The 57,671-nt window shown below is 61.9% G+C and carries 41 protein-coding genes and 2 tRNA genes (2 of these 43 running past the window's edge); 34 read left to right on the forward strand and 9 right to left on the reverse strand.

Translation table 11 applies throughout. From position 1 onward, the window contains the following. The 6 genes from ACYQ2I_RS00640 to rfbB form a co-directional block, all read left to right on the forward strand. Window positions 1–192: the 3' portion of a UbiA prenyltransferase family protein gene (locus ACYQ2I_RS00640; protein WP_460165049.1), read on the forward strand. It extends 783 nt beyond the left edge of the window; 192 of the gene's 975 nt are visible here — the last part of the coding sequence; its start codon lies off the left edge, out of view; its stop codon occupies window positions 190–192. An 82-nt stretch (window positions 193–274) separates the two neighbouring features. Further along, window positions 275–1,417, forward strand: coding sequence for a glycosyltransferase (locus tag ACYQ2I_RS00645; protein ID WP_460165050.1), 1,143 nt, complete (start codon window positions 275–277; stop codon window positions 1,415–1,417). After that, window positions 1,410–2,645, forward strand: a complete 1,236-nt coding sequence (locus ACYQ2I_RS00650) for a glycosyltransferase (RefSeq protein WP_460165051.1) — start codon at window positions 1,410–1,412, stop codon at window positions 2,643–2,645. Before ACYQ2I_RS00645 ends, ACYQ2I_RS00650 begins: the two co-directional genes overlap by 8 nt. After that, window positions 2,642–3,820 carry a glycosyltransferase family 4 protein gene (locus ACYQ2I_RS00655; protein WP_460165052.1) on the forward strand — a complete coding sequence of 393 codons (1,179 nt, stop codon included), beginning with the start codon at window positions 2,642–2,644 and terminating at the stop codon, window positions 3,818–3,820. The genes ACYQ2I_RS00650 and ACYQ2I_RS00655 overlap by 4 nt, the downstream gene beginning before the upstream one ends. Window positions 3,821–3,836: 16 nt before the next feature. Continuing rightward, window positions 3,837–4,892 carry a FemAB family XrtA/PEP-CTERM system-associated protein gene (locus tag ACYQ2I_RS00660; protein ID WP_460165053.1) on the forward strand — a complete coding sequence of 352 codons (1,056 nt, stop codon included), beginning with the start codon at window positions 3,837–3,839 and terminating at the stop codon, window positions 4,890–4,892. A gap of 125 nt (window positions 4,893–5,017) precedes the next feature. Next, window positions 5,018–6,076 carry a dTDP-glucose 4,6-dehydratase gene (rfbB, locus tag ACYQ2I_RS00665; RefSeq protein ID WP_460165054.1) on the forward strand — a complete coding sequence of 353 codons (1,059 nt, stop codon included), beginning with the start codon at window positions 5,018–5,020 and terminating at the stop codon, window positions 6,074–6,076. 102 nt (window positions 6,077–6,178) lie between these two features. Here the strand turns inward: rfbB and ACYQ2I_RS00670 are convergent, their stop codons facing one another. The 4 genes from ACYQ2I_RS00670 to ACYQ2I_RS00685 form a co-directional block, all read right to left on the reverse strand. After that, complete coding sequence (locus ACYQ2I_RS00670) at window positions 6,179–7,813, reverse strand: putative Ig domain-containing protein (RefSeq protein WP_460165055.1); 1,635 nt, start codon at window positions 7,811–7,813, stop codon at window positions 6,179–6,181. A gap of 159 nt (window positions 7,814–7,972) precedes the next feature. Further along, window positions 7,973–11,113, reverse strand: a complete 3,141-nt coding sequence (locus ACYQ2I_RS00675; protein WP_460165056.1) for an outer membrane protein assembly factor BamB family protein — start codon at window positions 11,111–11,113, stop codon at window positions 7,973–7,975. A 222-nt stretch (window positions 11,114–11,335) separates the two neighbouring features. After that, entirely contained in the window at window positions 11,336–12,820 is a 1,485-nt protein-coding gene (locus tag ACYQ2I_RS00680; RefSeq protein WP_460165057.1) for a sulfatase, read from the reverse strand. A 221-nt stretch (window positions 12,821–13,041) separates the two neighbouring features. Beyond that, window positions 13,042–14,526, reverse strand: coding sequence for a glycoside hydrolase (locus ACYQ2I_RS00685; protein WP_460165058.1), 1,485 nt, complete (start codon window positions 14,524–14,526; stop codon window positions 13,042–13,044). Window positions 14,527–14,735: 209 nt separating this feature from the next. Between ACYQ2I_RS00685 and ACYQ2I_RS00690 the strand changes: the two genes are divergently transcribed. Both ACYQ2I_RS00690 and ACYQ2I_RS00695 read left to right on the forward strand, forming a co-directional pair. Next, the gene (locus ACYQ2I_RS00690; RefSeq protein WP_460165059.1) at window positions 14,736–16,190 is read left to right on the forward strand and encodes a DUF6298 domain-containing protein; all 1,455 of its coding nucleotides are present in this window, start codon (window positions 14,736–14,738) and stop codon (window positions 16,188–16,190) included. Between the two features lie 287 nt (window positions 16,191–16,477). Beyond that, window positions 16,478–17,305, forward strand: coding sequence for a hypothetical protein (locus ACYQ2I_RS00695; protein ID WP_460165060.1), 828 nt, complete (start codon window positions 16,478–16,480; stop codon window positions 17,303–17,305). Window positions 17,306–17,498: 193 nt separating this feature from the next. Here ACYQ2I_RS00695 and ACYQ2I_RS00700 read toward each other — a convergent pair. Beyond that, window positions 17,499–17,571: transfer RNA gene (locus ACYQ2I_RS00700), tRNA-Ala, on the reverse strand. A 736-nt stretch (window positions 17,572–18,307) separates the two neighbouring features. Here ACYQ2I_RS00700 and ACYQ2I_RS00705 point away from each other — a divergent pair. The 11 genes from ACYQ2I_RS00705 to ACYQ2I_RS00755 all read left to right on the forward strand — a co-directional run bounded on the left by ACYQ2I_RS00705 (window position 18,308) and on the right by ACYQ2I_RS00755 (window position 36,582). Further along, the gene (locus tag ACYQ2I_RS00705) at window positions 18,308–20,470 is read left to right on the forward strand and encodes a terpene cyclase/mutase family protein (RefSeq protein ID WP_460165061.1); all 2,163 of its coding nucleotides are present in this window, start codon (window positions 18,308–18,310) and stop codon (window positions 20,468–20,470) included. An 80-nt stretch (window positions 20,471–20,550) separates the two neighbouring features. Beyond that, window positions 20,551–21,567, forward strand: coding sequence for an adenosyl-hopene transferase HpnH (gene hpnH / locus ACYQ2I_RS00710; RefSeq protein ID WP_460165062.1), 1,017 nt, complete (start codon window positions 20,551–20,553; stop codon window positions 21,565–21,567). Between the two features lie 514 nt (window positions 21,568–22,081). Then, window positions 22,082–23,584, forward strand: a complete 1,503-nt coding sequence (locus ACYQ2I_RS00715; RefSeq protein ID WP_460165063.1) for an alpha-L-fucosidase — start codon at window positions 22,082–22,084, stop codon at window positions 23,582–23,584. Window positions 23,585–23,615: 31 nt separating this feature from the next. Next, window positions 23,616–24,830: an alpha/beta hydrolase family protein gene (locus ACYQ2I_RS00720; protein WP_460165064.1), complete on the forward strand. Its 1,215-nt coding sequence runs from the start codon at window positions 23,616–23,618 to the stop codon at window positions 24,828–24,830. Then, window positions 24,827–25,975 carry a putative glycoside hydrolase gene (locus ACYQ2I_RS00725; RefSeq protein ID WP_460165065.1) on the forward strand — a complete coding sequence of 383 codons (1,149 nt, stop codon included), beginning with the start codon at window positions 24,827–24,829 and terminating at the stop codon, window positions 25,973–25,975. Before ACYQ2I_RS00720 ends, ACYQ2I_RS00725 begins: the two co-directional genes overlap by 4 nt. 4 nt (window positions 25,976–25,979) lie before the next feature. Then, on the forward strand, window positions 25,980–27,401 hold the full coding sequence (locus tag ACYQ2I_RS00730; RefSeq protein ID WP_460165066.1) for a sulfatase family protein: 1,422 nt from the start codon (window positions 25,980–25,982) through the stop codon (window positions 27,399–27,401). Window positions 27,402–27,483: 82 nt separating this feature from the next. After that, a complete protein-coding gene (locus ACYQ2I_RS00735) occupies window positions 27,484–29,235 on the forward strand; it encodes an alpha-L-fucosidase (RefSeq protein WP_460165067.1) in 1,752 nt (583 codons plus the stop codon). Window positions 29,236–29,273: 38 nt separating this feature from the next. After that, the gene (locus ACYQ2I_RS00740; protein WP_460165068.1) at window positions 29,274–30,893 is read left to right on the forward strand and encodes a sulfatase-like hydrolase/transferase; all 1,620 of its coding nucleotides are present in this window, start codon (window positions 29,274–29,276) and stop codon (window positions 30,891–30,893) included. 97 nt (window positions 30,894–30,990) lie between these two features. After that, window positions 30,991–32,334, forward strand: a complete 1,344-nt coding sequence (locus ACYQ2I_RS00745) for an alpha-L-fucosidase (protein ID WP_460165069.1) — start codon at window positions 30,991–30,993, stop codon at window positions 32,332–32,334. 41 nt (window positions 32,335–32,375) lie between these two features. Beyond that, window positions 32,376–34,136, forward strand: a complete 1,761-nt coding sequence (locus ACYQ2I_RS00750; protein WP_460165070.1) for an alpha-L-fucosidase — start codon at window positions 32,376–32,378, stop codon at window positions 34,134–34,136. Window positions 34,137–34,197: 61 nt separating this feature from the next. Further along, window positions 34,198–36,582, forward strand: a complete 2,385-nt coding sequence (locus tag ACYQ2I_RS00755) for a glycosyl hydrolase family 95 catalytic domain-containing protein (protein WP_460165071.1) — start codon at window positions 34,198–34,200, stop codon at window positions 36,580–36,582. A gap of 65 nt (window positions 36,583–36,647) precedes the next feature. Here ACYQ2I_RS00755 and ACYQ2I_RS00760 read toward each other — a convergent pair whose 3' ends face one another. Beyond that, the gene (locus ACYQ2I_RS00760; RefSeq protein WP_460165072.1) at window positions 36,648–39,443 is read right to left on the reverse strand and encodes a polysaccharide biosynthesis/export family protein; all 2,796 of its coding nucleotides are present in this window, start codon (window positions 39,441–39,443) and stop codon (window positions 36,648–36,650) included. 375 nt (window positions 39,444–39,818) lie between these two features. On the opposite strand from ACYQ2I_RS00760, the gene ACYQ2I_RS00765 reads away from it, so the two are divergent. After that, window positions 39,819–40,175 (forward strand): ASCH domain-containing protein, encoded by a 357-nt coding sequence (locus ACYQ2I_RS00765; protein ID WP_460165073.1) that lies wholly within the window; start codon window positions 39,819–39,821, stop codon window positions 40,173–40,175. A gap of 374 nt (window positions 40,176–40,549) precedes the next feature. Next, window positions 40,550–41,878, forward strand: a complete 1,329-nt coding sequence (locus ACYQ2I_RS00770; protein ID WP_460165074.1) for an amylo-alpha-1,6-glucosidase — start codon at window positions 40,550–40,552, stop codon at window positions 41,876–41,878. Window positions 41,879–41,986: 108 nt separating this feature from the next. On the opposite strand, the gene ACYQ2I_RS00775 is transcribed toward ACYQ2I_RS00770, so the two are convergent. After that, window positions 41,987–42,069, reverse strand: a tRNA-Ser gene (locus tag ACYQ2I_RS00775). Window positions 42,070–42,879: 810 nt separating this feature from the next. Between ACYQ2I_RS00775 and ACYQ2I_RS00780 the strand changes: the two genes are divergently transcribed. Beyond that, window positions 42,880–43,188, forward strand: a complete 309-nt coding sequence (locus ACYQ2I_RS00780; protein WP_460165075.1) for a hypothetical protein — start codon at window positions 42,880–42,882, stop codon at window positions 43,186–43,188. Between the two features lie 97 nt (window positions 43,189–43,285). Here the strand turns inward: ACYQ2I_RS00780 and ACYQ2I_RS00785 are convergent, their stop codons facing one another. Next, window positions 43,286–43,456 (reverse strand): hypothetical protein, encoded by a 171-nt coding sequence (locus ACYQ2I_RS00785; RefSeq protein WP_460165076.1) that lies wholly within the window; start codon window positions 43,454–43,456, stop codon window positions 43,286–43,288. Then, window positions 43,440–44,759 carry a CCA tRNA nucleotidyltransferase gene (locus ACYQ2I_RS00790; RefSeq protein WP_460165077.1) on the reverse strand — a complete coding sequence of 440 codons (1,320 nt, stop codon included), beginning with the start codon at window positions 44,757–44,759 and terminating at the stop codon, window positions 43,440–43,442. Before ACYQ2I_RS00790 ends, ACYQ2I_RS00785 begins: the two co-directional genes overlap by 17 nt. A 361-nt stretch (window positions 44,760–45,120) precedes the next feature. Between ACYQ2I_RS00790 and ACYQ2I_RS00795 the strand changes: the two genes are divergently transcribed. From ACYQ2I_RS00795 to ACYQ2I_RS00850, 12 genes are all read left to right on the forward strand, one after another. Next, the gene (locus ACYQ2I_RS00795; RefSeq protein ID WP_460168389.1) at window positions 45,121–46,068 is read left to right on the forward strand and encodes a family 43 glycosylhydrolase; all 948 of its coding nucleotides are present in this window, start codon (window positions 45,121–45,123) and stop codon (window positions 46,066–46,068) included. An 8-nt stretch (window positions 46,069–46,076) separates the two neighbouring features. Further along, window positions 46,077–47,120, forward strand: coding sequence for a glycoside hydrolase family 62 protein (locus ACYQ2I_RS00800; protein ID WP_460165078.1), 1,044 nt, complete (start codon window positions 46,077–46,079; stop codon window positions 47,118–47,120). Between the two features lie 94 nt (window positions 47,121–47,214). Next, on the forward strand, window positions 47,215–47,505 hold the full coding sequence (locus tag ACYQ2I_RS00805) for a hypothetical protein (RefSeq protein WP_460165079.1): 291 nt from the start codon (window positions 47,215–47,217) through the stop codon (window positions 47,503–47,505). Between the two features lie 68 nt (window positions 47,506–47,573). Then, window positions 47,574–48,242 (forward strand): YbhB/YbcL family Raf kinase inhibitor-like protein, encoded by a 669-nt coding sequence (locus ACYQ2I_RS00810; RefSeq protein WP_460165080.1) that lies wholly within the window; start codon window positions 47,574–47,576, stop codon window positions 48,240–48,242. A gap of 67 nt (window positions 48,243–48,309) precedes the next feature. Next, window positions 48,310–49,104 carry a hypothetical protein gene (locus ACYQ2I_RS00815; RefSeq protein ID WP_460165081.1) on the forward strand — a complete coding sequence of 265 codons (795 nt, stop codon included), beginning with the start codon at window positions 48,310–48,312 and terminating at the stop codon, window positions 49,102–49,104. Window positions 49,105–49,147: 43 nt separating this feature from the next. Next, window positions 49,148–49,882: a DUF434 domain-containing protein gene (locus ACYQ2I_RS00820; RefSeq protein ID WP_460165082.1), complete on the forward strand. Its 735-nt coding sequence runs from the start codon at window positions 49,148–49,150 to the stop codon at window positions 49,880–49,882. 170 nt (window positions 49,883–50,052) lie between these two features. Continuing rightward, on the forward strand, window positions 50,053–51,096 hold the full coding sequence (locus ACYQ2I_RS00825) for an aldo/keto reductase (protein WP_460165083.1): 1,044 nt from the start codon (window positions 50,053–50,055) through the stop codon (window positions 51,094–51,096). Between the two features lie 10 nt (window positions 51,097–51,106). Next, complete coding sequence (locus ACYQ2I_RS00830) at window positions 51,107–52,546, forward strand: ankyrin repeat domain-containing protein (protein WP_460165084.1); 1,440 nt, start codon at window positions 51,107–51,109, stop codon at window positions 52,544–52,546. A gap of 177 nt (window positions 52,547–52,723) precedes the next feature. Continuing rightward, window positions 52,724–53,158 (forward strand): hypothetical protein, encoded by a 435-nt coding sequence (locus tag ACYQ2I_RS00835; RefSeq protein WP_460165085.1) that lies wholly within the window; start codon window positions 52,724–52,726, stop codon window positions 53,156–53,158. 196 nt (window positions 53,159–53,354) lie between these two features. After that, window positions 53,355–56,495 (forward strand): tetratricopeptide repeat protein, encoded by a 3,141-nt coding sequence (locus tag ACYQ2I_RS00840; protein WP_460165086.1) that lies wholly within the window; start codon window positions 53,355–53,357, stop codon window positions 56,493–56,495. 50 nt (window positions 56,496–56,545) lie between these two features. After that, on the forward strand, window positions 56,546–57,556 hold the full coding sequence (locus ACYQ2I_RS00845; RefSeq protein WP_460165087.1) for a MotA/TolQ/ExbB proton channel family protein: 1,011 nt from the start codon (window positions 56,546–56,548) through the stop codon (window positions 57,554–57,556). After that, on the forward strand, window positions 57,547–57,671 hold the start of the coding sequence (locus ACYQ2I_RS00850; protein WP_460165088.1) for an ExbD/TolR family protein. 310 nt of this gene lie beyond the right edge of the window; only the first 125 of its 435 coding nucleotides appear in the window; it begins with the start codon at window positions 57,547–57,549; its stop codon lies off the right edge, out of view. Before ACYQ2I_RS00845 ends, ACYQ2I_RS00850 begins: the two co-directional genes overlap by 10 nt.

A 57,671-nucleotide genomic window follows, 5' to 3' on the forward strand; every position in this document is an offset into this window, starting at 1 on the left:
TATTTGTCGATCACGCTCAAACCGCACAGTGCGGCGGGCAGCCCGGAACGCCTGTACCGCGAGCGCCGTTTGATGGCGTACCTGATGGTTTGCCTCGTGGTGTTCGTGTTGTTGATGTTCGTCGAACTGGACGCCCTGCGTCGCTTGCTGAACGTGCCCGAGGCGACCGTTCCCCCGCTGTGGCGGTTGTGACCGCCGCGACCGGGCTTAGGTATCGCGTGCTTCGTCTACACAGGGCGTCGAACATTTGCGATTCGTGTCGGAAAGACCGCCGTTGAACACTCCCGCGACCGACAAACCGCACGTGTGCCAGGTGTTGCACAGCCTTTCGATCGGCGGTGCCGAAGTGCTTGCGCAACGGCTGGCGGAACGGTCGGCCGGCCGCTTTCGGATCTCGTTCGTGTGTCTCGACGAGGCCGGCGAGTCGGCTGAAACCGTGCGTGCCCAAGGCTTCGCCGTACACGTGCTCGGCCGGAAGCCGGGGTTCGATCGTCGATGCGCGACCGCACTGCGGCGGTACGCCCGCGAGAACAACGTCGATGTCTACCTGGCCCATCAATACACACCGTTCTTTTACGCGCTTCTTTCCCGGCGAGGCGGTTCCCGGCCGCCGATCGTCTTCGTCGAGCACGGCCGCTTCCATCCCGACCGGCGGTCGTGGAAACACGTGCTCGTCAATCGCCTGTTGCTGCGAAAGAACGATCGCGTGCTGGCAGTGGGAAATCAGGTTGCCGAAGCGTTGGTGAAGAACGAAGGGATCCCCGCTCGTCGGATCGAGGTCGTGTACAACGGCGTCGATACGGCGGCGATCGCAACTGCGGCCGAGTCGCGGAATCTCGTCCGTCGCCGGCTCGGAATCGACGGCGACGCCCCTGTTGCCGTGCAAGTTGCCAGGTTGGACCCGATCAAGGACCACCTAACGGCACTCGAAGCGTTTCGACACGTGCGATCGCGATTTCCCCAAGCGCGGCTGATGATCGTAGGCGACGGCCCGCAGCGGAATACGATCGAGCGATTCATCGTCGAACATACCCTGGACCAAGCCGTGATGCTGTTGGGGATGCGGCGCGACGTTCCCCAATTGTTGGCTGCCGCCGATGTGTTCGTGCTCAGCAGTCTCAGCGAGGGCATTCCCGTTACGGTGATCGAGGCGATGGCTGCCGGCTTGCCGACGGTGGTCACGAACGTGGGGGGATTGCCGGAAGTCGTCACACGCGAGACGGGCATTCTGGTGCCCGCGCGTGACCCGCGGGCGATGGGTGAAGCCGTCGCAGCGCTGTTCGCCGATCCCGATCGTCGCGCGACCTTGGGAGCCGCCGGACGAGAACGGGCACGCACGTTGTTCGACGAGCGCGCAATGCACGCGCGCTATGCCGCCGTGCTGAAAGAAGCCGTTTACGGAAAGCCGCATGTCTGAACGAGACGCGTCGAATTCCCGGTTTTCGCTGGTGGTCTTCTCGGACGACTGGGGACGCCATCCTTCGAGTTGCCAGCACTTGATTCGGCGGTTCCTCGGTCGGTATCGGGTGTTGTGGGTCAATACCATCGGTATGCGTGAACCGCGTCTCGATCGGGTGACTTTCCGCCGCGGGTTGGAAAAACTGCGCGGTTGGTTCTCCGTATCGCGACACGCGCCGTTGCAAGGTCGCGACACACCGGCACCGGAAATCGTCGATCCGCGGATGTGGCCGTTCTTCCGCCGCGAATTCGACCGCCGGTTGAATCGGCGGTTGCTGTTACGGCAATTGTCGCCGCGAGTCGAATCGTTACCGTCGCCCCGCATCGCCTTCACGACGATACCGATCGTGGCCGATTTGGTCGGTCGCCTGCCCGTCGATGCGTGGGTGTACTATTGCGTCGACAACTTCAGCGAATGGCCCGAGATGCACGGCCCGACGATCGATTTGTTGGAACGTCGTTTGATCGAGCGGGTGGACGAGATCGTCGCGGCGGGCACGCAATTGGTCGAACGCATGGCGCAGCGAGGACGACACGCCTTGTTGCTTCCCCACGGTGTCGATTATGCCATGTGGCGGCAAGCCTGCGGACGACGGATCGACGAGCCGTCGCTTGCGCGTTTGAACGATTGCCCGCGTCCGCTGGTCGTCTTTTGGGGATCGGTCAATTGGCAAGTCGACGAAGAGACCGTGGCCGCAACTGCCCGCGCAACGGCACCGGGAACGGTCGTCCTGATCGGACCGGTCAGCGATTGCCCGCCGAAGTTGTCGCAACTGGAAAACGTCGTTTTACCCGGCGCCGTCCCGTACGAGGCACTTCCGCAGGCGGCCGCCGCGGCCGATCTGCTCATCATGCCGTATCGGCGGCACCAGGCGGTCATCGACGCGGCGCCGTTGAAGCTGCTGGAGTATTTGTCGACCGACAAGCCCGCGGTCGTGTGCGATCTTCCGGCGCATCGCGCATGGGCCGATGCGTTGGACATCGCCGACTCGCCCGAACGCTTTGCCGCGCTGGTGAAAAAGCGACTGGAAACCGGCTTGCCGCCGGAGCAACGCGAGGCGCGTCGTCGCGTCGCCGAGGAAAGCTGGGATCATCGCGCCGCCGCGCTGGAGCGACGACTGACGGAGTTGGCCGGGCAATTCGGCCCGGGGGGATCGTCGATGCCTCCAACGGGAGGCACCCCATGACGCACGACGATTCCCCTGTAAAGCGGCCGGTCATCCTGCATGTGCGGATGGTCACCGGCACCGGAGGCGGCCCCGAAAAGACGATTCTGCATTCGCCGCCTTATCTGGAAGAAGCCGGGTTTCGGTGCGTGTGCGCGTACTTGCGCCCACCGAACGATCCGGGCTTCGACGCATTGCGCGCGCGTGCCCGGTCGATGGGCATCACATTGCTCGAATTCGACGATCACGGACCGTTCGATGTGTCGCTGCTTCGTCGACTGGTGCGACTGTGCCGCGAAGAGAACGTAGCCGTGTGGCACGGTCACGACTACAAGACCGACACCTTCGGCCTGCTGGCGGCCCGATTTCATCGCATGCACCTGGTGTCGACCGCGCACGGATGGGGCGTGCATACCGGCCGGGCAAAACTCTACAACCGCATTCATAAGTTCGTGCTTCGGCACTTCGTACGAGTGATTTGCGTGTCGGAGGCACTGCAACAGGAGTGTTGCCGCGCCGGGATCCCGCAGCGCATTTGTCGCGTGATTCCCAACGGGATCGACGTGCGTCCTTACGACGTTCCGGTCGACCGTGCCTCGCTGCGTCGTTCGTTGGGGTTGCCCGCAGACCGCTTCGTCGTGCTGTGGGTAGGACGCATCTCGGAAGAAAAAGACTTGCCCACGCTGTTGGCGGCCGCAGGCGAAGTGCGTACGCCCAAGGGACCGCCGCTGGTCGTCTTGGTGGGTGACGGGGACGGGGCATCCGCCTTGCGATCACAGCTACACCGCAAGGGACGCGACAAGGACGTCTTTTTTGCCGGGTTTCAGGTCGATCCGGTTCCGTGGTACCGCGCGGCCGACGCCTTCGTGTTGCCGAGTTTGCGCGAGGGGTTGCCCAACGTATTGCTCGAGGCGATGGCGGCAGGGCTGCCGACGACGGCCTCGGCCACCGGCGGTATTCCGCAAGCGATCGACCATGAAAAGACGGGGCTGTTGTGCGCGCCGGGAGATGTCGGTGCGTTTCGTGATGCGATTCAACGGATTGCCGATGAGCCCGCCTTTGCCGCCGAGTTGGGACGTGCCGCCCGACGGAAGATCGAGTCGGAATACTCGTTTGCCCGACGTATGCAGCGGGTGATCGAACTCTACCGCGAAGTCCTCGACGCGAATCGGACCGCGAAGCACGAGAAACGATAGACGAACGCCGCACACCATGACTCGCCGCATCGACTACATTTCGGCCGAACAGTATCCCGACGTGCTCGACCGGTTGCGGGCGTTCACGGACGAATTCGAGTCCCTGGCCCCGGCCTTCGATCCGACATGGCCGTTGATTCTTCGTGACGGTCTTCGACACGTCCCCGGCGCATTGATCGCCGAAGAGAACGGGCGCCTCCACGGGATTGTGCTGTTGGCACTCGTGAAAAGCGTGTTTTTCGGCCGGTTCCTCGTGTCGTTGCCGTATTTGAATACCGGCGGTGTATTGACGACCGATTCGGACGACGAGACGGCCGGGGCCTTGATCGATCGAGCGGTCGCGCTTGCCCGTTCGCTGCGTGTGCGGCACTTGGAACTACGGCACGAGCGGCGGATCGCCCATCCGCAATTGACGCACGAGCGAACCGACAAGGTGCATATGCGGCTGCCGCTTCCCGATTCGCCCGAGGCGTTGTGGAAAGGTTTTCGGGCCAAGGTCCGCAATCAGGTACGCAAAGGCGAGCGGTCGGGGTTGCAAGTGTGTTGGGGACGCTACGAACTGTTGAACGATTTCTACCGCGTGTTTGCACACAACATGCGAGACTTGGGAACGCCCGTTTTTTCGAAGCGGTTGTTCGCGGCGATGCTTCGGCACTTGGGAGAAAATGCCGAGATTTGCGTCGTGCGGATGGGCAACAAGGCTGTTGCCGGAGCGATGCTCGTGCATGGTCGCGGGACGACCGAGGTTCCCAGCGCCAGTTCGCTGCGACGGTACAACTCAACCAATGCCAACATGCTGATGTATTATCACCTGCTGTGCCGCGCCATCGAACGAGGCCGACGCACCTTCGACTTCGGCCGAAGCACCGTGGATAGTCCGACGTTCCGTTTCAAGAAGCAATGGGGCGCCGCCCCCCATCCGGCGGTGTGGCAGTACGCTCCGCTCGGCAGTACGATGGCAGAGGTTCGACCGGACAATCCGAAATACCAACGGGCCGTCCGCCTGTGGAAGCGGCTGCCTGTGTGGTTTACGCGGATCGTAGGGCCTGTGGTCGTGCGCGGCATTCCCTAGTGGGAGAAGCCGGCCCCCGCGACGACGACGGGCGTCTTCCGTGTGATAGCATTGAGGAAAGCGGAACTCTCTTTCTCGCAGCGGCGAGGATCCACGTTCGTCCTTCCCAGCGATTCGAGGTGCTCATGGACACGATTCTGGTGACCGGCGGGGCAGGGTTCATCGGCAGCAACTTCGTGCGGCAATGGTTGCAGGAAGAGCCCGATCGTATCGTCAACCTCGACAAGCTCACGTACGCGGGAAATCTGGATTCGTTGGCCGACGTGTTTCACGATCCGCGGCACGTGTTCGTCGAGGGCGACATTTGCGATCAGGCGTTGGTTGCAAAGCTGCTGGCCGAATATCGCCCTTGGGCGATCGTGAACTTTGCCGCCGAATCGCACGTCGACCGCTCGATCGACGGTCCCGAGGCGTTCGTGCAGACGAACGTGGTCGGGACGTTTCGGCTGCTCCAGGCCGCCCGCGAGTATTGGAACGCGCTGGACGACGCCGAAAAGAGCCGCTTCCGCTTTCAACACGTATCGACCGACGAAGTGTACGGTTCGCTGGGGCCGGAAGGCTACTTCACCGAGACGACACCCTACGCGCCGAACTCGCCCTATTCGGCATCGAAGGCCTCGGCCGATCACTTCGTGCGGGCATATCATCACACGTACGGCCTGCCGACGTTGATCACGAACTGCTCGAACAATTACGGACCGTACCAGTTCCCCGAAAAGCTCATTCCGCTGATGATTCTCAACGCCGTCGAGGGAAAGCCGCTGCCTGTATACGGCGACGGGAAGAATGTTCGCGACTGGCTGTACGTCGAAGATCACTGCCGCGCGCTGCGGACCGTGTTGCGGTGCGGTAAACCGGGCGAGGCGTACAACATCGGCGGCAATTGCGAAATGCAAAACATCGAGGTCGTCAAGACGATCTGCAAGTTGGTCGATCGACTCAAGCCGGGCTTACCCCACAGCCCCTGTGAAGGCCTGATCACCTTCGTCACCGATCGGCCCGGGCACGATCGCCGCTACGCCATCGACGCGTCGAAGATCAAAGCGGAGCTGGGCTGGGAACCGCAGGAAAACTTCGAGTCGGGCATGGAACGCACCGTCCGCTGGTACTTGGAGCATACCGAGTGGGTTGAGCGTGTGACCTCGGGCAAGTACCGCCGTGAACGGTTGGGGCTGGGAAGCTGAGCCTTTCGCGCGGTCGATACACGTCTTTTCCATAAACAAGGCGGACCGATCTCCAACGGATCGATCCGCCTGCTTTATGCGCTCGGATCGCAAGCCCGAAGCCTAGTTCGTAAGCCGGAACAAGGCGACCCCGTTGGGGCTCAACAGCACGGAGATACCCCCTTTGTACGCGCCCAACGGTTTCTGCCGCCACACGTCGAACACGTCTAACTCGCAACATTCACCGATTTCGCCCCACGAGACGCTGATCGTCCGTTCCCGTTCGGCGTCGCGGTTGAACACGGCCAGCACCTTCGAACCGTCGGCCAGCTTCTTGAGCATGACGGTTTCTGTTTGGTCGTCGTTGCGGACGATCTCGGCGACGTGACCGAGTTCGTCTTGATTGATGTTGACGACGTCGGCATTGGCCAAGAGACCGATCGTGAAGTCGTCGATGTTTTCGATATCGCACGAGAAGAAGAACGGCGCTGCGATGATCGACCACAGCGTCACGTACTGATACCGCTGGTTCGTATCGAGCGGGATTTCGACCGACGGTTCCGCCATGCGGGAGACGTCTTTGATGCGGTGAATGTACATGAAATCGGGGTCGTTCCATTGACCGGGCTTGCTGTACTCGCGCAGCGGCCCGGCAATGCGCAAGGCGTTGACGAAGTAGTTTTCGACGTGGTGGTTCAGGTCGCCGCCGATGCGCCACGACTGGATGCCGATCGACGGCGCCCACGTCCAGGGATCGTCCTGTCCGTACTGGCACAAGTTGAAAAGGATGTCGCGGTCCTGGACCCGCAGGTAGTCCGACATCGGCTTCCAGAAGTCCTTGACCTCGTAGCCGGGGATGCGCGCGCGAAGTTGAGCCAGCACCTTTCCGCCGGAACACTGGTCGTACTTGAGCAAGTCGAATCCCCACTCGGCGAAGCGGTCGGCGTCGGCGCGTTCGTGGCCGTACGAGCCGGCCCAGCCCTGGCAAGTGCGCGGGCCGGGTGTGCAATAGATGCCCGCCTTGAGCCCCTTGCTGTGAATGTAGTCGCACATCGCCTTCATGTCGGGAAACTTGCCGTTAGGCAAAATACGGCCGTACTCGTCACGGATCGGGCCGATCGTGCCGGTCGACTCGTAATCGTAGGCGGCGTGCTTCTTGATTTGGCCCGGCGTGCGGGTGTCGTACATCTCCCGGTTCAACCGCATCCAGCAGTCGTCGATGCCGATGTACTGGAAACCGACGTCGGCCAGGCCGCGTTCGACGAAAATATCGGCCGCCTTGCGCATGATCGCGTCGGAGACGTCGACCATGTGGCCGCCCCACGAGTTCCAGCCGGTAGGCGGTGTAAGAGCGATCTTGTCGCCCACGATCAACGTGAACGGTCGCCGGGCCGCGCCGTAGGCGTTTTCGGCGACGAAGGTCATCGCGTATTCGCCCCGCTGCTCGGGAACGGTACCGGTGAGGATGCCGTTCTCGGCGTCCAGCTTCAGCCCTTCAGGCAGATTCTCGACGGCGAAGCGAATGGGGCGCACGCCCTGGGTCGGAATGCGGTAGAGGAAGATGCGGCCCGGGCGCGCCCCGTACACCTTGGGGCCGTTGATCCGCGGCGCCTTCGGCGGCGGCGGGGTGAGGATTTCCTTCTCGCCGATGCGGGCGTCGTACACGTCGCCGGAATCGTTCGCCGCGACGAACGAGGCGCAAGTCGATACGGCAATGCTCGCGGCCAGCGCAAGCACCGTGAAAGTCCGTCGTTTCATGGGGGAGTTTCTCCTCTGTCGATGATGAGACTCGATTGCGTTACGCCGATGCACCCGTTTGAGCCAACACCCATGAGACGACGCCGACGCGCCCGCCGGAACGACAGACGTTTTTTATGATGGCTTACTGCTTCCGCCCACGCAACCGGCCGTTGTGCGCTATTTCGCACCGCGGCAAGTGATGCTGCCGTCTTCATGGCACACGATCAACTCGCCGTGAGCCGCGGCGATGCCGTTGAAGACCGGGGGCGAATGCAACTTGTAGCCGGCCAGTCGCTTGCCGGTTTCGGCCTCGAACAAATCCAACAGGCCGCCCTTGCGTCCTTCGAACGCGCCGAGCGGATCCTCGGGATCCAGCACATCCGGCGGCCCCGCGGTAACGAGCAGATTTCCCGCGGTCGCCATCGCCCGCACGCGGACGGGAACCGTCAGCGTCCACAAGTTCTTCCGCGTCGCCCGATCGACGGCGAACAACGTATAGCCTTGGCCGGGTACGAAGTAATGCTTCGGATCCAGCGCCGAGATCTTGTCGAACATCCGCACCATCCAGGCAATCTTGGGGCTCACGACGGCCAGTCGCGCGTGGTTGTTGACTTGATCGACGTACCAGAAATAGCGTTGGAAGTACGTGTCGTCGAGGAAACCGCCCTTGGCCCCCAAGGTCGACATCTTCGCCGGTTCGATCTCGGAGAAGGTGCGATCCATGCGGTATCCCCGCATGACGATGGCGTCGCCGTCGGCCTGGAGGATATCGGCCAGGTAGCCTTCCGGCAGATTCAAATTGACCTCGATGTTTTCGGAGTTGTAGAACGGCCCGTTCAGATTTCGATGGTGCTTCACGGTGCCGTCTTCCAACGACAGGGCGAACAGGTCGATGCCGCCGTCGAGGTGTGAAGATCGCCCGGCCGCGAAATAGACGGTGTCACCCAAGACGAGCACGCTTCCGTGGACCGGCCAGGCCGACTCGAGCTTCCCATAGGCGCCGATTTGTCGCAGTTGCGGCGCGGCCTGGAATCGCCACACCAACGCGCCGTCCCGCGCCCGCAGACAGTACACGAAGCCGTCCGCCGAACCGAACACCACTTTACCTTCGGCATACGTGGGCGGACTGTCGATGCGTGAGCCGGTCGTGTAGGTCCACACGATCTCGCCGGTCGTTCGATCGAGCGCGGCAAGCGTGTTTCGCTCGGGCAGGCCGACGTATACGTGATCGCCGACGATCGTCGGCGCCGTGAGTTTGGTGTTCAGCTCGGCCTTCCAGCGGACGGCCTGTTCCACCGGGACGGTCGCCGGTGTGCTGCCGCTGTGCAGGCCGTCGTAGCGATAGGTCGGCCAATCGTCCGGCGAGGCCGCCGGACCTTTCGCATCGCCGAACGCCGGGCCTCGGACGATGCGAGCCGGATCGTCGGGAGCGAGCGTGGGCCCCAGGTCGCGCTCGGCCGCCAGGGCGTTGAAGCCGCCCAGCTTCTCGAGCACGTAGCAGCGGCACGGGTGCGGCGGTGCGTACTGCAACCCGTTGGCCAACAGCATCCCGAAGTGGCAGGTTCCCCGCACCCAATTGTCGACAGTGTGCGGGCCTTCCCCCGTGAGGTCGATATATTCCGAGCCGCGACGACTCGCGAGGATGTACTTCGGCGTGGCCTTGTTGCGGTAACAACGGTGATGATGATAGGTCATGAATATCGGGCCGGTGGGCACCGAGCGTTTCAGTTCGCCGGTGTGCAAATCGTAGCCGACGACGTGGGTGGGCAACTTGGTACTCCCCCGAGCGCCGTTCCGAGTGTATTTCCACGTATCGAGTTCGGCGTTCCAGGTCCACACCAGGCCGTCGATGACGAACTGGTCTTTCCATTCGTACCACAGGTGCCCGATGGGAGCCTTGGGCCTGCGCCACAAAATGTCGCCGGAAGCTGCGTCCAAGCCGAGCAATTGCTGCGGCAATCCGACGACGACCACACCGTCGACGGTGATCAGCGACCCCAGCCACATGCCCTTGTCTTCGTCGGGGATGGGCGTCCGCCACAGCTCTTTGCCGCTTGCGAAGTCGAGCGCCGCGACGGTGTCGAAATCGATCACGGCGACGATCTTGCCGTCGGTGGCCGGGTTCAATGCCGGTTGCAAGACGGGCGGTTTCACCCCGCCGCGCGACTCGCTCCAACGGATGTAGTCCTGGTCGGTACCGCGATAGTCTTTTTCGCTGATCCACAATGTCTCGCCGGTCGAAGTATCGACGGCGATGACCCGCGCCGGCAACGCCCCTGTTGCCGCAGGGATGCTCGCGATCAACGTCCCTTGGTGGTGTAGGATTTCTCTCGCCCCGGCCGTTTGCGGATAGATGCGCAACACCTTGCCGGTAGCGGCATCGAGTTCACTGATCGGTGCCCGGTATCCCAAGGTGACGTACACGCGATCGCCGACGGCCACCAGCCGCATCTGCACGTTCAAGGGGATGTCGCCGGGACGTGCCAAGAACCACGTGTGCTTCCACGCCCGCCATCCCCAATCTTCGACGGGAACTTTCCACAAGAGCACGCCGTTGAAGGCATCTCGGGCGACGAGGAACCACTTGTCGGGCAGGTCGTGTTGTCCCGGCGTGCTCAACGGGGCTTCGTCGACGAAGTAGAACATTCGCCCCCCGGACGTCACCACCAGATTGACGCTCGAATCGGTGTCGTGCGCACGCAGATATTCCGGTCCGGCAACCCACTGGTAATGTCGCGGCGGGCCGACGACGTAATCCTGCGCGACGGGGTTTCCGTCGGCGTCGTGCTGGTAGTGCCCCCAGTCGTCGATGTCTTTCGGCCAGGGTTTTTCGGCGGCCGAAAGTCCGTCGGCAATCGACGCGACCGCGTAGCCGCGATCGGCAAGCGGGCGAACCGCTTCCGGCGAAGCGACGACCGTCCCCAGGGGAGTCAAGACGCGGTCGATTTCGTCGGGCGAGGGCGCGTTGCCGCGGACGACGAGCAGGTTGACCAGGTTTTCGGCGTAGGGCAATCGCCCGCCGTTCCACGCGACGACGCTCACTTTTTCGGCGACGTCGCTTTCGGCTGCCGCGCGGGTGAGTTCCGAAACACGATCTTGCGAAACGAGCACCTGGACGACGAACGGCTTCGATGCGGCAAGGGCTGCGGCTTCGTCGAGGTTTGCCGGCTCGACGAGCACGCAAACGCCTCCGGCGACGTCCAATTTTTCGAGCTGCGCGACCGACGGCACATCGGCGGCCGTCGCCGGACCGATCCAGACGATCGCCAAGGACACCACCAAAGCCGAACAATACGCTGGAATGGAAAATCGGGTCATCGCGTTCCGTCCTCGATTCGTTTAGGGGAACCTTGGTCGTGCGGGCACACGCACGAACAAATGATCGGCCGGACGCGGCCCTGCCTGTTCGGCGGTACCACGCCCGGGATTGCATTTTCGCGATCTGTTTTCGTCGGTCGACGCGTGACCGAGCAAGCATCGCCGATTCACCGTGGAAAAACAACGACGGTGTTGCGGCCGTGCGGCTTGCCGTATCGACGCTCAAAAATCAAACTCGCCGTAGTCGTCTTCGAACAGGCGTTCAACGCCCGTCTTTTGGGCGGCTTTTGGCTGACTTTTCCGTTTGTTCTTCGAGTCCGGCGCCTGCCGCGGGCCTTTCGGAGTATTCACTTTCGGCAACCATTTCGCAAGTTCTCGTTTGACGCTTGCATATTTCGGGTCGCCGGCGAGGTTCGTCCATTCGAGCGGGTCGTTTTCGTGGTCGTAGAGTTCTTCCGAGCCGTCTTCGTAGCGGATGTATCGCCAGCGTTCGCTGCGGACGGCGTGGTTCCCGAATCCGTAGGTCGTCACGACGGGCCGATCCCATTCGGCCTTCGGATCGGCGATCAGCTTCTTGATGCTGTCGCCTTCCACGTGCTCAGGGATCGGGATATTGCACAGGTCGCACAAGGTCGGATAGAGGTCCAACAGGCTAACGGTCCGCTCGCACACGCTGCCGGGCTTCGTCACGCCGGGGACGATGAAGATCAACGGCACGCGGTCGGCTTCTTCCCACAGGGTGAACTTGCGCCAATGCTGCTTTTCGCCCAGGTGCCAACCGTGGTCGCCCCACAACACGACGATCGTATCCCGCGCGTTGGGCGACTTGTCGAAGGCGTCGATCAACCGTCCGATTTGTCCGTCGACGAAGTTGATCGTGGCCAGGTAGCCTTGGACGGCCTTTTCCCAGTTGTTCGTCGCTAAGACCTTGGCATGATCGCCTTGCGGCCTGGCCATCCTGACGCCTGCTTCGGGAACGTCGTTCAGGTCGTCTTCTTTCACCGTGGGCAGGATGATTTTGTCGGTCGGGAATTTCTTGAAATATTTCTCGGGCACGAACCACGGCAGGTGCGGCTTGATGAAGCCCACGCCCAAGAAGAAGGGGCGGTCGTGCTTTTGGTTCAAGAAGTCGATCGCCCAATCGACGAGTTTCTTGTCGCCCATTTCGGGATCGTCTTCTTGCAGCGGCCCCCAGTCGAAATGAGCGGTGTTCGGAATCCCGTTCATCGGACGTTTGGGCGGTTCCGGATCACCGGGCCGCGACCAGTAGACCTCCCACGATGCAAGATCGTTGTACGAGTTGTGGAAGATCTTCCCGCCGCCGTACACCTTGTAGCCGTTGGCCATGAACTGTTGGGCCAGGGTGATCGTGTCGGGCATTTGCGGCCGCCAGGGGTTCGAATTGTAGTACACGCCCGAGGTCGACGGTCGCACACCGCACATCAGTGCCGCCCGCGACGGATTGCACGAAGGTGCCGCACAGTACGCCCGCGTGAAAAACAGACCCCGTCGCGCCAACGCATCGAGGTTGGGTGTTTGGGTTTGCGGATGGCCGCCGAGGAAACCGGTCCAGTCGTTCAGGTCGTCGACGGCGATGAACAGGACGTTCGGATGTTCGGGCAATTCCGCCTTGGTCGGTTTGCTGCACAAAAGCGCAGCCGCCGCCGTCAGGGCGAATGCCAGGCGAAACAGGATTTGCATTTTCATCGTGAGTTCTCCCACAACAACCTTGCCGGGACGAAAGCCGGGTGCGGTCGTCGCACCGCGAATTGAATCCCCCAAACCGAAAAGCCGCAGGATTCGCCGAGGGCGCGTACCTACAGCCTCTTCCCCACTTCCTGTACATGGCGGCAAAGGCGACGAGCGCACCCGCTCGCGGCTGCCGGGTGCCTTCACGCCCCCCGGGAGGCTCAACCTTTTTCCGCCGGTTATTTCGCAAAGAACGTCGTCGCCGACCGCGGCGGCGCACGATAGGTGAGCGAACCGTCCTCCACGACGGCATCGTCCAACGGCTGATAGTGCTCATCGTCGCTGGTCCGAAACGCCGCGAACCGTGCTGCGGTCGTTCCGCTGATCGACAGATTCACGGTTTGGGGTTTGTAGCCGGTGTTGATGACGACGAAGGCGTCGGGGTGTCGCGTGCCGTTGCTCGCAAAGGCCATGAGGACGATTTGCGGATCGGAAGATTCGACCTCCGCCACCATCATGCCCGGCTGCCCGGCGCGACAGGCCTGCTTGTACCAGTAATATCCCGGCTCGACCGTGTATTCGCCCGTTCCGGTCACGCGGATCGCCGTACCCGGGTTCGGATCGCCGCCGTACCAATCGGCCGTTTGGATCGCGGCCCAGGGAATCACGCAGTTGACCTTGCAAATGTAGATTTGCCGCGCGAGATCTTCGACGAAGCGGACGTTCATCTGCCCCCAGGTCATCGAGGTCGTCCAGGCGTGCAATTCGGGGCGCTTCGCCCGCAACAGGTCGATGCCCGCCGATGTGTGGTTCGTCCATTTGCCGTCTTTCCAGCGGGCGAACCCGTGGCTGGTGATCAGGCCCAACGCCTCGAGTGCCGTTTCATTTTCGGCGATCGCTCGCGCGTATCCCCATTCGCTAAATCGCGGCCAGATGGTCGTTTCGCCCGGCGTCACGCCCACGTCGTTCAACCCGAACGCATCGAGCGTTTTCCGGACGATCGGGATCATCTCGGCAACCTGTTCCGGGGGCCAGTACATGTTGTAATCGTGCCGTTCTTCACCGGCGGTGCTGCCGTCCGCCGGCCACCGGCCTTTGTCTTCGCCTTCGTTGTGCAACGACACGTACTTGACGGGAAAGCCTTCCTTTTTCCGCAGGTACGACACCCACGCCGCCAAATACTCCGCCAGTTCTTCTTTCATCGCGGGATCGAGATCGCGGCCGCGGACGAACTTCTGCTTCGTCATCCAGCCCGGCGGGCCGTAGAGCGTCGTGATGATGGTCAAGTCGTCACCGCGGGCGCGGGTACGTTCGAGCCCCTCGCGGACGAAGTAACGCATCCACCGCGTCGTCGTTTCGTGGTCGAAGCGGCCTTCGTCGATCTTGTACGGATCGTCGTTGTCGTTGTCGGCCTCGGTCATCCCTTCGTGGAACGGATCGAGAAACATTTTCACGACCCCCGGCTTCAATCCCTCGTCGCCGAACACCAACTCGACGATCTCCTGCCGCTGACGCTCCGAAAGCAGGCTGAATCCGCCGTACTCTTGCGGATGCTTCGCGTAGTCGCGTGTCTGTGCCGCTTCGACATAGTTCACGCCGAAGCCGTCCCATTCGCGGACGGGACGATCGAATGCCACCTTCGCGTCCACGGCCGAAGCAAACCGTGCCGCCGGATTCGCCGCCGTCAGCAAGACCATCGACACGACGAGCAGGGCACGCTTCATGGACTTTGTCTCCCGGTGAATTACGATAAGGCACGTACTTTGGGTGAACGGGAAAAACCGGTCTTGGTTTCGGCAACAGGCGCGTTGCTCGACCATCGGCAATCGATGCGGCATCCCCCAAGACCCGGCGGTCACTCGGTTATTGTGATTCGCTGTTTATACCTACGCAATCCGCGAACGCAAGCTGCAAGCTTCGGAGAAACGAATCGATGAAAGCATTGCCAAAGAACCCTGGGTTTGTTGCGTCGGCCCTACCGGTTGCTTTGTTGCTTGTCGCGGCGGGGGGGCGAGGTGTTCTTGCTCGCGAGCCGCAAAACGAACCGTCGAAGCCGCCGATCGCCGGTCCGTTGCGTGTCGAAGAGGGAAGTTTGTTTTTCGTCGATGCGAACGGGCGCGGTGTCTTTTTGACCGGCTCGCACACCTGGGCCAATTTCCAGGAGCGCGGCGTTCGCGGTGAAACGCCCGACTTCGATTACGACGCATACCTGGCCTTTCTCGATCGTTTCGGTCACAACTTCATGCGAATGTGGATGTGGGAACACGCCCTGCGGATGCAGTTCGTGCCGGCCGATGTACCCATCCGCTACGCGCCGCTGCCTTATCGCCGCACCGGGCCGGGGAAAGCCGCCGACGGGCTGCCCAAATTCGACCTCGAACAGTTCGACGAATCGTTCTTCCGCCGCCTACGTGCGCGCGTCGAGGCCGCCCGCGAACATCGCATCTACGTCGCCGTCATGCTCTTTCAGGGATTCAGCGTCGAACAAAAGGGAACCGACGGCGTCGATCCGCACAAAGGCAATCCGTGGGAAGGCCATCCCTTCAACGCGCAGAACAACATCAACGGCATCGACGGCGATTTGAACCACGACGGTGAAGGCATCGAGGTGCACACGCTCGCCGATCCGCAAATTACGCGTCTTCAGGAACGATTCGTGGCCAAGGTGATCGATACGTTGGGCGATTTGGACAACGTCGTTTGGGAGATATGCAACGAGGGGCACCGCGGCTCACTTGCGTGGCAAGATCACATGGCCCGCTTCATTCGCGAAACGGAAAAGAAGCGGTCGTTGCAGCACCCGATCGGGATTACCGGCGCGCCTTTGGGAACCAAGGAGCTGCTCTCCACCTCGGCCGATTGGATTGCGCCGACGGGCAAGCAGTGGCTCAGCGATCCGCCCGGACCGTCCGGCGGAAAACGGATCGTCGTCGATACCGACCACATCGCCCCGTGGGATTACGATCCGACCTGGCCGTGGCGCTGCCTGACGCGCGGTTGCTCGTTCATTCTGATGGACGGCTACATGGATTTTCGGCTGGGCACGCCCGAGCAGCCGAATCCCGAATGGGATACCGTCCGGCGTGCGATGGGTGCCGCGCGGCGAGCAAGCGAACGAATCGACCTGGCTCGGGCGGTTGCCGATCCCAAGCGCGCAAGCACCGGATTTTGTTTGGTCGTGCCGGGCGAAAGCGTCCTCGTCTTCCAACCCAATCGTGGAAAACCCTTTTCGTTGAATTTGCCCGCCGGGCGTTACCGGGGACGGTGGCATGACCTGTGGGGCACTCACGTCGTGACATTCGGAGACTTGACGGGAAACGATTCCCCCCAATTGATCACCCCGCCACGGGAGGATGCTGTGGTTTTCTTTGCAGAGCGGGTTCCTTAGCCCGTCGGTGCCGCAAAACAACCCTAAAACTTTAACCAAACCGCAAGTTCCGCGCTTTTCGCCGGGTTGGTCGGCAATTAAGATGGAATTCGCCCCAAGCGAGGGGAATGCACCCCGGGTGGGAGATTGCCGCTCGGTCGAGCGGCCCCCGCCTTCCCACCCATCCGACCGCAGACACGACCGGTGGTTTGGAACGTAAGTCGCCGACGACACCGTTCGTTCGACGTCGGGACTTGCGGCCGCCGTGCGAGTAGTTTGATTCCTTTTTCTACAAAGGAGGACCGACGATGCGTAGAGCAGGACTATTACTGCTCGGCGCGGCCGTAGCGATCATGCTCGCGGCCGACACCGCGCACGCGGGACTGCTGTTCGGGCGCCAAGGCATCTTCGCCCGACGCCGTTGCGCGCGGAACATCATCGCCGTGGCCCAAATGGAGCAGGCGAAAGCCGCCCAGGCCAAGAAAGAGGCCGAAGAGGCTGCCGCCCGCGCCGAAGCGGCCAAGCAGGAAGTCGCCGATCTCAAGGCGGCCGTCGAAAAGACTTTGGCCGAATTGAAGGCCGACGTCGCCAAGGCCCTCGAGCAGGTCCAAGCCGAAACGAAGGCCGCTCAAAAGGCGAAGGCCGAAGCTGAAGCCGCCCAGGCGAAGGCCGAAGCCGCGCAGGCCAAGGCCAAGCAAGAACAGGCCGCCGCGGCCGAGGCGACCGCCCAGGCCCAAAAGCTGATGGCCGAAGCCAAGGCGCAACAGGCCGAAGCCGCCAAGGCGATGGAAGAAGTCGCCAAGGCCAAGGCCGAACTCGAAGCGCAGCGGAAAGCGATCGAGGCCGAAAAAGCCGAATTGGCCAAACAGGCCGATGAGATCGCCCAGGCCAAGGCGCAGCTCGAGCAACTGAAGGCCCAGGCCGAACAGGCGCAACAGGCGGCCGAAAAAGCCAAGGCCGAGCTCGAAAAAGCAAAAGCCGAGGCCCAAGCCGCCCAGGAGACGAGCGCCGAAGCACCCCAAGATCAACCACCGGTGTCAGCCCAGCCTGACCAACCTGCCGAAAACGTCAAAGGCGCCGAGGCTGCTGCTGCGGGGGCCCCGGCGCAGGAGTCGGCTTCACCACCCCAACCGTAGCGACACACGCGTCGCGAGCGGTCGGCCGGTGAGCCGATGACCGCAGCGCCCGACGGGAAACGGTTTCCTGCCGGGCGGTTTTTTTGCGCCGACCAACCCGAATGGAAAAGCAATCGGGATTCTCAAAACTCGCTTCGCGCAACAAAAAAGCCCGGCACCACTACCGAGCTTGGGAAACAGATTTCCTTTGAAGTGGAGGATAGGGGACTCGAACCCCTGACCTCTTGAATGCCATTCAAGCGCTCTCCCAGCTGAGCTAATCCCCCGACTCGATTGTCGATGCGGCATACCCATAAGGCAGGGTCGGCCGCACGTCTTATTATATTGGTCGATTCTCTTCGGCTTGGCAATGGGGGATCGGCGAAAAAGTGCCGCTCGTTCGGCGCGTCGCGGAAGGCGAACGCAATCGTTTTCTCGAACACTGAGCCGTTTCGAAGGCCTTCGGCTATCGCAGACAGGGCGGGCAGAAAGACGCCGGACCGTGAAAAAAAACCGCTTTTTGCGGATACGGCACGAAAAAAACGCAGGCGTCCCGTTCCGGAGGCCTGCGTTCGGTATTTCCTCGCCCGCATCGGGAAAATTAGAGAGTCGAGTGAGGCAGCCGAAACCACCTCACTCGAACTCCCACACAGGAAGCGGGGGTTGTGCCACAGTTGGTCGGCCGCCGATTTCGGCGACCACTTGTTCTCATGCACCCATCGACGGGCCGCGCACGCGAGTCAATCGGAAAATTTTCGTGAACGCTCGGCATCGATCGACATGAACGACATATCGTATTGTACACAATAAAAACTTTGTGTCCAGTAGTAGAGCATGATTTTTTGGCTCGCCCGCGTCCGGGCGTTAAAGTTTTGGCAACTTGCGCGCTTTGCTAGCATTGCCGGCTAACCCTAACATCTCTTCATTGCGAGGGTTTCGCGGTCTTGTTGAAATGATCGATTTGCCGTAAACTCCTGGCTGTCGGTTAGGGAAAACCGCCACTGCCACAGGGACGATCGAGCAATGCAAACTCTTACGGGGGACCGGGCGAAGGACGCAGACGTCGCCTATCGGCTCTTCGCCGACCGATCCATGCCCGCCGGATCGGAATTTCGCAATTCGCTGCACAAGGCTGTGTGGCGCACGCGGCGCTGGTTTCTCGGATGCCAAGCGCAAGAAGGCTATTGGCAGGCCGAACTGGAAGGCGACAGCATTCTCCAAAGCGAAACGATCTTGCTGTTGGCCTATTTCGGCAAAGAGGGCACGCCTCTTGCCCGCAAGTTGGCCGCGCACCTTATCGAAACGCAGCTTCCCGAAGGCGGCTGGGCGATGTATCCCGGCGGCAAGCTCGAGATCAGCGGCAGCGTGAAGGCGTACTTTGCCCTCAAGCTGACCGGGTATGACCCTTCGGAAGAACCGATGGTCCGCGCCCGCAACGCAATCATGGCCGCCGGAGGCGCCGACCGCGTCAACAGCTTTACGCGCTTTTACCTGGCGTTGTTAGGTCAAATCCCCTATTCGATCTGTCCCAGCGTGCCGCCGGAGATCATGTATCTTCCCAAGTGGTTTCCGGTGAATTTGTACGCGATGAGTTCCTGGTCGCGGACGATGGTCGTGCCGCTGTCGATCATCTCGGCCCGCAAGCCGGTGCGCGAGTTGCCGCCGGAACGCGGTATCCGCGAATTGTTCCTCGCGCCGCCGGAACGCTGGCCGGCCAATCGTAAGCCGGGCAGTCCTGAACGTCCGCCCTTTTTGAGCTGGGATCGATTCTTCCGGCTGGTCGATCGCACGTTCAAACTGTTCGAGCGGATGCGGCTTTTGCCCTTCCGCGAGCGTGCGGTGCGCGCCGCCGAGCGTTGGATGTTGGCGCACTTCGAGGGAAGCGACGGCATGGGCGCCATCTATCCGCCGATCGTGTGGAGCATGATCGCCCTCGACGCGCTCGGCTACGACTGGGACTCTCCCGAGATGGAGTACAACCGAAAGCAACTCCTCGATTTGGTCATCGAGGACGACGAGTCGGCGCGCGTGCAGCCGTGCCTGTCGCCGGTGTGGGATACGGCGATTGCCGTGCGGGCGCTGAGTCATGGGGGGCTCGACCTCGACTGCGCCGCGCTGCGTCGGGCCGTGACCTGGTTGTTGGACAAGCAGATACGACGGCCCGGCGACTGGTCCGAGACGGTCTCCGCCGAACCGGGCGGGTGGTGCTTCGAGCATCATAACGACTTCTACCCCGATTGCGACGATACGGCCATGGTCTTGCTCGCCATGCAGGATCAATATCGGCGCGAGAACCCGCTGAAAGCGGCCGTGCCGCCCGATTACGCAGTGACCGACGACCGAACCGATTCGCCGAACGACGCGGCCCCCGACAAAGAAAGCGTCTTGGAACGCATGCCCGAGGCCGTGGAACGCGGCATGCAGTGGTTGTTGGCCATGCAAAACCGCGACGGCGGATGGGGCGCCTTCGACTGCAACAACAACCGCGAGTTCCTGTGTCACATTCCGTTCGCCGATCACAACGCGATGATCGATCCGAGCACGCCCGACTTGACCGGCCGCGTGGTCGAGGCGTTGGGCGCCTTGGGGTTGACGTGCGAGCATCCCGCGGTAGCCAAGGCCGTCGCGTACCTACGGCAAACCCAAGAGGCCGACGGAAGCTGGTACGGCCGCTGGGGTGTGAATTACATCTACGGCACGTGGCAGGTGCTTACCGGCTTGACGGCGGTCGGTGTGCCGCATCACGACCGGGCCGTTGTGCTGGGCGCCCAATGGTTGCTGGCGCATCAGAACAGCGACGGGGGGTGGGGCGAATCGGCCGACTCGTACGACGATCCGTCGCTTCGCGGTCGCGGGCCGAGCACGGCTTCGCAAACGGCATGGGCCGTTTTAGGGTTGATCGCCGCCGGGCTGGCCGACCATCCGGCGACCGTCCGGGGCGTGCGGTTCCTGCTCGATCGACAAAATGCCGACGGTTCATGGTCGGAAACCGAGTTCACCGGAACCGGGTTTCCTCGCGTGTTCTACCTGAAATACCACATGTACCCTGTTTACTTCCCGATGCTGGCGTTGGCCCGGTTCGCGGTCTCGGCCGGTTCGTTTTTGCGGGACGAGATTCGCCCTGCGTTGCGGGTAGTGCGTCCTGAAAGAAATGAGTCGGAGCCGGGCGTCCTCGAATCGGCCTGACGGATCTTTCCCGCCGGGGTGTGGATGCACCGGGCAGGCGGCCGGCACGGACGCCCCCTATCGACAGCAACGAGTGATTCATGCGATTTCCCTTTTCTCTCAGCCGGGCAATGTCGTCGTACATGGTGCGCTGCCGATTGCGGGGTGTACGACGGTTTCCGTTGGTGCTCATGCTCGAACCGCTGCACGCATGCAATCTGCACTGTGCCGGGTGCGGGCGGATCCGCGAATACAAGGACTCGCTCAAGCAACGCTTGAGCGTCGAGGAATGCGTCGAAGCCGCCGAGGAATGCGGCGCCCCGGTGGTGAGCATCTGCGGCGGCGAACCGCTGATCTATCCCGAAATCGATCGCCTGGTCGAAACCTTGATCGACCGCGGCAAACATATCTACTTGTGTACCAACGGCGTGTTCATGCCGAGGTTCGTCGAGCGATTCCCCAAGAGCAGCCGCTTCTTGTGGAACGTACATCTCGACGGCATGGAGGCCACGCACGACGCGATCACCTGCAAACCGGGTACGTTCCAAAAAGCGGTCGAGGGAATTCGTGCGGCCAAAGAAGCCGGCATGTGGGTGACCACGAACACGACCGTGTATGCCGAGACCGACATGCACGAAATCCTCGTGTTGTTGGAATACTTGACTGAGCTGGGCGTCGACGGTTTTCTGGTTTCGCCCGGATACGCCTACCAGGCCGTGTTCGAAAAAGATACCGACGCCGAAAACCTGTTCCTCTCGCGGCGTGAAATTCAACGCAAGTTCTCGATGGTGCGCAAAGACCTCGAGCGCTTTCGGCTGATGACCTCGCCGATCTACCTCGATTTCTTGTGCGGCAAACGTGATCTCAAATGTGCCGCCTGGGCGAACCCGACGCGAAACGTCCGCGGCTGGAAAGGGCCCTGCTACCTGATCACCGATCGCCATTACGCCACGTTTCGAGAACTGATGGCCGAAACCGATTGGGACGCCCTCGGCCCGGAACACGATCCGCGATGCCGCGACTGCATGGTTCACTCGGGCTACGAACCGGCCGCCGTGCTGGCTGCGCAACGATCGCTTCGCGATGCGCTGACGATGGCGTTGTGGCAGTTGGTTTAGCCCGGATGCAATGAACGCCGACCAAACCGCTCTTTCGAGGGATTGTGAGGGAATCCGACCGGTGACAATTCGGGAATTCCGCGTATACTGGAAAAACCGGAACAGGTAATGTCACTCATTGTCGGCGACGTCGCGTTTTCCTGAATGCCGCGACAGCGGTACCATGCTCCCCCCGATTCTAGATGATTGGCGAAGGTCCCCCGGTCGTCTCTTGTGACGGTCGACACCAATCAGGTCCCTTGTTTGCGTCGATCGGCTGCGCCGGTCTTGTGTCGGCCAAGCGTCTGCGCCGTGTGCGTTGCGGCACCCCCTCGATGAGGGCGAAGTTTCCGAGTCCTTGGGCGATTCGGCTTTGTTTTCATCGCCCGCGGTGCGGACGCGCGAAATTCTCTCATCTAGTCGGTGGTCGAGGGCTGCAAAAATAGAGCGATCAAGGAGACCTGGAAAGCTGCGCGCACCCGTGAGGAACTGTCAAAAGAGGCGGCTATTCTACCGAAAGGGCAGGGTATTCGACATGAGCCGATTCGGGCCGCTGGTCATTGTGGTCGCGGTCGTCGGCTGGGGACTTCCGGCCGGGGCCGAAGAAATCGAACCGTCGTGGGAGTCGTTGGCCGCGCACTACCGCGTGCCCGACTGGTTCGTCGACGGCAAGGTCGGCGTTTGGATGCACTGGGGCATTTCGTCGGCGATCGATGAGGATCGACCGCCCGATGGTTCGCACTATGGTCGCCGCATGTATTCGCCCCTGCCGGAAGGCAAGCCCGAGTCGGAATGGACCATCGACGAGCGTTTGACGAGCTGGCACATCGAACGGTACGGACCGCTCGAAGAGTTCGGTTACGAAAAACTGATTTCGCTGTGGAAGGCCGAAAAGTGGGATCCCGACGCACTCACGGCGTTTTTCAAGGAGTGCGGCGCGCGGTTCATCATGCCGGTGGCCGTCCACCACGACAACTTCGACTGTTACGACTCGTCGTTTCCGTGGAACTCGGTGAAGATGGGCCCGCACCGGGACATCGTCGGCGAATGGAAAGCGGCTGCACGAAAACACGGACTGAAGTTCGGCGTGTCGACGCATTTGTATTGGTCTCCCCGATTTTTTGCCAACGCGCGCAAGTATCAGAAACCAGGAACGCCCGCCTGGACGTTCTTCAACATGGATTACAGCCCGACCGGCTATGCAACGCAGGACAGTTGGAATGAACACTGGTATGCCCGCTGTTGGGAGCTGATCGAGAAATACGATCCCGACATCTTCAACAATGATTGCCCCTTTCCGAAAGGCGAAGGCGGCAAAGAACTGGGGCTCAAGTTGTTCACGGCCTTTCTCAATCGCGACCTCAAAGAAAACGACGGCAAACAGACGGTCGTTCTCTCGCTGAAGGATGCCTCTTTGGATCGCCGCGCATTCACCTACAATCTCGAACGCGGCGGGGCCGACGACATCAAGCCGCAGCCGTGGATCTGGGCGACCGACCTGTCGGGCAACTGGTTCTACCGGCGCGACGCCGTCAATCGCATGAGCATCCCCGTGATGATCGGCAACGCGGTCGATGTGATCAGCAAGAACGGCATCGTGATGCTGAACGTGGCCCTGCGCGGCGACGGCACGCTGCCCGAAAATCAAGAGGCCTACCTGCGGGCGTTCGGCGCGTTTTTGAAGGCCAACGGCGAGGGCATCTACGGCTCGCGACCGTGGAAGACCTTCGGGGAAGGACCGCTCGAAATCAAAGACGGCCGTCAAGGCGAAAACCATCGGGAGTATTCTCCGGCCGATATTCGTTTTACGACGAAAGACGGCAAGTTGTACGCCTTCGTTCTCGCACCGCCGAAAGAAACGATCATCATTCACACGCTGGCCCAAGGCGGAATACTGGACCGCGAGATTCGGGCCGTGTCGATGCTTGGAAGCGACGAGGCGGTCGCGTGGCGGCGAACCGCCGAAGGACTATTCATCGAACCGCCCAAACGCATGCCGACGAAATACGTGGTCGGTTATCGCATCGAATTGAAGTAACCACCTTTTTCCCCCATCGGAGCAAGGACTCATGAAACGAACGGCGACGTTGATCGGTGCCGTGGCGGCGGTGGGAATCGCATGCACTTGTTCGGCTCAGGACTTCGCCGCGTTGCGGGCGAAAGTCTTGAAGCTCGAGCAATTGACGACGCCGCCGGCGTACCAGCCCGCCGAAGGCTTCGAAAGCACGCCGCGTTTGAAGGCGATCTACTACGACGCATTGCCGTGGCGGGGCAAGCCCACCAAGGTGTTCGCCTGGCTGGGGATGCCGCAGCGGGACGGCAAAGTTCCCGGCATCGTTCTCGTGCACGGCGGCGGCGGAACAGCCTTCAAAGAGTGGGTCGAAAAGTGGACCGAACACGGTTACGCCGCGATCAGCATCGCCGTCGAAGGGCAAACCGATCGGCGCGATCCGAACAATCCGCGGGCGTGGGAACGTCATCCCTGGGGCGGACCCGCCCGCGTGGGAATCTACGGCGATTCCGACGCACCCCTCGAAGATCAATGGATGTATCACGCCGTCGCCGACACCATTCTGGCAAACTCGTTGATGCGATCGTTGCCCGAGGTCGATGCCGACAAGGTCGGCCTGATGGGCATTTCGTGGGGCGGCGTCATTACCAGCACGGTCATCGGGATCGATCAGCGATTCGCGTTCGCGATTCCGGTGTACGGCTGCGGGCACCTCGCCGACATCGACAATCAGTACGGGGCGGCCTTGGGAAACAACGCGCTGTACCAAGAGGTGTGGGACCCGATGGTGCGGCTCGACAGGGCGACGATGCCCGTCCTGTGGTTCTCGTGGCCCGAAGATCAGCATTTCGCCCTCGATTGCCAGGCCCGATGTTACCGGAAAGCACCGGGACCGCACATGGTCGCCTTGGTGCCGGGAATGCGGCACGGTCACAGTCCGGGCTGGATACGGCCCGAAAGCTACGTCTTCGCCGATGCCGTTCTCGATGACGGCAAACCGTGGTGCGTGCAGGTCGAAGCGGGCGTTCACGAAGGAACCGCCTTCTGCCGCTTCGCAGCGACACGTCCCTTGGATCGCGCCGAACTGGTCTCGACGACCGATACCGGTTTCACAGGCACTCGCCGCTGGAACGTCACCCCGGCAACGCTCGTTCGCGAGGGAGACGTGTGGAAGGCCTCCGCCGCGCTTCCGCCGGGAACGACGGCCTGGTTCATCAACGTCGCGTCGAACGGCGTAATCGCCGGTTCCGATTTTCAGGAGACGCAACCGTGACACGTCGCGCATCGATCCTTTTGGTGCTTGTTTTCGCAACGAGCGGTTGGTTTCTGCCGGCGGTCGCCGAGACACCCGTCGATCGCGTCGTCTCGTTGACGGGCTTTTCGTGGGAGCGCGTGCCCGTATGTATCCACTTCGGCAAGCGCACGAGCGATTTGACCGATGCCGAACTGGGTTTTCTTGCCTCGCACGCCGGACTGATCACGCTGGAAAAAGGGCACGGCGCGTCCGTCTACGGCAGCACCGAGGCGGGCATTGCGAACACCGCCCGGCGTTTGAAACAACGCAATCCCGACGTGAAGGTTCTCTTTTACTTCAATGCCTTCATCAATTGGCCCGGCTATGACGCATTCAAGACGTACCGCGACGAGTGGACCCTGCGCGATCGTGACGGCAAGATCGTCTACAAGACCGGAAGGGTGTCGCGTCCCGATCCGTCGCAACCGGCGTTTCGTGAATGGTGGTCGAACATCGTCGCCGAAGAACTGAAAAACGCACCTTTGGACGGCGTCTTCGTCGACGCCTTGCCGCAAGCACTGGTTCCGTCGCTGGCGCGCAGCGTGGGCCAAGAGAAGGCCCGGGCCGTGGTCGCCGGGCTCCGCGAGATGATCGCACTGACCAAGCGCAAGATCGGCGGCGACAAGATCGTGTTGGCCAACGGGACGCGGGGCACGGATTTCCGCGAAATCCTCGACTGGGAAGGGCTCGACGGGGTGATGATCGAGCACTTCGCCGAGTTTTCCTCCGACACCCCCGAAGCCATCCTCGCCGATATGGAGACGCTCTCGATCGCCGCCGAAAAAGGCAAGTTCGTCGTTCTGAAGGGCTGGCCGGGATTCACGTGGCTGGATAGCGACATGATGAAACGCCCGCACGGCGAACTCTTACAACTCGCCCGCCGACGGATCACCTTCCCCTTGGCCTGTTTTCTGGTTGCGGCGCAACCGGGGTCGTACTTTTGCTACTCGTGGGGCTACACCGATCGGCACGGCACGTTGGATGCGTACCCCGAACTCGAGCGCCCGCTCGGCCCGCCGGCGGGCGCAGCCACGCGATCGGGTTGGGTGTTCCGACGCGAATTTCAACACGCATCCGTATTCGTCGACGTGAAGACCAAAGAAGCGCGAATCGATTGGAAGTGAGCCGATGAAACACCTGTTCGTCCGTTTGGGCATCGTATTGTCGGTCCTCCTGCTGTGGACCGGAAGGCCGGTTTGCGAAGCCGCGGAAGCGCAGGCCCCACGCCCGAACATTCTGTTCATCTTCGCCGACGATTGGGGGTGGGGCGACCTGTCGTGCCACGGCCATCCGTACGTGAAAACGCCGAACATCGATCGCCTCGCACGCGAAGGAACCGAGTTCTACCGCTTCACCGTCGCCAGCGGCGTGTGTTCGCCGAGTCGGACGGCGGTGATGACGGGGCATTTTCCGGCGCGGTACAACATCGACGGACACTTCGCTTGGGCCCATCAGAACGCACGCCGCAACATGCCCGACTGGCTCAACCCGAAGGTCGTCACGCTTCCCCGACTGTTGCAACAAGCCGGCTACCGCACGGCCCACTTCGGCAAGTGGCACCTTTCCAACGACATGATCCCCGATTCGCCCTTGCCGAGCGAATACGGATACGACGAGTACGGCGCGTTCAATTGTGCGGGCGAGCAGATGCCCGTCCACGAAGACGCCATGCACGCCATCGCATTCATCGAACGCTGTCGGCGCGAAGGAAAACCCTTCTTCATCAACCTCTGGATCCACGAGCCGCACACGCCGTTCCATACCGTACCCAAGTACGAATGGCGTTGTCGCGACATCGAGGAACGGACGGACCAGATCTTCGCGTCGGTCTTGATGCATGCGGACGACCGCATCGGCCGGGTTCTCGAAGCCCTCGACCGCTTGGAGTTGACGGAAGACACGCTGGTCATCTTCAGTTCCGACAACGGCCCCGCGCGGGCGGCCTCGCCGACGGAACTCGATTTGATGTACGACACGGCGACCGGTGCCGGCTGGAATATCGCGGCTTCGAAAGGCACGACCGCCGGACGTAAAGGATACAAGGCCAGCCTGTTCCAAGGCGGCATCAACGTGCCGTTCATCGCCCGTTGGCCGGGTAAGATTCCCGCCGGCAAAATCGACGACGTATCGCTCATCTCGGCGGTCGATCTGCTGCCCACTTTCTGCGAACTGGCGGGTGCCGAACTGCCGGAAGACTACACGCCCGACGGCGTGAGTCAGGTGAGAACTCTCCTGGGACATCCTTATCCCGTGCGAGAAAAGCCGCTTTTCTGGCGATTCCCGTCACCGTGGCCGATCCCTGCCGACCGCCCGCATCATTGGGCCTCGTATGCGGTGATCGATCGGCAATGGAAGTTGCTGGCGAACAAAGACCGCACCTACTGCGAACTCTACGACCTTTCGGCCGATCCGTTGGAGCGAAACGACTTGCACGAGACGAAGCGCGATGTCGTCCGCGAGTTGCTTCAAAAACTCGAAGCCTGGGAAGCGACCTTGCCGGCCGAGCCGGACCCGTCGTGTTTCTCGAAAGAGCGTACCACCTCACCGTAATCGGCACGGCAACCGGAATTGTCGATCGATTCCTATGACCACGCAGAGGCGAACCATGACGACTTTCCCCCGAACCGTCGGAATGAGACTCGGTATCGTGTGTGTCCTGTTGGCCGGGTGGGCAACCTGTGCCCAAGCCGAAGAAATGGACAAGATGTGGGGCGAACAAACGGCCCGGCCGGGCGTCGAATCGTCCGACAAAGCCGCGCTCTTCCGCGAGGGCAACTACGGAATGTTCATTCACTGGGGCCTGTACTCGCACCTCGGCGGCAAGTGGAAGGGGCAAACCTTCTACGGCATCGGCGAGTGGATCAAACGACAGATGCAAATCCCCGACGACGAATACAAGGCCGTCGCCAAAGAATTCAATCCGACCGAATTCGATGCCGAGGAGATCGTCCGCGTCGCCAAAGAGGCGGGCATGAAGTACATCATCATCACTTCGAAGCATCACGACGGATTCGCGATGTTCAAGTCGTCGCATCCGTTCAACATCGTCGATGCCACGCCGTTCGGTCGCGATCCGATGAAGGAGCTTGCCGCTGCTTGCCGCAAGGCCGGCTTGGGGTTCGGGTTCTATTACTCGCACAACCAGGACTGGACCGAGCCGGGAGGCGGCAACGGGCCGAAGACGCATCCCGACGGCTCACCCGCCACCTTCGAGCAATACTTCCGCAACAAGTGCTATCCGCAGGTCGAAGAAATCTGCACGCAGTACGGCCCGTTGAGTTTCGTGTGGTTCGATACGCCCGGAAGGATCCCCCAAGAGTTCGTCGAGGAACTGGTGAAGCTCGTTCGCAAGACGCAACCAAACGCCATGTTGTGCAGTCGCGTCGGTTACGGATTGGGCGACTACGCGAGCCTGGGCGACATGGAAGTGCCTCCCCGCAACATCGAGGGCCTGTGGGAAACGTGCGACACGACGAACGATTCATGGTCGTATGCCTGGTACGATCAAAACTGGAAGGACGCTCGCGAAATCTTGCATCGTCTGGTGGGCACCGTCGGACGCGGCGGTTCCTACCTGCTGAACGTCGGTCCCGACGGCAAAGGGCGGATTCCCGAACCGGCCAAGCAATATCTCTTGGAGGCGGGCGAATGGATCCGGCGTCATCCCCGCGTGGTGTACGCGGCTGGGCCGTCTCCGTGGGGGCACGCCCTAGCCTGGGGTGATGTGACCACGCAGGGCAACACCTTGAGTCTGGTCGTGTTCGATTGGCCGCAGGACGGCCGCCTCTTCGTACCGGGGTTGAAGACGCCGATCGCGTCGGCATGCATCATGACGACCGAAGGGAAGTCGCCGGTCGAATGGGCGCAACAAGGGACGTGGACGGTCATCGAGCTGCCGTGCTCGCCGCCGGAACGGCCCGCCGCGGTAATCGAAGTCGTCTTCGACGAAACACCGGAGGTCGATCCCACATTGGGAATCTATCCGAACATCGATTCGACGTTGTTGGTCGAATTCGCCGAGACCACCGCCGCCAAAAAAGAACGCCTGAAATGGATGGAAAAATTCGGCGAATGGAAACACATGACGCAAGTCGGCCCGTGGGAAGAAGACGGACACGTCACGTGGGAAGTCGATGTGGCCGAACCCGGTGATTACGCCGTCGAACTCACCTACCGCGGTGAAGGACGCATGGTGTGGCGAATCGAGACCGACGAAGGATTCATGCTCCAAAACCAGCAGAATTCGGCCTCGGTGTATCACGCTTATCCCTTCGGGCGATTGGTGTTCGACAAGCCCGGCAAGCACACCCTGCGGGTAACGCTGGTCGACGGAGATCGCGAGAAAGCGAGCCTGGCGTCGATGCGGCTGCATCCGATGGAGTAAGCCTTCCCCCTACCACCAGCATCGGAGAGGTCCTTCCCATGAGAACAGTCCTGTTAGCGGCATCAGTCTTGTTGCCGATGACGGTTTCGGGCGTTGTTGCCGAAGAAGTGCCGCCGGTCGAACGTCCCAACATCGTGTTCATTTTTGCCGACGACTGGGGCTGGGGCGACCTGTCGTGTCACGGCCACCCGTGGTTGAAGACGCCGAACATCGATCGGCTTGCCCGCGAGGGTACCGATTTTCTGCAATTCAACGTGCTGAACCCGGTGTGTTCCCCGAGTCGGACGGCTGCCTTGACCGGGATGTATCCCGCGCGATTCTGTATTCACCAGCATTTCGCCCATCCGTCGCTCAATCGCCAGCACGATATGCCCGACTGGCTCACAGGCGATGCGCCGACGATGCCCTGGTTTCTCAAAATGGCGGGCTATGCGACCGGGCATTTCGGGAAATGGCACCTGACGAACCGGCAAACGCACGGTGCGCCGCCGCCTGAAGCCTACGGGTTCGACGAGTTTGCCGTGTTCAACGGCGGCGCCGAGTGGCCCTCGGCTGAGTTGCACGACACGGCGAAGAATGCCGTCGAATTCATTCGAAAGCACCGCGACGGGCCGTTCTACGTAAATGTGTGGCTGCACGAAAGCCATACACCGCACGTGCCGACCGCCGAGTCGATGGCCCGATGGAAGCATCTCGACGAACAGAAGCAAGTGTACTCGGCCGTCATCACCGACGGCGACAACGCAGTCGGCGCGATTCTCGACTGCCTCGACGACTTGAAGCTGACCGACAAGACGATCGTGATCTTCTCCAGCGACAACGGCCCCGAATGGACGGCGGAGAAGCCGGGGCCTTCGCGGTACAATCCCGAAACCGGCCTGACGGCCTACGATACGTACTACAGCATCGGCAGCACAGCCGGCTTGCGGGGTCGCAAACGCAGCTTGTTCGAAGGCGGCGTGCGGGTGCCGTTTATCGTCCGCTGGCCGGGACGCGTACCCGCCGGCGTTCAAAACAACACGACAGTCGTCACCGCCGTCGATTTGTTGCCGACCCTGTGCGCCGCGGCGGGAGTGACGCTTCCCGGGGATTACCACGGCGACGGGGAAAACCTGCTGCCTGCTTTCGAAGGCAAGCCGATTCGTCGCACGAAGCCGATCTTCTGGGAATGGCGAGGAAACGATACCGAGCCCGATTGGTGGCCGCGTTTGGCCGTTCGCGACGGCGATTGGAAGCTGGTGCTGACCTACGATGCGCAGCGTGTCGAGTTGCACCGGGTGACGGAAGACCGCACCGAATCGCGCGATGTCGCAAAGGAACATCCCGAGATCGTCGCGCGATTGACCGAAATGGCATTGGCGTGGAAAGCGAGCCTGCCCGCCGAACCCGATCCGACGTGCATCGATCACAAGACCCGCTCGCAAACCCCGCAGACGCAGCCCTCTGCCGCCGCGCGGTCGCGCGCGACACCCGAAGCTCGTGCCAAGGCCTTCGCGCGGTGGGATACCGACCGCGACGGCATCTTGACGCTCGACGAATACACTGCCGGGCTGGAAGGACAAAGCAATCTGGAAAGTCGTTTCCGCAACTTCGATCGAAACGGCGACGGACGTCTGACGCGGGAAGAGTTCATCCGTCCCGGTGCTGCTTCGCGCTGAGCATCGTAGGACCTTGCGTCGTCATCACAGCACCCTCGTTCGATTCGGTTGCTTGTCGGTGGAACGAGGGTTCTTTTTCCCCGAGGAGTGTGCCTTCATGAGAACGATATTCATTTTCGCAGCAGCGCTCGCCGCGGCGTTCGCCTGTTCGGCGACCACGCTTCAGGCGGAAGAAAACGGTGAAAAGCCGTTGAAGAACGATCCGGTGCGACAAGAAGAGTTCATGGACTGGGGGCTGGGTATGTTCGTCCACTGGTCCATCGACTCACAATTGGGGTCGGTCATCAGTCATTCGCTGGTGGGGGCCTCGGACGATTACGTCGCACGCTTTTTCAACGAGCTCCCGAAGACGTTCAACCCCAAGCGTTTCGATCCCGACGATTGGGCGACAATCGCCAAGACGGCGGGCGCGCGGTACATGGTCTTCACCACCAAGCACCACAGCGGCTTTTGCATGTGGGACACGAAGACGACCGACTTCAACATCATGAACACGCCGTACGGGAAGGACATCGTCCGGCAATACGTCGACGCCTGTCGTCGCCACGAGATCAAGGTGGGATTCTACTTTTCGCCGGAAGACTTCTGGTACCTACGGCAGGTCGGCGAGACCATTCGGCGCGTGGGCACTTCGGGCAAGGAACGCGAAGGATTACTCGCCTACGACAAAAAGCAACTCGACGAGCTGTTCACGAACTACGGTCCGATCGACGTCGTCTTTCTCGACGGCGGTCAGAAAGAAGCCCTCGCGCAGTATATCCACCACTTGCAGCCGAATTGCCTGGTCACCCGCGGCGAAATGGCCACGCCCGAGCAACACCTGCCCGACGAACCGCTGCCCGGCCCGTGGGAATCGTGCTTCACGTTGGGCACCCAATGGCAATTCAAGCCGACCAATGAGGAATACAAGACCGGCGACCAGCTTATCAAAATGCTGATCGAAACGCGGGCGAAAGGCGGCAACCTGCTGATCAACATGGGCCCCGACCCGTGGGGTGTGATTCCGTTCGAGCAGGAACGCATCTTCCGGGAACTGGGCCTGTGGCTGTTCATCAACGGCGAAGCGATCTACGACGTGCGGCCGTGTCCGGTGATTCGGGAAGGCCCCGTTTGGTACACGCAAGCGAAAGACGGCAAGACCGTGTATGCCTTTCTGACCCAGTTCACCGGCGAAAACCGCTGGAAGTTCGGCGAGCGGAAAGAAATCGTTCTCAAGAGCTGGCGGGCGACCGACACCACGAAGGTTTCCGTCCTCGGGCAAAACGACAAGGTGCTCGAATATCATCGCACGGCCGATCCGCAATCGCGGTTCCGGCAGACCGAAGACGGGCTCGAAATCTCGGTCATGCGGGCGCAGCGAATCTACAACGACCGCAAGTGGCCGAACACCGTCGTCGTCAAGCTCGAAAACGTCGCGTTCGTCGGGCCGAACGGAAAATGAACGAACAACCGAGAGAAGAACACACGGAACGAGAAAACGCCATGAAGAAATACGCAACACCCGTGTTTTTCTTGCTTGCCGCAACGATCGTGTCGCAGGCCTGGGGGCAATCGCCGGCGCAAGCCCGACGACGGGAAACCCCGCAGCAGCGTGCCGAACGCATGCGATGGTGGACGGAAGCCCGCTTCGGCATGTTTGTCCATTGGGGCGTTTACGCCGCGACCGGCGGTGAGTTTCGCGGCTACATGCCGCCCAACAGCGCCGAATGGATGATGAACCGGGCGAAGGTCCCGATCGCCGACTATATCGAAGAGAACGTCAAGAAGTTCAATCCCGTCGAGTTCGATGCCGATGCCTTCGTCGGGCTGGCGAAAGAGGCCGGCATGAAGTACCTCATCTTCACCGCCAAGCATCACGACGGCTTCGCGATGTTCCACTCGAAGTGCAGCGACTACAACGTCGTCGACATGACACCTTTCGGACGCGACGTCGTCGAGGAACTCGCCGAGGCCTGCCGCAAGCACGGCTTGCGGTTCGGGCTCTACTACTCGCAGGCCCAAGATTGGCACCATCCCGGCGGCTTCGGCAACAACTGGGACAAGACGCTCGAACACGTCGATTCCGATATCTACGTGCGGGAGAAGGCCGTTCCCGAGGTCCGCCAACTGCTCACCGAGTACGGCCCCATTGCCGTCTTCTGGTGGGACACACCCCGGCAAATGAGCCGCGAATCGCTCGACAGCCTCTATTCGTTGACCGGGTTGCAGCCCGGCATCATCACGAACGATCGGCTGGGAGAAGAGTACCCCGGCGACTACAAGACCTTCGAGCGGCAAATTCCCGAACGTGCCCCGGCCGTCCCTTATTGGGAAGTCTGCATGCCGATCAGCGGCAGTTGGGGCTACAAGAAAACCGACACCGACTTCAAGTCGACGACGACGCTCATCCGCAACCTGATCGACATTGCGAGCAAGGGCGGCAATTACTTGTTGAACGTCGGCCCGACCGGCGAGGGTGTGTTGCTGCCGCAGGCGGTCGAGCGGCTGAAGGCGATCGGGCGCTGGATGAAGGTCAACGGCGAGTCGATCTACGGCACGTCGGCGAGTCCCTTCCCGCCGTTCGACTGGGGACGCTGCACGATGAAATCCGACGGCGAGGCAACGACGTTGTACTTGCACGTGTTCGATTGGCCGGCCGACGGCAAATTGCTGGTTCCCGGTTTGAAGAACCCGGTGCTTGCCGCGAGATTATTGGCCGACGACCGCAAGGTTGCGGCGTCGCCGGTCGACGAAGGCGTTCTTCTCACGCTTCCCGGCGAAGCGCCCGACCCGTACGCAAGCGTCGTCGCGCTGCGTGTGGCGGGCGAACCCGAAGTCGAAGCCGTCTTGCCTCAGCCGAATGCCGAAGGTGTCCTCACCTTGTATGCCGACGATGCCTATCTTCACAACAACGAGGGAGCCTCGCCCATTCGGGTCCGCAATCAGGAAACCACGCCCAACCTGGGTTACTGGACCGACCCGAACGCGTGGGTCGAATGGGAATTCCGGATCGACAAGCCGGGGCGGTACGCCGTTTCTGCCGTCGTAGCCGTTCAGGAACCCAAGACACGCTTTCGCGTGCGGATCGGCGATCACGAGCTGGTCCTCGAAAGCGCCTCGACCGGGGGGTACGGCGAGTACGTCACGCAGTCGTGGGGTACCGTCGAGCTCGACAAGTCCGGGGCGTACAGTCTGAGTATCCGTCCCGAACCCGACGCCTGGCAGCCGATCAATCTGCGACAGGTGCGACTGGTACGGCAATGAGCGGCGGCGAATGCAGCCTGCAAGTGACCGGCATCCGGTGCTTTGAGCGAGGATGACAAGCATGACACGGCGTACGCGCGAGGCCGCGTTGGCCCTGTGCCTGGGATTGGCAACAGTCGTGTTGCCGTCGGCGGCCGGCGAACCCCTCGATATCGACTTTCAAGCGTTTTTGGCCCGACACGACATGACCTGGGATCGCGTGCCCGACCGATGGGAATTGGCTCCCTTCGCGGGCAACGGAAACATCGGGTTCCTCTTGTACCGCAATCCGGACGATCCCGAAAACGCCGTCTCCATCCACGTGGGACGGCATGATTACTACGACCATCGTCTGCCCTACGAAGGCGATCAGATGTTGTGGATCTATCGCAGCCGTTTGCCGCTGGGCCGCTTCCAGATTCGTGCGAAAGGAAAGATCACCGGCGTCGATTGGCGGCTGGATTTGTGGAACGCAGAACTTCGCGGCACGGTGACGACGACCGAAGGCGCCTACACCTTGCGCGCGTTCGCACACGCCACGCTCGATGTGCTTGCGTGGGAGTTCGACACGAAAGGGGACGAAGCGCTCACCGTCGAGTGGCTGCCGGACGCGCCGATGCCCCCGGTACGGGCGACGCTCGACGCAGGCGGCGGTCCCACGGGTGGAACCTGGGATCGGATGCGCAAAGCCCCTTTGCCCATGCCGCCCCAACCGGAACGAATCGACGAAGGCAGCGTGCACTTCTGCCGTCAGATTTTGTATGCGCATCGGGGAGAAACGACCGTCGGCTGGCAAATCGACGGTGATCCCGCGAAATCCTTCACGCTGCTGGCCGGCGTCCATCACAGTTTTCCCGAGCAGAACAGCCTCGAGACCGTGCGGGCGACCTTGGTTCGCGCCTCGCGCATGCGCGATGACGAAACGTTTCTCGCCTCGCATCGGAAATGGTGGCACGAATACTATCCGCAAAGTTTTCTGACCCTCGACGACCCCGAAAAAGAGGCCTTCTATTGGATTCAGATGTACAAGCTGGCCTCGGCGATGCGCGGCGACGGTCCGATCCTCGACTTGATGGGACCGTGGTATCACAAGACCTTCTGGCCGATGGTCTGGGGGGATCTGAACGTCCAGGTGATCTATTGGACACACTTGACGGCGAATCGCCTGGAACTGGGCGAGTCGCTTCTGAACAATCTCGACAAGTACGCGAAGAACCTGGAAAAGAACGTGCCCGAGCATTGGACCGACAGCGCTTCGATCTCGGCTTGTTTCCCGCAAGATCTGGAGGGGTACGCGCACGGCAAGGTTCCCGACATGCTCGCATGGATCTTGCACGACTACTGGTTGCATTGCGTTTACGCGGGCGACCGCGAACGATTGAAAAACGGGCTCTTTCCCTTGTTACGAAAAACGGTCAATGCCTATTTCCACTACCTGGAAGACAATCCCACGACCGACGCCGACGGCAAGATCCACATCGCAAACAGTTGGTCGCCCGAGTATCCCGGCGGTCACGGACGCGATATCAACTTCACGATCGCGCTCTTCCGCTGGAGTTTGCGAACGCTGATCGCGCTGAACGACGAATTCGGACTCGACGATCCGTCGGCGTCGAAGTGGCAAGCGACGCTCGACAAGTTGGTCGACTTCCAGGTCGATGAGAACGGCCTGCGAATCGGGCGCGACATTCCGTTCGACCGGCCGCACCGGCATTTTTCGCACTTGCTGGCGTTCTATCCGCTGGCCCTGTTGCCCCCCGACGATCCGGCGATCGAAAAGCTGCTGCGGACCTCGGTCGATCATTGGCTCGACGTGACTTTCCACGGCAAAAACGGGACGAAGGCGATGCCCTTCACCGGCTACACGCTCACCGGGGCTGCGTGCATGTACGCCTGGCTGGGCGACGGCGACGAGGCCGACGCGTACCTGGATCGGTTCCTCGAGCACGAACGCGTGTCGCCCACGACGATGTATGCCGAGGGAAACCCGGTGATCGAAAGCCCCTTGTCGTTCGCCACGGCCGTGCACGAGATGCTGTTGCAAAGCTGGGGGGATACGATCCGCGTGTTCCACGGCACGCCGCAGACCTGGAAAAACGCGGCATTCCACAACCTGCGCACGCGCGGGGCGTTTCTGGTCAGTGCGAAGAAGAAGGACGGGCTCGTGCAGTGCGTGTCGATCACGAGCTTGGCCGGCAATCCCTGCCGTGTGCAAATCGGCATGAGCGAGCCGGTGGTGACGATCGACGGCAAACGCGCCTCCCCCGGCGCGGCAAGGCGCGAATCCGACGGAACGTGGGTCGTCGCCCTTCCCAAGGGAAGCACCGTCACCTTTACCGCCGGAACTCCCGGCGAGGTCGATTGCGCGATCCGCCCCCTGCCCGTGGCCGAATCGCAAAAACACCTGTTCGGCTACAGCCGCAAGACGGCACGATTGCCCGGCCACCGCCATTACGCGGGCAAGTGATGCGAAACACCGTCCGAATCGATCGCGGACCGAGCGGTCGGCACCCGGGTCGAGGCCGTCGAACGTCAAATGCTGCTGAGTTTGGCGAAATTGATATTCGCCGTCAGCGGGAAGACGCCGTAGATGCCGCGCGTGAAGACCAGCTCGATGAAGTCGTCGGCGACCAGAATCGGGCTCTTCGGGACGATGATCACGTCGGAGTCGGCCAGCCAGATTTCATCGGCCGGGCAGGCCTTCTTCCCGTGCAGCACGGCGTGAAGATCGAGCATCGTCGCCATCAGACGCCAGTCGGGACCGCGCCGGAAGACGACGATCTGGTGCAGGTGGGCCCCGTTGTTCCAGCTTCCGGCCATCGCCAAGGCTTGCAGGACGGTCGTCGGTCCCGTCAGCTCGTACCGCCCCGGCGCGCCGACCTCGCCCAATACGTAAATGTACCGCGGGGCACGCTGCACCAACACGGGAATCACCTCGACACCGTCGATCTCTTGGCGGTAGCGTTCGTTGATTTCGTCCTGCAACTCGCGCAGCGTCAAACCTTGTGCGTACACAGTCCCGATCGCCGGCAGCGCGATCGTGCCTTCGGGGGTGATCGTGACGGCCTGACTTTGTCCGCCGACGCCGCTGCGCCGGTCGACCGCCGAACGCAGGTCTTCCAGCTTGCTGTTGACGACCAACGGCGTCACCGTGATCGCGGGAACCTTGTAGTACTTCGTATACAACTGGTCGAGCTTTTGCCGAAGCTGATCGACGGTCATGCCCGTCACCTTCACCTGCCCCAACAACCGCAGCGTGATGGTGCCGTCGGGCTGGATGATCAGTTCGCGGGTAAGCGCAGGATCGGCGACCGATTCGATGCGGATCCGATCGCCCACGTTCAGCCGGTAGGGACGGCCGGTTTCTTCCCGCGTCAACCGGTAGATCAACTCGAGTTGATCGTCGACCCGAAGCCGATATTCATCGACGTGCGCCGTGCGGGCTTCGCCGACGTATTCGCCCTGCGCGTACTTCTCCCAGGCGATTACCCTCGCACGCTCCCAACCGCCGCGACGCGTCCAATCGCACACCGAGCAGTCGACGGCACAACGCGCGCACGGAGAAGCGGGATTCGTCGCTCGGCCGCACGTATTGCATCCGGGGAACGACGTCGTGACGGCCGACGGCCTTGCGGAATCGGGCCGGGCCGGAAGCGGTTCTTCCGCCGGTATCGAGGCAGTCGCCGGGGCGGGGGTGGGCTGCGTCCGCAATGCGGCGGCATCCGGCCGACCGGCGCGAACCTCACGTTCACCCGAAGATGCCTTCGTGGCCTTGCCTTTGAACAGACCGGTGAACGAAAGCGAAGGCCAAAACTCGGATTCGGTCGTTCGCGAGGCCGAGGACGGTTTCGCTTGCCCCACGAACGAAGGCTCGGCATGGGGCGTTTCCATCAACGCCCCGCCCGGGCGAGGTAACAGCGGCCGGTCGGCAACACCGAGAAACCGCTCAGGCGGAACCCACATCACCGCGTCGGCCACGGCGTGCAGGCGTGCTCCGACCGGTTCCAGCAAGCCGCACTGACGAATCGCCGCCGAGGCCAGTCGTTCGCTGCCCAGTTTTCCGTACACGTAGGCCAGGTTCCGCAATGCGGCCGCCGAAGGTCGAATGGCGACGCTTCGCTCGAGAACCGCGCGGGCTTCGTTCCAGCGACCGCCCCTGGCGAGGAGAACCCCCAGATCGTTCGCAGCCATGTAGTTTTCGGGCCAGGCCATCAAGGCGGCCTGGTATAAGGTCATCGCCTTGGCCTCCGGGGCCCGCGTGATGCGCGTCGGATCGTCGGCCAGTGCGACGTACACCTTGCCCAGTCCGCGAAGCGCCATCGATCCCGCGACTTCGCCGGAAGTCGCCGACGCGAGCTGTTCCTGCGCGAAAGTCAGGTATTGCCGGAAGGCGTCCAGCGGTGTCAATCCGTCGAGTGAGGCTTCCTTGAGCACGCGCGTTTGGTGGGCGCCGATGATGATTTCCAAGTCGTCCAGGTCCGTGAAACGCCCCGGCTCGGGCAGAAAATCCTCCGCCTCGTCGAGCGCCGCAAGCGCCGCGGCCAACGATTTTGCGTGTTTCCGCGTGCCCGCCTCACGATCCAGGGCGTCGGCCAGGACGTGAAGCGCCTCGACGAATTGCAACCGCGCCGCGAACAGCGCCTTGCGACCGGCCAATTCGTAACCGCGACGACTCAAGCGGTCGGCCTCGACCGCTGCCGCTTCGAGTTGAACCGAACGCGGCACCGGGCGCCCCGCCGGTTCCGGCAGCAACGCCGGGGGCTCGCTTGAGGACGGTACGCGTTCCGACGACGGTGTCTCCGAAACCTGTCGAGGCTCGGAGGACGGCGCAAGCTTCAACGCCACCGGCGGTTGAACCGGCGCTTGCACGGCGTTCGGACGAGCTGCCGCCTTGCGTTCGACCGATCGCAGCGCCGCCTGCAAATCCTCCAGCAAACGCCGATCTTCCTCGCGCGGCTCGAATGGGAACTCTTGTCGCGGGACGATCACCGCCGAAGCGGTGTCGGAATAGCTTGCCGCCTCGGCACGCGATGCGGCACCGGCTTGGGCCGTCGGCCAGGATACCAGCCGGATCCCTTCGAGAGATTCGGAAGCGGCAGGTGAAACGACGCCGTTTACCGCCGACGTCGAATGCAGTGCTGCCGGTGTCGATCCGGCACGCGTCGGTACGACCGGCGCGTCGGGCATCGGTCGCATCGGCGCCGCGTGTGTGCCGGCATGGTCCTGCTCGTGCGTTGCCGTCCCGCGCAGGCAACCTGCGGCCAGAAGAAACACCGACAGGCAACCCGCAACGAGGGCACTGATTTTGCGATCTATGGGATTCGACATGTGTTCCATCGATTTCGTCCGTGTTCACGTGCGGCGGTGCGTTGCTGATGTTTCCGCGCAGACAGCTCGTCTATTGGTTGCCGATCGGACGCCGCGACGCGAGACTATCAGCAAATCCGATTCAGGAATGAACACCGGCGGCGCAGGGGCTGTTACAGTCGGCAAATCCGAAGTCGATGCAGGCGCACAGTTTGCCTGCCGGTCGAATGCGTTGCGATTGAGCAGGTCCCGTTGACAGGTATAATCCGAGAGCAGCTCAATTTAGCCGCCCCCGGTGCGGCACGCATATTCGACAAAGCTTCACATGGCAAGTCGGTGAACGCCGGGGGTTGGATGCGACGTTTCGGCATCGCGGGCGGACGAACGGGGCAAACGATGTTGCTGTTCAAAAAACGATTTCTGGAACTCATTCGTCAGGGCAAGAAAACGCAAACCATTCGGTTGTGGAAGCATTGCCGGATGCGGGCGGGACAGCGAAGCTACATTCCGGGCATCGGGTATATTCGCATCGATGCCGTCGATCCGATTTCCCCGACGGAGCTTACCGAAGAAGACGCCCGCCGTGACGGCTTTGAATCGCTGGCCGCTCTACGTGACGAACTGGAGCGGCTCTATTCGTCCGATGACGGGAAGAGCATGTTCCGCGTGCGATTCACGGTATTGCCGCCGGCGGAACAACAGCGTTTGCACGACGAGAAACAGCGTCGAAAAAAGATGGCGCAGTCGAAATAAGGCGACACCCCGGCTGTCGTGAGGGACGTAAGACCGGCGGTGTTTGCATCCCAGCGTGTCGCCCTCCGCACCGGCGACAGAAGCTGCGTGCCGAACGAGACGGGAATCGCGTCTTGCCCAGTTCTCCCAAACATCCAATCTTCATTCCCATCGTCGAATCGGTCGGCTCGCAACCGCCTCGTACAGCGTGCCATCGGAACCGCCGCGGCATGGAGGTTTTCCTGCGCCGGTGATTTCGCTGTTCGGATATCTCTCACCGTGGTCGTCGCTCGTTCGAGGCGTACCGCCTTTTTGTGCGCCCGACGCGCGGCCTTCCAAGTACAATGGCGCCCGGCGGTCGAGAATATCGTGTTCTCTTGCCCGGAGCCCTCCCGATGCGACGTCGCACATTTCTTGCGCTTGGTGGTGCCCTTGCGGCGAAGGCCTGGTGTCGTGCCGAGTCGATCCCCACACCCGACGCTTTCGACGCCGGTTCGCTCTTCGAGACCGACGATCCCAAAACGGCCGCGCTGGCCGAGCGCGTCATGCGCAAGTGTGTTCTGGAAAAGATCACACCGCCCACGCCGCCGCTGGCCCATCGTTGGATCGTCCCCGGCGGCCCCTATTACAAGGGGCAGTGGATCTGGGACACGATGTTCGTCGTCGATCTGCTGGCGCTCATCCCGGGCACCGAAGGCTTGATCCGCGAGATCTTCCAGAATTACTGGGACTTCCAAGACCGTTGGAACGCGACGGCCCCCTCGTACGCGAAAGACATGATCACCGTCGCCATCAAGACGGCTCCCCAGCCGGTCCGGCAATTCTCGCAAATCCCGATACTCGCTTGGGGCGTCGAGCGGGTGTTCCGCCGCAACGGGGACCGCGAATTGTTGCGGCAATGCTTGCCGCGCCTGGAGCGGTTTCACGAGTGGTTCTGGCGCGAGCGCGATCTGCATGGAAACGGGTTGCTCGTGCTTGGGGCCTATTCGGGCAAGGTCCAACATGCCCGCTGGGAAACCTACGACTACGCCTGCAACCTCGACGACCTGCATTTGACGGTCCATCCGTACCGTAAAGGACCCGACGAAGGCCCGTGGTACGGCGACATTTGCGTACCGGGCAACACGGCCTATCTGATCCTGGCCGAAAAGAGCCTCGCCCGACTGGCCGACATCGTCGGCGATGCCGACATGGCCTTGCGGCGTCGCGTGCGCGCCGAACGGGGGATCGCGGGGATGCGGCGGTACATGTGGGACGACGAGGCAGGCACGTTTCTTTCGGTACGGCGCGACACGCTCGAAAAGATCCGCGTTCCCGCGATCGGTAGCTGGATGGCCTTGCCGGCAGGCGTCCCCACCCAAGCGATGGCCGATCGGATGGCCGAAACGCTCGCTACGCCCGACTGGATGACGCCCCTACCGGTGCCGACCGTCGCCCGCAGCGACCCGCGGTGGCGATCGAACGCCTTCTGGCGAGGCGACGTGTGGCCGCCGACGAACTACCAAATCGCCTCCGGACTGGCCGCCTACGGACACCACGACCTGGCCGCCGTGATCGCCGACAAATCGGTGGCGAATGCGATCGCCCAAGGCATCAGCGAGCACTACGATTCGTTGACGGGCAAGCCCTTGGGCGTGCGCGATTACTGCATGGGCTGCACCCTGGTGACGATGATGCTCGACGGACTCACACGAGAACACCGACTCACGCTCCGCCGTCGATGACACCCCCCACTCGAGGGAGTTTCCTGCCCACCGGCCCCAGAAAGACCAAGCAAGAAAAGAAAGCGCCCGGCACAATGCCGGGCACATTTCGCAGGGCAGTGATCAAGGCGGAGGGCATGGGACTCGAACCCACAACCCCTTGCGGGGCACCTGATTTCGAGTCAGGCTGCTAACCAATTCGCGTACCCTCCCTTCCTCCCCGGATCGGGGCGGGAAAGGGACCGGCGCGAAGGCCGATTTGCACCTCTCCCTTACCCAATATATACACAATCTTCCGCAAAGGTGAAGACCTCCTACTCGAAAGATTCGACCGAAATCGGCCGTACGATTTCAACGTTTTCGGGCAAATTGTCTGTTCCCTAGACGGTGCTCTGAATCGGCGATTCCTCGGTCGCCCCGGCGATTTTCCAAACTCCCAACTCGAGGGAGTGCGGGTGAGGGAATCGCCTTTCACGCCGCCCGGGCGACGCACGCGGCTCCGGCTCCCCGCTGCCGAACTGCCTGGGATCACGTCCGCGACGGTCCGTCGGCCCCGATGCCGAGGCGCGAGCCGTCTCGTTTCCATGAAATCGTTTGGAGCGTATCTTTCCTCGCGCCGCCGGTTTTGCGAAGCGGAAGGACCCCTCGAAAAAAATAACCCCCCCGCTGTCCGCCGCATCTTGCGGCAGCCGTGAACCACACCTGCCGATTGCGAGGGTTCTGTGGTTCACAACAAACGGCCGTTTACAACGAGGCCGCCGACGCAACGGACGATATCGAGTGTGCGACGCGATTGTGACGGCCCTGTAGATGGTTCGCGATGTGTCGGCTACTCGGAACGTTCCTCGTGTGTTGAGGTCGAAAAAAGTTGTCCGCCTTCGATCGCAGCATGGCCGATCTTCACCACGGAAGCCGTCCATCGGACCGGTCTGCGATGCGGTGTTCGCCTTTTTGTGTGTTGCTCTACCTGCTGCATCGCCCTTCGTTTTCAGCGTCGTTTCGTTCCTTTGAGGTTAGCGCCGATGAAAAAACGACTCATTCGCGTGGTGACTCGCGATGTGGACGGAGAGCTCCGGATTCGGGATTACGACTCGCCGGAAGACTTGCTGAAGCGACACACCCAAGTGGGGGTCGACGATTGCAGCACCGACCTGGGCGTTCGAGGAATGCCTGTCTTCCGCGGTCTGATCGGGCCGATCCCCGAGGATGGAAGCGTCGTCCGTTACGAGTCGCCGGAAGTATTCGAGACGCTGACCAAGGAATGGTCCGCGCAACCGACGCGGCGTCGCTGTCGTTCCCGTCGTTCGAATCGCGAAAGCGCCCATTCTTGACGGCGGAGCCGCAACGCCCGCAGTGGGAGTCGCGCCGCAGTTCCCCTTGCGACCGCCGGAACTGCGGTGTTTTTTTGCGCGCGGCACAAGCGCCGCGTCAACCTTGTTTGAGCTTTTCGATCTGGGCCTGGATGTCGGCGATCTGCTTTTCGATCGCTTCGAGTTCGCGGGGATCGTCGTTTTGACGGCGCATGCCCGCGGCCTGTTGCTGGAGCTTCTGCAATCGCGTCCGCAAGGCGTCGATCTTCTTTTTAGTTTTCTTGTCCATGGTCGTCTCCTTCGATCGGGGCGTTCGCGGATGCGGCGTGTTTCTCTGCGAACCGTCGCGCGAACGCGAGGGCTTCTTCCTTGGTCGAGATTTCGCCGTCGAGTCGGGCCCGGCGGACGGCCGCCAACAGTTCGCCGAACAACGGTCCGGGGCGCATTCCGGCACGGATCAGATCTCCGCCGTCGAGCAAAGGCGGCGGGTCGAGCACTTCCCGCGGCAAACGGCGTTTTTCACGGCACCAGGCGACATCGTCGCACGACTCGCCGCGCACGCGACGAACGGCCTCGGCCAAGTCGAGCAGTTCGTCGGCCGCTTCGTTCGCCAGCACGGGCTGGACGGCCGACCACGGTTTCTCGGGTGCGCCCTCGATGCCGGGCAGATTCTCCAAGATGAAGACCGCCCGCGACGTCTGCGCGTTCGATAGTTTTCGCCGACGGCAAAACGATGCAAGTCGCTCGCCGTCGAGCTTCCCTCGACTCCAAGCGGCCAGACACAAGGGAAAACTCGGCCGATCGAGAGATTCCAGCACGGCGAGCGTTTCGTGCCACCAGGGATCGTCGGGCGAGGACGGCGTCAACTCGGCGGCGATGTGCGGCAACAGCCCCGTTGCGTAAAGCAGTTCAAGCCCCCGGCGCCGGTTCGGGTCGGTCAAGATCCGCTCCAACTCGGCGGTGATCCGTTCGGCGCTGACGACCGGCAACTGGTCGGCCATCTCGACGATTGCCCGGTAGGTGTTTTCTTCGATGGCGAAGTCGAACCGGGCGGCGAAGCGTACTGCCCGCACCAGCCGCAGCTTGTCTTCGGCAAATCGCTCGCGAGGATCGCCGATGGCGCGAATCACCCTTCGCTTCAGGTCTTCTTGTCCGCCGACGAAATCGAGTACCCGCTCGTCGACGGGATCGTAGAACAGGCCGTTGATGGTAAAATCGCGACGCTTGGCGTCTTCCTCGGCGTCGCAGTACTCGACGCCCGTAGGGCGACGTCCGTCGCGATATTCCTTGTCCCGCCGGAAGGTGGCGACTTCGACCTGGCCCGCGCCGGGCGGACCGAGGACCACGATCACGCCGAATGCCGCACCGACGGCGAACGTGCCCTCTTTGCGAAAAAGGCGCCGCACCTGTCGCGGACGGGCCGAGGTGGCGATGTCGTAGTCTTTCGGCGTGATGCCGAGCAACTGATCACGGACACAACCGCCCGCCCAATAGGCCTCGAATCCGGCTTCGCGCAAACGAGCGACCAGCGAGCGGGCGAACTCGCGTTGCTTCACCGGATCGATCGCATTGTTTTCCGCCGTTGCATCCATTCGTCGAGCTACCGCACATCGCCGCAAAAGCCGGAAACGTCGCTCCCGTCAGCCTACGGGATGACGCACCTCGCGACAACCGGGCCTCGCAATCTGCGGACATTCACCGAAATGCGGGCAACCGCCTGCCGAAGCGGCGAAAATTTTGTGTACCTCCTACGCTCGACGATTTACAGTAAAAGTGATCGCGTTTCCCTCCGCGCGAGATGTCTCCATACATTCGACAAAGGGAAAGATCGTGTCGCCGAGCCGACTTCTTTCATGGGTTCTTGCATCGCCGAACGCGGCCTGCTGCGCAGGGGTCCGCCGCTTGCCGTTGTCTCTGAAAGGGGCCTTCGTTTCGGCGCCGTTGGCGGTACTCATGGTTGCCGCGATCGCTGCGGGCGCATCGCCCGTCGAAACACTCCACGTGACGTTTTCCGCGGCCGAAGGGATCGGCCCCGAAAAAGGCGTCATGCGCCGCGATCCCAGCGACATCATTCGTGTGGGCGATCGGTATTACGTATGGTACTCGAAAGGCGACATCGCCCCCGGATACGACGCCACCGTCTGGTATGCAACCTCATCCGACGGCCACCGATGGACCGAGCAGGGCATGGCACTGGACAAGGGACCTTCCGGCGAGTGGGACGGCGCCAGTGTCTTCACGCCGAACATCCTGGTTGCCGAAGGCCGCTACTGGTTGTTTTACACGGGCACGTCACGACCGTACGGCCCGGGGTTCAATCCCGACTCGAAAATCGGCGTGGCCGTGTCGGACTCGCCCGACGGCCCTTGGGAACGCATCCCCGGCAACCCCGTGGTGCGCAACAGCGACGATCCCGACGATTTCGACAGTCACCTGGTAGACGACGCCTGCCTGATCGTCCGAGACGGAAAATACTGGCTGTATTACAAAGGCAGGCAATTGGGAAAGAGCCCCGGCGAAACCAAGATGGGCGTCGCGATCGCCGAGCATCCGCAAGGGCCGTATATCAAGTACGAAGGCAATCCCGTCGTGCCGGGAGGGCACGAAGTGCTCGTTTGGCCGCAGGGAAAGGGCGTTGCCGCCTTGATCGGTACGGTCGGCCCGCCGGCGATCACGCGGTCGATTCTGTACGCCGAAGACGGCCTCCATTTCACGAAGCGGTACCGCCTGGCCGAGGTTCCCTGGGCACCGGGTGCTTACCGGCCCGAGGCCTTCACCGACAGCGGCGAAGGCGAGTTGATCGAATGGGGTGTTCACATCGGCAGGCGCAAGGGCTTCCTGCCGTTCATCGAACGATTCGACCTGGTCGCCGGACTGTCCGACACGTCCCCCGAAAAGTGAAATGAACCATGAATCGAATGCCGTGTTTGCTGCTGGGAATCATGCTCTCCGCCGTTGTGGCAGGCGCGGCGCCTGCGCAAGCAGAAACGACCGCCGAGACGGCCGGTTTTCGCGTACCGGCAATGTGGGAATACAGTGCCCCCTTGATCTCACCCGAGCCGCGAGACAAGGAACCCAGCCATGCCCAGAAGGATCCCACCGTCGTGTACTACGGCGGCAAGTGGCACGTGTTCATGACCGTCAAGCTGCCTACCCGCTCGGCGATCGAGTACTGCGCGTTTGCGCGGTGGGAAGAAGCGAACGCCGCAAAGCGGACCTTGCTTACCGTGAGCGACGGCAATTACTTTTGCGCCCCGCAAGTGTTCTACTTTCGGCCCCACAAGCGATGGTATTTGATCTACCAAATGGGCGTGCCGGGGCAACGCAAGATGTGGGTCGCCTACTCGACGACCACGAACATCGACGACCCCACGTCGTGGACGAAGGCCCGGCCGATTCTTGACGGCGGCCCCGACGATCCGCGGACGGTCGGCGGGCTCGACTACTGGATCATCTGCGACGACCATCGGGCGTACCTGTTCTTCACCAGCCTCAACGGAAAGATGTGGCGGATGTGGACGACGCTGGAAGAGTTTCCTCGCGGGTTCCGCGATTGCCGCGTCGCCCTTGAAGCCGAGATCTTCGAAGCGAGTCACACTTACCGGCTCGACGGCCTCGACAAGTACCTGACGATCGTCGAAGAAAACGGCAAGCGATACTACAAGGCGTATCTGGCCGACCGGTTGGACGGTCCCTGGACGCCCGTCGCCGACACTGCCGATCGTCCCTTCGCCGGTTGGAAGAATATTCGCCCGGCCGAAGGTGTCGAACCGTGGACCGACAACGTCAGTCACGGCGAATTGTTGCGCGCCGGGTACGACGAAACCTTGACCGTCGATCCGCAGCATCTGCGGTTCCTGTTCCAAGGGATGCTCGAAAAAGACAAGCGAGGGAAATCGTACGGGGCGTTCACCTGGCGATTGGGGCTGTTGACGCCGGTCGAGTCGCCCTGACGCGGAAGACCCACCGGCAGAAAAGGTGGCCTCGTTCCCGCCCGGCGGGTAGAATAACCCGTTGACCCTTGGCCCATTTTTTGGAGATCCTTACATGCGACGTGTCGTTGCCTTGTTTGTGTTGATGGTGTTCGGAATCGGCTTCTGTGCGATCGGTTGTGAGCCTGCCGCGGGAACCGGCAACGCCGGAACGACCGGTGTCTCGGTGGTCGGCGGCACGCCGCCGTGCTGCGCCGGCGAAAGCGAAAAGAACGACAGTGTCGCCACCGAACACGATGCCGACGAAGCCGCTGCCGCCGAGGCAGCCGACGAATCGACCGAAACACCTGCCGCACCTTCGGCGGATGAGTCGGCGGAACAACCGGCCGAAGAGAACGCCGAGTGACGTAACGGCAAGCACGGCGGCCGATCGCAAACGGCGGACGGTGACGGCGAATCGGCGGGGTGATTGCGATGCGTGTGGCGCGTTTACTCGTGGTGTCGATGTTGACGGCCGTGCTCGTGTCGGCGACGGGATGTCCGGCACCTTCGTCGAACGTCGGGTCACAATCGCCGGGAACGACCTCGGCGGTACCCGATTCGACGGCGACGGAACACGCGGCCGATTCCGTGACCGGCTCATCGGGAGCGATACCAATGTCGATCCGACTGACCAGTTCGGCATTCGAGGACGGGCAACCGATCCCCACGAAGTACACCGGCGAAGGCGAAGACGTCTCGCCGCCCCTGTCGTGGTCGAACGTACCCGAAGGAACGAAGGAACTCGCGATCATCTGCGACGATCCCGACGCACCTTCGAAGGAACCGTGGGTGCACTGGGTGATCTACAAGTTGCCGCCCGACTTGACCGCCCTGCCGGAAGGCGTCCCGCCGTCGTTGCGGTTGAACGATCCGCCCGGGGCGGTGCAGGGGCGCAATTCGTGGCCCAGCGGTCGGACGATCGGCTATCGCGGACCGATGCCGCCGCCGGGGCACGGTCCTCACCGCTACTTCTTCCGCATCTACGCGCTGGATGTGAAGCTCGTCACCGAACCCGGCGCCGACAAGGCCACCCTGCTGAAAGACATGCAGGGGCACATCCTGGCCCAAGGGCAACTCGTGGGCGTGTACGAGCGAAAGTAACCAGGATTCCCTTTGTAGCGCGTGCGGCAAGTATTTCTTTGGTCGACAGCCTCATGGTGCGGGCGAGATGAGCGAAGATCTCGGACATAGCCTCGAAGAGCAATTGCTTCGGTATATCCCGAAAGACGGCTCTCCTATCGGTAACACCGAAATACGGCGCAGGTTGGCTGCACGAGGCTGGACTGATGAAATGTATTGGCGTGTGCGAGAACGATTGCTCGATCGTGGCATTATTGAACGTGGAAGAGGCCGAGGTGGTAGTGTTCGGCTGGTGGTCCTGGACGAACAAGAGGAAGACGAGCCTGATAGTAGTCCAGTGATTCCCGAAGAGCGTTTACTTTACGAGCCCATGAAAAACGTTATCGCCAACGAGTGGGCGCGAGATAAGGGAATCAAAACCTGCTACACCTGGATTACCGCATCGCAGGGGCGAAGGGAAACCGGAGGCCGTTGGTCGCGACCAGATATCACCATGGTGGCTCGCCGAAAATATCCGTATTACCCGTTAGTGGTGTACGATGTGATCACTTTCGAAATCAAACAGGTAAATAATTTTGACCTAACGGCAATCTATGAAGCGCTTGCACATCGGCGACTGGGCAATCACGCATACCTTATCGTGCATGTTCCGTCCTGCATGCGGGAAACTATTAACGACATTCTTGAAATCGTTTCTCTCGAAGCTCGACGACACGGCATCGGTTTTATCGTCGCAGAGGATCCTCGAGACTTTGAAACATGGGAAGAGGTCGTGGAGTCTGAGAGACGCGATGGTGATCCCAAGGCTATTTGTGATTTTCTCAAGATCCAGGCGCACGCGGACCCCGTAACCGCAGATCAGATTCAGGACGTATTTTCGTGATCTGAAGGTTACCGACAGCTGCAACAAGACAGATTGGCGTATCGTGCCCGATCGCCGCCGTCATCGCGGACCGCATCCTGAAGATGCGACGTTGTTTACCGCCGAGGCGATTCCTCGACTGCGGTCGGCGGCCGTCGATTTCTGTTACCTGCTCGATCGCGGCTACGCCGAACCTTCCGCCCTCAAGTTGGTCGGCGATCGCTATTCGCTGCGGGCAAGACAACGCACGGCCCTCGCCCGCGCATGCTGTTCGCGCGAGGCCGTCGCCGATCGCACCGGACGGATGCTCGATCCGGAATCGCTCGCCGGCCGCGAACTGTGGATCGACGGCTACAACCTGCTCACGACGATCGAAGCGGCGTTGGCCGGCGGTGTGTTGCTCGTCGGACGCGACGGCGCATTGCGCGACCTGGCTTCCGTTCACGGGTCGTATCGCAAAGTGGCCGAAACAGAACCGGCCCTCCGGTGCATCGCCGATCATCTCGGCAAATTGCAACCGGATCGAGTCGTCTGGCTGCTCGATCGCCCCGTATCGAACAGCGGACGCCTCGCCGCGTTGATGCGCCGGCTGGCCAGCGACACCGCGCAACCGTGGGACATCCGACTGGAAGACAGTCCGGACCGCATTCTGCGTGCTTCGCACCATGCGATCGTCACCGCCGACGGCGGCATTCTCGATTTCCCGGTACGTTGGTTGAACCTTGCTCGTCGAATCGCCGAAAGCCTTCCCGGAGCCTGGATCGTCGATTTCTTTTCGACGTGCAATTCCGACCGGTGAATCACGCAGCGGAACGTTTCCGACCGGACAAAGAACCACCCTGATCGGTAAGCGGCATATCCCCCGACGGAGATTCCGGTAACCGTGAGATCCTTCGACGTGTACCGGGCAACGGGGTTGTTGTCTTTTTATGGACGCAGCCGTGTTCGTTCGTACCCACCGGTTCGACCATGCCTTCAGACCTTACCCAATCGCATTCTCGAACGAGCAGCCGTCGTCGATTCTTGCAATGGAGCCTCGCCGGCGGATTGGCCTACGGCGCGACGACGCTGCCGCACAAAAGCTACGGCGCACCCTCGCACTCCGAAATACCCTCACGGCCTTTCGGCAAGCATGGCCCCTCCCTGCCGATCTTGGGATTCGGCGGTGCGGCGTTGGTCACACGCTGGGGAAGCCCTCTTTCGATCGCGCAGCGGGTGGAGCTCGTCCGCTACGCCTTCGAACACGGCATCCGCTATTTCGACACGGCGGGCAATTACGGCGAAAGCCAGGCGATCCTGGGCGAGGCGCTTCGTGACGTCCGCAACGAGGTCTACCTGGTCACCAAAGTCGAAACGGCCGATCCGGCGAAGGTTCAAGCGGCCGTCGAATCGTCGCTGGCTCAGTTGCAAACCGACTATCTCGACGGCTTGCTCTTGCACGGCACGCCGGGCCTCGAACAGATGACCGTCGCCCAGGCGTTTGCCGTGCGTGATGCGTTGTTCAAGTTGCGCGACGAAGGCATCACCCGCTCGGTCGGATTCTCGGCGCACGGCTACTTCGACAAGGCGGCCGCTTTGATCGATGCCGGCGGGTTCGATCACTGCCTGCTGTCGTACGGCTACCTCGCACGCGGCCACGACAAGCTGCTCTCACAGCGCATGATCACATGGCGCAATGCGTGTGTTGCGAAAGCGCATCGCAAGGGGATGGGAATTGCCGCGATGAAGGTCATGGCGGCCGGTGTGTTCGGGCCGTGGGCCCCCTACCTGGCTTCCGATTGGGATCGCGATCGGTTGAACCGCTTGCCGGGCGCCGCGATCCGCTACGTGTTGAACGATCCGCGTGTCGACATCGTGCTGATCGGGATGCGGACGAAGGCCGACGTCGATGCGAACATCGCGGTCGTCTCCGGTGATCTCCGCTACACCGAAGACGATCGTGGCCTGCTGGCCGAATTCTGTGCCCGCGCGTTTGAAAACGACGTCATCAAGAACATGAAAATCGAACCGTAGGAGTCTTGCGATGCGGCGTGATCTTCGATCCATCGGATTGGCGGGCGGCCTGGTTGCCGCGGTTACCCTTGTCGGGGTTGTTGCGGCCGCCGAGTCTGCCGCGCAAGTCGATATTTTTGCGGCGGCCACCGCAGGCGACCTCGCCGCCATCCGCGCGTACCTGGCCTCCGGCGGCGATCTCGACGTGAAGCAGCCGGAATCGGGCATCACACCGTTGATGACGGCCGCTCTCCACGGACACACCGAAGCGGTCACGCTGTTGCTCGAGCGGGGCGCCGATCCGAACTTGCCGTCGGGCGATGGTTCCACACCGCTGCACGCCGCCGCCTTCTTCTGCCGTGCCGATATCGTCACCCTGTTGCTCGACCACGGCGCCGACATCAATCGCCGCAACGCCCGATCCGAAACACCGCTCGATACCGTGGCCGGCCCCTGGAGCGACCGATTGGCAGGCGTGTACAAGACCCTTTCGACGGCGCTCGGGGTGAACATCGATTTCGATGCCGTGCGCAAGGCCCGTCCGGCAGTCGCCGCTTTATTACGGCGGCGCGGAGCCAAACCGGGCCGCATCCCGATTCGGCCCGTCGGTTATCGCGGGGCCTACTTCCTCAACGGCGAAATCTACGTGAACGAATTCGGCACGCCGGAAGAAAAACCGATCACCACCGGCCACTGGGACTTCAAGCCGTCGTGGTCGAAAGACGACCGGCTCGTGTTCTTTCGGCGATTGAAGAACGATCCGAAGGTGACCAACTGGGTCACGCAAATTCACATCGTCAAAATCGACGGCTCGGGATTGCATCCCATCAGTGACGGCAAACACACCGATTTCAACCCGACCTGGACGCGCGACGGCACGAACACGCCGATTTGGAATCGGCGGCATCCGGACCGCGTCAGCTTCTACGTGATGACGAACGACGCCGACGGCAAGCCGGGCGAAGAACGTCCGCTGACCGACATGCGCTATCACACGTGGGCGTATTCGTGCTTGAAAGACGGTCGCATCCTCGTGCAGTCGGCCCATCCGACGCTCGGATGGGGATACTACCTGATGACGCCGAATCCGAACGGTGAACCGACGTTCGAGCGGATCGCCTGTGATCTTGCGACCCGCGGCATTCTCGATCGGGTAAGCATCTCGCCCGACGAAACGAAAGTGTGCTTCGAATATCAAAAGGGCTTCAAGCACGATATGATCGGTCGCACGCTGTACGTGGCCGATTTCAATCCCGTCGAACGGACGATCACCAATGCCGAGCCGTTTGCCAACGCCGAGGGCGCCCGCCGCTGGTTCGCCTATCCGCGCTGGACGCCCGACGGAAAGGCGATCGTTTACCACGCCAGCCCTTCGCTGTACATGTACTTCTTGGAAGACGGTTCCACGGTTCAGGTATCGACGGGTCAGGGAGATTACCGCTATCCCCACTGCGAACGGACGCCCAAGTAACCGGTGCCCCTGCGCCCGTTTGTGAAGCCCCTCGTCCGCTTCACACGGCGGCGATCATGCAAATCGTCGCGAAAGACTTGATCGCACGGTCGCGAGACGTTCCAATCGTTTCGGGTCGACCGTGACCGATCTTCGGCGCTATTGCGCGGCATCTTCCTTTCCGCGGGGGACGCCTGTATGAACCGACCGCCCGAACCGAACAACCGACGTCCCCTCAAGATCGTATTGTTCTTGGTCCTCGGTGTGCCTTTTCTGCTGGTGTTCTTTTCGCTGGGCGTGGGGATGATGTGGGTCGGTGCCGACATCATTCGGACCGAGCGTACCGATGTGCGACCTTATCGCATGCCGTGGCCTCACAACCAAAACAAGATTCATTTCCGCGGCAAATCGGCGGCGGTGCTCGGGGCCAGCGGGATCGCCGTCGGGCTTTTGTTCTGTGTCGAAACACTGTTGCAAGGAACGTCGATCGTCGTCAACGAGCTCTTGCCGGGCGGAACTCCCGACCGCGCGGCCCGGTTTCGCAAGATTTCCAACCGCGCCCGAATTGCCACGGCAATCGTCTGCGGAATATGCTGGGTTCTGTCGCTGATTCTCTATGCTTTGCGCATATGACCGGCGGGCGCGCTGGGGAACCGGCACGCGGCGAAAATTGCATTTCTCCCGTCCGCGACGAAAAATAGTTTGGTCGGTTCCCCTTCCGTATTGTATGATAACGGTCGATGCCCCCAAGCCGCTTGCGCCGCGCGGTGCCCGGATGATCGGTCGCGGCTTGCGGCGTCGCCGGAACGCCAGGAAGAGGTCTTCACTCATGAGCATTCCCGCCTGCGCCCTCTTGCGTCGGACGGCGTTTGTCGTGTGCGCCGTCGTGTGGCTGGTCCTGCCTTCGTCGGCATTTGGCGAAGAAGCCGAAGCGGTTCGGCAATACAACGCCGCCGTCCAGTTGCAAAACGTCGGTTCGTACGACCTGGCCGCCGAAGCCTGGGAAGGCTTTCTCAAGGCATTCCCCGACGACGAGCGCGCCGGTCCCGCCAATTACTATCTGGGCGTGTGCCGCTACCAGCAAAAGCAGTTCGACCGCGCCGCCGAAGCCTTCCGTCGTGCGGCGAAGGACTTTCCGAACCTGAAGCCCGAGTTGCGGGAACCGTCGCTTTTGTACTACGGCATCACGCTCTACGAATCGGCACGCGCGGCCGAGGATGCGAAGAAGTTTGCCCAGTGTGCCGACATCTTTACCGAGTTTCTCAAAACCTATCCGCAAAGCAAACTGAGCGCGCAGGCGGTATTCTACCGGGCCGAAAGTCTGTACATGGCCGGCCGCAAGGACGAAGCCGCGGCCGCGTACCGCGACTTCCTCGCCCGCTATCCCGACGACGTTCTCGCGCCCGAGGTCCTTTACGCGCTGGGAGTGTGTGAAGAAGAGCGAAACCAACCGGCCGAGGCGCAAAAACTCTACGCGCAGTTCTTGGCGAACTACGACGATCATCCGCTCCGCGCCGAAGTGGCGTTGCGCCAGGGCGAGGTTCTCTTCGCGGCGGGCAAGTACGCCGAGGCCGCCGACGCCTTCGCCGATGTGGCCGCCGATCCGCAAAACGCCGGCGCCGTCGATGCCCGCATTCGCCAGGCCGACTGCCTGTTGCAGTTGAAACGCTACGCCGAAGCCGCGGCGATGTACGCGGCAAGCGTGTCGGCCGGAGGTGAAATCGGCCAGAAGGCCGCCTTGGCGGCAGGTCGCTGCTACTACCTGGCAGGCGAATACGACAAGGCGATCGCCTTGTTACGACGGGCGGCGTCGCTGCCTGCCCAACAGTCCGAATGCGCCCACTGGATCGCCCGCTGTCTGCTCAAGAAAGGTGAAACCGCCGCCGCACTGAAAGAAATCGAACAGGCCTTGCGCGATGCATCCGGCGAATGGAAGGCCCGCCTCTTGCTCGATCGCGGCGACGTCCTCTACGCCGATGCGAAAACCCGCTCGCAGGCACCGGCGGTCTATCTCGAAGCGGCGACGGCCTTCGGCGACGACGACGCGGCAGGCGAGGCATTGTACGCGGCCGCCTATGCCGCGTTGGAATCGGGCGACGTGAAAAACGCGCGCAGCTACGCAGCCGACTTCCTGAAACGGTTTCCGAAACACGCCCTGTTACCCGACGTGCTCCACATCGAGGCCGAGTGCCTGCTGTTGGACAAAAACTACGACGAAGCCGCGCGGCGATATTCTCAATTGATCCAAGACTACGGCACGCATGCCGACGTTCTATTGTGGCACACGCGGCTGGCGACCGCCCTGAGCCTGGCGGGCAAACACCAAGAGGTCGTCACTCTGTTGACGCCGCTGGTCGAGAAGACGACCGATCCGACCCGCAAGGCCGAAATGCAACTGTTGATCGGCGCGGCACAACTCGAACTGGGCAATCTCGCCGAAGCCGCCAAGGCCCTGGAAGCATCGACGACGGTCCAGCCCAAGGGTCCGCACGCCGATCGAGCGTTGCTCTTGGCCGCCGCCGTTTACAAGCAGCAGAACGATCCGGCAAAGGCGGCCCAAACCGTCCGCCGATTGCTCGCCGACTTCCCGCAAAGTCCGCTCAAAGACCAGGCCCTGCTGCGACTGGCGGAATACGCTTATGCCGCAGGCGACACGGCCGCTGCCGAGGCCGCTTATCGGCAGTTGATCCGCGACCTCCCGGACAGTCCCTTACGTCCGCAAGCGGCCTACCAATTGGCGTGCTTGTTACTCAACGACGACAAGACCGACGAAGCCGAAACGCTGTTGGCCGAGTTCCTCGAACAGTACGGGAACACGCCGCTTGCCGACAAGGCCCGTCTCGTTCGTGGAATCGCCCGTCAAAAACGCAAGGACTATGCCGGTGCGATCGACGACCTGCAAAAGGCCCTTTCCGGCGAGCTTACGCCCCAAGAACAGGCAAGCGCCCGCTACGCCTTTGCGCTGGCCTTGATCGGCCAAAAAGACTACACGCAGGCCGTCGCGGCGTTGACGGCGCTCCTTGAAAACCCCGGTGACGAAGCGAACACCGACGAAGTCCTATACCAGCTCGCCTGGGCGTACAAGTTGGCCGGTCAAGACAAGCAGGCGGTCGACACCTTCCGCCGCCTGGCCGCCGACCACCCCCAAAGTACGCACGCGGCCGAAGCTCATTATCACCTGGGCGAAGCGTTGTACGCGCAGGGCGACTACGGCAAAGCGGCCGTCGAGTACTACACGGCCATGAAACAAGCGAAGGATGCCGACTTGGGTGAGAAGGCATCCCATCGACTCGGTTGGGCTTACTTCAAGGCCGAACAGTTCGACAAGGCGCAACAAACGTTCGCCTACCAGCGGGCGACCTATCCGAAGGGACCGTTGGCCGTCGACGGCGCCTTCATGGAGGCCGAAAGCCTGTTCAAGCTCGGCAAGTTCGCCGAAGCATCGGCGATCTACCGCAACCTGCCGCCCCTGACCGACGAGAACTTCGAAATCCTGCGGTTACTGCACGCCGGTCAGGCGGCCGGACGCACCGGCGACTGGCAAACCGCGGTTTCTCTGCTGAGCGAGTGCGAAAAGCGTTTTCCGCAGGCGCCCGAGCTTCCTGAAGTCCTCTATGAACTCGGCTTCGCCTATCAAAACCTGGGCAAGACGAACGAGGCCGAGGCCTTGTACGCTCGCGTGATTCAAGCGGCCGACGACGAAACCGGCGCCCGCGCGCAGTTCATGATCGGCGAGTTGCAATTCGCCCGCAAAGACTACGCCGAAGCCGTCAAGAGCTTCTTCAAAGTGGCCTACGGCTACGTCGCTCCGCAATGGCAGGCCGATGCCACCTTCGAGGCCGCGCGTTGCTTCGAGCTGCTGAAAAAGCCCCAACAAGCGGCCAAGCTGTACCGTGAACTAATCGAAAAGTACCCGCAAAGCAACAAAGTGAACGACGCGAAGGCGAAGCTCGAAGCGTTGGGAGGTTGACGGGCGGATGTCGGCCTTCGATTCGAGCCGAACCGCAAGTGAGGTGTATCATGCCCGAGTCATCCGTCGGTAGAAAGCACTTCCTTCCGGGCATTCTTCGGGCGTTTTGCGCCGCGGCCGTGTTGATCGTCGGGTTCGGCAACACCGGTGTTGCCCAAGCGCCGGGCACGGCGACCGAGCCTTCCGCCGCGACGCTTCCACCCGACCAGGCGGCGGCCCTGGCCGAACAAGCCTTGGCCGACGAGCCGCAATCGACCGATGCCGAACCGTCGAACGAACCGCCCGGCCCCGTCCAAGCACCGAAGATCAACGTCCTCGAACTGGCGTTTCAGGGCGGGCCGTTGATGATTCCGATCGCCTTGATGTCGGTCGTCACCGTCGTCTTCGGCCTGGAACGTTGGCTCGGCTTACGACGCCGCAAGGTCGTGCCCGCAGCCCTCATCACCGCCCTGGGCGAAATGAGCGAATCGCAAAAGGGCTTCGATCCGCGGGCGGCGTATCGCCTATGTCGCGAACATCCTTCGGCCGCCGCCAACGTGATCAAGGCGATGCTGCTGAAGGTCGGGCGCCCGTTGACCGAGGTCGAGCACGCCATGAAAGAAGCCGGCGAACGCGAGGCCGACCGCCTGTACGCGAATGTGCGGTTCCTCACCCTGGCCGCGGCGATCACGCCCTTGTTGGGCCTGCTCGGAACGGTGCAGGGGATGATCCAGGCGTTCTTCGTGACCTCGCACTTGCCCCCCGGCGCGAATCGTGCCGAACTGTTGGGGCAGGGGATCTACGTGGCGCTGGTGACGACGTTCGCGGGCTTGTGCGTCGCCATCCCGGCCTCGGTGCTGGCCCACTTCTTCGAGGGACGCATCCAAACCTTGTTCCGCGAATTGGAAGAAACGCTCATGGGTCTTTTACCCCAGTTGGAACGATTCGAAGGGCGCCTCGTTCCCGGCTCGCCGGAACCGCCCGTCGAACCGCCGGTCGAACGGCCGCGTGACGCGAAGCGGTCGGTGCCCGTCCCGCCGCCTCCGCCCGAGACGAAATCGGGAGGTGCGCAATGGCAGTAACGATCCGCAAAGGCAGGGCGCTCGAGTCGCTGACGATGACGCCGTTGATCGACGTCGTCTTTCTGCTGTTGATCTTCTTCTTGGTGGCCACCAAATTCGCCGAAGAAGAACGCGA

It is taken from the genome of Thermostilla marina (assembly GCF_054657455.1).

Coding starts and splice junctions, on each gene's coding strand:
- ACYQ2I_RS00675 (WP_460165056.1), bottom strand. CDS start 11,113: ATGACCCGATTTTCCATTCCAGCGTATTGTTCGGCTTTGGTGGTGTCC.
- ACYQ2I_RS00715 (WP_460165063.1), top strand. CDS start 22,082: ATGAGCCGATTCGGGCCGCTGGTCATTGTGGTCGCGGTCGTCGGCTGG.
- ACYQ2I_RS00670 (WP_460165055.1), bottom strand. CDS start 7,813: ATGAAACGACGGACTTTCACGGTGCTTGCGCTGGCCGCGAGCATTGCC.
- ACYQ2I_RS00735 (WP_460165067.1), top strand. CDS start 27,484: ATGAGACTCGGTATCGTGTGTGTCCTGTTGGCCGGGTGGGCAACCTGT.
- ACYQ2I_RS00840 (WP_460165086.1), top strand. CDS start 53,355: ATGAGCATTCCCGCCTGCGCCCTCTTGCGTCGGACGGCGTTTGTCGTG.
- ACYQ2I_RS00810 (WP_460165080.1), top strand. CDS start 47,574: ATGCGTGTGGCGCGTTTACTCGTGGTGTCGATGTTGACGGCCGTGCTC.
- ACYQ2I_RS00795 (WP_460168389.1), top strand. CDS start 45,121: ATGGTTGCCGCGATCGCTGCGGGCGCATCGCCCGTCGAAACACTCCAC.
- ACYQ2I_RS00845 (WP_460165087.1), top strand. CDS start 56,546: ATGCCCGAGTCATCCGTCGGTAGAAAGCACTTCCTTCCGGGCATTCTT.
- ACYQ2I_RS00745 (WP_460165069.1), top strand. CDS start 30,991: ATGAGAACGATATTCATTTTCGCAGCAGCGCTCGCCGCGGCGTTCGCC.
- ACYQ2I_RS00690 (WP_460165059.1), top strand. CDS start 14,736: ATGAAAGCATTGCCAAAGAACCCTGGGTTTGTTGCGTCGGCCCTACCG.
- rfbB (WP_460165054.1), top strand. CDS start 5,018: ATGGACACGATTCTGGTGACCGGCGGGGCAGGGTTCATCGGCAGCAAC.
- ACYQ2I_RS00760 (WP_460165072.1), bottom strand. CDS start 39,443: ATGTCGAATCCCATAGATCGCAAAATCAGTGCCCTCGTTGCGGGTTGC.
- ACYQ2I_RS00680 (WP_460165057.1), bottom strand. CDS start 12,820: ATGAAAATGCAAATCCTGTTTCGCCTGGCATTCGCCCTGACGGCGGCG.
- ACYQ2I_RS00695 (WP_460165060.1), top strand. CDS start 16,478: ATGCGTAGAGCAGGACTATTACTGCTCGGCGCGGCCGTAGCGATCATG.
- hpnH (WP_460165062.1), top strand. CDS start 20,551: ATGCGATTTCCCTTTTCTCTCAGCCGGGCAATGTCGTCGTACATGGTG.
- ACYQ2I_RS00780 (WP_460165075.1), top strand. CDS start 42,880: ATGAAAAAACGACTCATTCGCGTGGTGACTCGCGATGTGGACGGAGAG.
- ACYQ2I_RS00765 (WP_460165073.1), top strand. CDS start 39,819: ATGTTGCTGTTCAAAAAACGATTTCTGGAACTCATTCGTCAGGGCAAG.
- ACYQ2I_RS00720 (WP_460165064.1), top strand. CDS start 23,616: ATGAAACGAACGGCGACGTTGATCGGTGCCGTGGCGGCGGTGGGAATC.
- ACYQ2I_RS00705 (WP_460165061.1), top strand. CDS start 18,308: ATGCAAACTCTTACGGGGGACCGGGCGAAGGACGCAGACGTCGCCTAT.
- ACYQ2I_RS00830 (WP_460165084.1), top strand. CDS start 51,107: ATGCGGCGTGATCTTCGATCCATCGGATTGGCGGGCGGCCTGGTTGCC.
- ACYQ2I_RS00825 (WP_460165083.1), top strand. CDS start 50,053: ATGCCTTCAGACCTTACCCAATCGCATTCTCGAACGAGCAGCCGTCGT.
- ACYQ2I_RS00685 (WP_460165058.1), bottom strand. CDS start 14,526: ATGAAGCGTGCCCTGCTCGTCGTGTCGATGGTCTTGCTGACGGCGGCG.
- ACYQ2I_RS00770 (WP_460165074.1), top strand. CDS start 40,550: ATGCGACGTCGCACATTTCTTGCGCTTGGTGGTGCCCTTGCGGCGAAG.
- ACYQ2I_RS00650 (WP_460165051.1), top strand. CDS start 1,410: ATGTCTGAACGAGACGCGTCGAATTCCCGGTTTTCGCTGGTGGTCTTC.
- ACYQ2I_RS00740 (WP_460165068.1), top strand. CDS start 29,274: ATGAGAACAGTCCTGTTAGCGGCATCAGTCTTGTTGCCGATGACGGTT.
- ACYQ2I_RS00730 (WP_460165066.1), top strand. CDS start 25,980: ATGAAACACCTGTTCGTCCGTTTGGGCATCGTATTGTCGGTCCTCCTG.
- ACYQ2I_RS00660 (WP_460165053.1), top strand. CDS start 3,837: ATGACTCGCCGCATCGACTACATTTCGGCCGAACAGTATCCCGACGTG.
- ACYQ2I_RS00750 (WP_460165070.1), top strand. CDS start 32,376: ATGAAGAAATACGCAACACCCGTGTTTTTCTTGCTTGCCGCAACGATC.
- ACYQ2I_RS00815 (WP_460165081.1), top strand. CDS start 48,310: ATGAGCGAAGATCTCGGACATAGCCTCGAAGAGCAATTGCTTCGGTAT.
- ACYQ2I_RS00790 (WP_460165077.1), bottom strand. CDS start 44,759: ATGGATGCAACGGCGGAAAACAATGCGATCGATCCGGTGAAGCAACGC.
- ACYQ2I_RS00805 (WP_460165079.1), top strand. CDS start 47,215: ATGCGACGTGTCGTTGCCTTGTTTGTGTTGATGGTGTTCGGAATCGGC.
- ACYQ2I_RS00655 (WP_460165052.1), top strand. CDS start 2,642: ATGACGCACGACGATTCCCCTGTAAAGCGGCCGGTCATCCTGCATGTG.
- ACYQ2I_RS00835 (WP_460165085.1), top strand. CDS start 52,724: ATGAACCGACCGCCCGAACCGAACAACCGACGTCCCCTCAAGATCGTA.
- ACYQ2I_RS00755 (WP_460165071.1), top strand. CDS start 34,198: ATGACACGGCGTACGCGCGAGGCCGCGTTGGCCCTGTGCCTGGGATTG.
- ACYQ2I_RS00785 (WP_460165076.1), bottom strand. CDS start 43,456: ATGGACAAGAAAACTAAAAAGAAGATCGACGCCTTGCGGACGCGATTG.
- ACYQ2I_RS00800 (WP_460165078.1), top strand. CDS start 46,077: ATGAATCGAATGCCGTGTTTGCTGCTGGGAATCATGCTCTCCGCCGTT.